Origin of the sequence: Cellvibrio sp. UBA7661 (genome assembly GCA_002483365.1) — a bacterium.
In the GTDB taxonomy this organism is placed as follows: Bacteria; Pseudomonadota; Gammaproteobacteria; order Pseudomonadales; family Cellvibrionaceae; genus Cellvibrio.
In genome coordinates this window covers 78,411-136,081 of the sequence record DLHT01000018.1, presented here as the reverse complement: position 1 = coordinate 136,081, position 57,671 = coordinate 78,411, and the positions used below count along the sequence as shown (strand labels likewise).

The window sequence follows — 57,671 nt, the reverse complement described above, 5'->3', positions numbered from 1 at the left end:
TCTGTGATCACGACAACCGGTTTTGCATCGGGCGACTACCAACTTTGGGGGCCCTTGGCGTTGGTGATTTTCTTCTTTGTCACCTTTATTGGAGGCTGTTCCGGTTCTACCACAGGCGGAATAAAAGTGTTCCGTTTGCAGATTTTTGCCGGTTTGGTAAAAGAACAAATAATGACTGCAATCCATCCTCGCGCCATTATCAGTCGCCGCTATAACAACCGTTTAATCAGCTCCGAAATTATTGCATCTTCTATTTCATATATGTTTTTGATGGCGGCCTGCTTGGTAGTCATCGCCGCCATACTCGCGCTAACCGGATTGGATCTGGTAACAAGCTTTACGGGTTCTGCAACAGCGCTAATGAACGTAGGCCCCGGGTTAGGCCCTATTATTGGCCCTTCTGGTAATTTTTCCAGTTTAAGTGATACCGCAAAATGGGCGCTCTCTGCAGGAATGCTATTGGGGCGGTTGGAATTTTTGACAATTCTTGTATTGTTTACTCCTGCATTTTGGCGAGCATAATGAACACAGAACAATTACTGCGTAAATTCGCCTACCCCATTGGAATATTATTTCCCTGGTTATTAACACCCTTTGCTTTTTTGGTGACCGACTCCCTTCCCAAGGCGAATGTTCCATTGCTGTATATCGTGATGGTTGTTTTTATTGCCATCAATGTAACAGTAGAGTTGGCAATCATTAATGCGCTGTCCAGTTTTTTTGCATTCAGTTTCTTTTTTGCCGAACCTTATGGATCAATAATGATCCATCAGGATGAAGACCTCCTGACAATCTCTTTGTTTTTGTTGACATCCGTTTTGGTGGGATACATGGCTACCAAACATAAAAAAAATGTCCAGAAAATTCGCATGCGTGAGTTCATGACGGATATTGAATTGGAATTGCTAGAGCGCCTCCCGAAAGCGATCGACACCAAAGATGTAATAGAAGCCTTACGCGATGCGCTCAAGCCTTGGCGTGAACATTGTGTGCTCATTACTCACGATGATAACTGGGCCACCCATCCGATGATCCGTCGGCTCACCAATTTACGCAAAACGTATTTGGAAGAATTACTGGAGTTGCGTTTAACAGATGAAGTCATTAAAAAAATTCCTGAACTTGAACAAGAACATGACGTGTACTTTTTGTATAGTTCCCGCCAAGTGATAGGTCTTTTGAGAATTGCTGCTGAAAATATTCCACACTTACCGCGTGACATTTTTTTATTGTTACTACATCAGGTAAATATCTCGTTGGAACGTACACGATTAGCGGCCGACTTGGAAAAAGAAAAAATTGCCAAAGAAAATGAATTGCTGCGCTCATCGCTGCTCTCTTCGGTTTCACATGACTTTCGCACCCCATTGACAACCATGATTGGCGCAACATCAACTGTGCTTGAGTTTGGTGAGCACTTGGATAAACAGCAAACAAAAGAGTTGTTAAGTACAGTGCTGGAAGAGGCTGAGCGGCTTAATCGCTATACCCAAAACTTGCTGGATATGACCCGCCTTGGCTTTGGGCAAATGAAACTGGAATGTGATTGGGTCAGCATCGAAGAGATCCTTGGGGTAGTTAAAAAGCGTTTGCGCCCCCTTTTAATAAGAAATTATTTAACCGAATCGATCAGTCCGGACATGCCTTCGCTGTATGTGCATGCGGCATTTTTAGAGCAGGCAATTTTTAATATTATCGATAACGCTATTAAATTCTCTCCTCCTGATGCCAGTATTGATATTGAATGTACAACAGAGAACAATAAAATTATTATCCTGATTTGCGATCAGGGAACCGGAATTCCGGAAGACGAACGCGAAAAAGTATTTGAGCGTTTTCATACAGCAGAAAAAGGTGACCGCCGTAAATCCGGCAGCGGCCTTGGCTTGACCATCTGCCGCGGAATGGTAGTTGCCCATGGAGGGACAGTCAGGATTCAGGCTAACCCCAAACGAATTGGTAACAAGTACAATCCCGGGTGTTGTTTGCGCATCGAGCTCCCTATTCATGAGCAAAACTCGCAGCAATTGCCTAAAACAGAAGAATAAATATTTAACAGCGATATAACACTGGCACTTGCGTTGGATAGTTATACTCGTCCTCCTAAACGGAGTCGCTATGAGCAAAATTTTGATTATTGATGACGAACCCCAAATTCGTCGTTTCCTGCAAATCGGTCTGACTGCACAAGGTTATGTTATCCGTGAGGCTGATAATGGCCGTCAGGGGCTGACTATAGCAGCGGAAGAATCACCGGATCTGATCATTTTGGATATGGGGTTGCCCGATCTTGATGGGCAGGTTGTTCTGAAGAAATTGCGCGATTTTTTTCATCAACCCATCATCGTATTATCTGTACGCAACCGTGAATCAGAAATTGTGCAAGCGCTTGACCAAGGCGCCAATGATTATGTTGTAAAACCATTCGGCATTCAGGAGTTACTGGCGCGTATCCGGGGGCTGATAAAAGCCTTTGGGCCCAGCGTAGAAAGCGTGCATAAATTTCAGGATGAGCGTGTCCTGATTGATTTACAAGAGCGGAAACTGGTTGTGGATGGTGAAGTTGCAAAACTATCGCGCAAAGAATTTGAATTGTTAAAGCGGCTCATCAATAACGCAGGCCGCCTGGTCACGCAGCAACAATTATTGCGTGAAATTTGGGGTGGAACCCATGTAGAAGACACCCATTACTTGCGTATTTTTATTGCACGTTTACGCACCAAATTAGGTGATGACCCCTCCAATCCTCGCTACATTGAAACAGAGCCAGGCGTTGGTTATCGCTTTTTACCTAATGTTGAAAACTAACTCTCAAAAATAAAAATGCTCGCGACCAAACGTGGTCGCGAGCGGTTGTAACTACATCCTGTACACACACATCTAAAGCTGAACACATCGACCAATCAATAACACATCACCAATCGAAAAGCCGTACGAACCTAGCGGCAAATAGCACCTATATTTTCTACCAAACCGGATGTGGCTTCGCTAATGCATCCGCGCTTATTGTTAATAAACTGCGCGCCAACCAACATATTGTTAATGCAGGATGCATCATTTGCCAAAACACCCATGCCGCCTGAACGCGAGATAACTACTCCGGTAAATGTATTTCCCGTTGCAGCGGTAGTTGGGTCAGTATTAACCTGTGCAAGGAAAATTCCGTGCTGTGCGTTATCGCGGATATGTAAATTGGTGAATGAATTATCCAGCGAGTCGCGCATGAAAATGCCTACTGTGCGATTGTCTGCAATCGTCACATCATAAAATTTATTGTTGTTAAATTTTATGTCGGTTGAAATTCCGGCTGCTTTGTTTCCGTATAAATGAATGCCTGAGAAAGTACTGTCTTCAGTTTCGTACCCGGCAAGGCCGTCGAACTCATTATCATAGGATGTGTAATCGCGTACGGTTAGACGACGACAGCCAAGTTCGGTCACCAAGCCTCCAGACATAGCACCAAATACCGTCACTGATTGCACGGTGCAATCAACGCAGCGGCGAATGCTAATACCATTGTTGCGCAATGGAAATTCATTACTGCATGGGCCTCCCATGCATTCAGAAGTTTGGTTTGCGCGGTTACCATCGATCATTAATTCTTTCACACGAATATGGCGCACGGCACGGCTGGGAATATTTTCAGTAGTGCCCATCACAATGACAGGGGCATTTATATTGTCGGCAAGGCGCAACAAACTCGCCGCTCCCATACCGCGTAAGCTGATATTGTTGCGATCAATGACGATAGGATGCGTGCATACATAGGTTCCTGCAGGCAGTACTACTTCACCACCTTCGGGAGGTAATTTATTGATAGCATTTTGAATTGCGGTGCAGGTTTTTTCCTTGACGATTTCTGTTGCAGAAGCAAAAACAGATACGCACATCATCAACACGATCAGTAATGTCCATACAGCGTGTGAGCCAGATTTTGTTTTCATAGCAGCCTCACTTGAACACAAGAATTAATCTTGCTTTATTGAAGCCTAGCTCTAAAAAAACGATCAACAATGAAAAAAACGTCTTTAGCCAAAAAAAATCTAACTTATACAAGCGACCTAATCGGCGGCCATATAAAGTGTGTATTCCAGAAACACAAAAGGAGCCAAAGGCTCCTTTTGTCACACTGCTGTTTTATAAAGCGGGTTACTGCTCTGCTTTGGGCATAAGCGGATTACAGTTTTTAATGGTTACTCGCCCTTCCAACAAATTGCCTTTGGAGTACTCACTGAAAATACAGGTATTGTTTTCAGGGTTGTAATTTTCGATCCACAGATTCTCGTCTTTCCAGGTTGCCTGAATGTGCATTTGGCCCTTGGGAACTTCGATGGACATAACGCCGCCGTAATTTTTAACAAAGTGTTGCTCGTAATGGAAAAAGTACATTAACCATCCGATCAACAACACTGCCAAGCCGCCAATCAAGCCCGCCTTCCAGCGCAGATAACGGCCAACGCCCCAAAACACAAATAGAGCAACACTGATAACAGCAATCCAGTACAGATAGGTAATCACAAGCCTTCCCTCACGGTCGTTGAATTTAGCCCTTATTCAACAGGCTTTTGCGCCCCAGTGCAACCAAGGCGAGTGCCAGTAAGCTGAATAAGCCCAGACTGCCGCTGCCGCCATCTTTTTTATCTTCTTTTTGATTAATCAGGGTGTTTTTGGCTGGATTCAAACTTGAAGCGGTATCAGGATCGGCATTGAGTACAACAATATTTTCGATCAAAACCAGATTGTTGCCAGTAACTGGCTTGTTAGCTACCTGATCTGCTGCCGAGTAGTCACGCAGCGGGAAGCCTTCAAATATACCCACATTGAAACGATTCAGCGCAGCAATCGCATCGACTACTACCATTCCCTCACCCATTACTTGGCCGAATACGCTAAATCCGCCGTTGTTGGTGTCGAGCACAAAGCCATGGCTCTTGTCGGTGGCATTTTTATCATTGAGATTGATGAACCACTGGTTGGTGGCAGAGTTTGGATTGCCCGCTAATTTTGCCATGGCAATCGTGCCACGTAGATTTGAATAGACGGGTTCATTTTCAACGGCAGCATTTTGTGCAACTGCTGTCAGTGGCAACTCGCCGTTGAATTTATAACCGCCACCTTGAATAACAAAATCCTTCACCGAGCGATGCACGATAGTGTTTTTGTAGGCTTCGGCATTGACGTAAGCCAGGAAGTTGGCAACGGTTTTGGGAGTGGTTTTATCAAACAAATTAACTTCAAAATCGCCCAATACAGTTTGGAACTGGACAGTAGTGGCGCTTGCCGCTTGGGTCATGAACAGGCCTGCACTTAGGCACGCGACCGATAAAGTACTTTTGAGCCAGCTGGCTGGATTGGCAACATTGAATGAAGAACGCATGGTCGATAAACCTCTAATTATCAATTAACTGGCACAAGCGAATGCGATTGTTGCCATGAAAAAACCTTCAAGCCCAAGGGCTGGGGAATCTTATCCCGACTCCCCATCTCTACACACCTGAAATTTGTTGGATTTTGTAATAATCGATGGATTTATGACGTTAATCTTCGTCATCTAATTTCTTCCAATGGCCATTCGCTTGGGGTTTGACTTCATAGCGCGCCCATTGGCGAAATTCTGTACGAAGACAAATACCCGTGGCGTAGCCCCCCTCTCCGGCGACGACCTTATAAATGACCTGATCTTTACTGGCATCGGTGCTGTTGGCGGCGTCTACAACCTGGCGGACACTCCACAGGTTCCCCAACTTGCCGTTACTGTAGTAATGCCCGGCGGTAATCTGCTCCGGGTGGGTAATATTTTTCTCGGCGTGTTGTTTGGCCAGCTCCAATAATTGGGTCAGGTTTTCAGCGGTAATATCGACATAGGAGTTGAGTTGCTCCATCGCCGCAGAAAAGTCCTCTTGTGTTAATTCAAATTGACGCTCCGCCGCAACAGCAGGCTTGGCAATTTTGCGTCTGACGAGGTGTGCCGGATAGCGGCGCCAAGGAAAGAATGCGTTGAAAACAATAGCAACCAACATGATGCAGGCAACATTCACCAGTATGGGGTACAGCATGTACCAGTAATCGAGCCGGTAAATTTCGGCTCCACCTATAACGGCGGCCAGCGCCGTTGCACCGCCGGGTGGGTGCATGCAGCGAGCGAAATGCATCAGGCCGACGGCGAGGCCAACGGCAAGTGCAGGTGTCCAGGTTTGGTCAGGGAACAATTGCTGGCAGCTGACACCGATAAATGCCGATATCAAATGACCGCCAATGACCGCCCAAGGCTGTGACAGCGCACCTTGGGGGACAGCAAAGAGCAAAACGGCTGTGGCCCCCATTGAGGTGACCATTAACAACGTACCTGCGGTATGCATAAATCCATCGGGATAACACCAGCGCGCTCCCCAATAAACAGCCAATATTCCTAAAAAAGCGCCCACCCCTGAGATAATTTTCTCGGTATAACTAGTGGTGTTGCGCTCTATTCCAAAGAGTAACCGGGTTTCATGCAGCCAGTGTTTCAATGACATAACTCTCTTTCAGCACCAGAAAAGTGCGGAATCCTAGTGACTTACGTCGCACCGTGCAAATCAAAACACCGTATTTTTTTGCTTGACCTTACCACCATGGTAACGCTTAACCTGAATCTATCTTGATCAATCCAAGTGTTTACCAAGCCCGTACAGGAGAGTTCATCATGTATAAATTTGTGGTGATGACTATGACTTGTGGTGGTTGCGCAGCGGCAATTACCCGCGCCATCCAAAGCGTTGATGCATCGGCAAGGGTTAACGCAACACCGGCAAATCATTCAGTGGAAATAGAAAGCCGTTTGAGTCAAGGTGAAATTCTGGCGTTATTGGACGATGCTGGTTATCCCGCCCAACCGGTGTAAGAGGTGATGATGAAACACCACAGTGAAATAGATCTGGCGATTGAGGGGATGACCTGCGCATCCTGTGTTGCTCATGTTGAACGCGCGCTGGCCAAGGTTGATGGGGTTGAATCGGTTAGCGTCAATTTGACGACTGAGCGTGCGCATTTGAATCTGGCGAAAGCTGTGGCCAGTGAAGTGCTTATCCAAAAGGTTCAACAGGCAGGTTACAGCGCGCAGCTGATCGACCGCCAGCAGGCGACCGATCGCACAGATTCAGCAGCCAAACACGAACAGGAGCGGCTTGCCCTCAAACAACAATTCCAGTTGAGCCTTGCGCTGACCTTGCCCGTGTTTTTATTGGAGATGGGCAGCCATGCAATACCTGCATTCCACCATTGGTTAATGGCCCATCTCGGCTGGTGGAATTGGTTGATACAGGGGGTTTTGACAACGCTGGTGATGTTCGGCCCCGGGCGGATCTTTTACCGAAAAGGCCTGCCTGCCCTCGCCCGCCTTGCGCCTGATATGAATTCTCTTGTTGCCTTGGGCAGCCTTGCGGCCTGGATGTATTCGTTAGTAGCGACCTTCGCGCCTGCTGCTTTACCGGCGGGTACAGTCAATGTGTATTACGAAGCGGCGGCAGTCATAGTCACACTTATTTTGCTCGGCCGCTTGATGGAAGCCAACGCCCGCGGCCGCACCAGCGACGCAATCGCCCAGTTGGTAAAACTCCAACCACAAACGGCTACTCGCGTACAAGATGGCAAAACTGACGTTGTTGAACTTGCCATTATCCAACCGGGCGAATACTTGCTGGTTCGCCCCGGAGAACGGGTTCCACTGGACGGTGAAGTGGTAGAAGGCAGCTCGTTTATCGACGAATCCATGATGACCGGCGAGCCTATTCCGGTGAAAAAATCCGTAGGCGATGAGGTAATCGGCGGCACGCTCAATACCACCGGCTCGTTTACCTACAAAGTCACCCGCACCGGCAAAGACACCTTACTCGCGCGCATTATTGATTTGGTTGAAAATGCCCAAAGCGGCAAATTACCTATACAAGCCTTGGTCGATAAGATTACCGGCTGGTTTGTGCCAGTAGTGATTGCGATTGCAGCAATCACCTTTACTTTCTGGTTTATGTTTGGGCCCGAACCTTCGCTGGGTTTTGCCTTGGTCAATGCAGTGGCGGTGTTGATTATTGCCTGCCCCTGCGCAATGGGATTGGCAACACCCACCTCCATCATGGTGGGCACTGGCCGTGCAGCGACGATGGGATTGTTATTCCGTCGCGGCAGTGCACTGCAAGGTCTTGCCGACATCAAAACCATTGCGTTTGATAAAACCGGCACCTTGACGGTGGGCAAACCACAATTGACAGATTTTGAAGTCGCGCCGGGTTTTGACAAAAACCACTTATTGTCGTTCGCGCTCGCAGCCGAACAACGCTCTGAACACCCGATTGCCCACGCGTTAATTGAAGCAGCACAGCAGTTGAATATTACGGCGGGAGAGGTGGAAATATTTGAAGCGATTTCCGGTTCCGGTTTACGTGCGCGCATTTCCGGCCATTCAATTTTAATTGGCGCGGATCGGTTGTTCACACAACAAAAAATCGATCTCACACTATTTTCTGCTGTAGCAGAAAAACTTGCCGATGAAGGCAAAACACCCATTTACATGGCAGTGGATAACCAGATTGCCGCAGTGATGGCATTGGCCGACACTATCAAACCCGACGCTGTTGAATCATTAACAGCACTGCATCAATTAGGTTTTAATATTGCGATGGTTACCGGTGACAACCAGCGCACCGCGAATGCAATTGCAAAAAAATTGGGTATCGATACCGTTATTGCTGAAGTGTTGCCCGAACAAAAAGTGGATGCAGTAAAACAATTGCGCACTGAACATGGCAGCATTGCGTTTGTGGGTGATGGTATTAACGATGCACCGGCCCTTGCAGAAGCCGATTTGGGTTTGGCGATTGGAACTGGAACCGATATCGCTATTGAAAGTGCGGATTTGGTATTGGTCAGTGGCGATTTGCAGGGAGTGCCCAAAAGTATTGGGCTGGCGCGCGCGACTATGCGTAACATCAAGCAAAATTTATTTTGGGCGTTTGCGTATAACGCAGCACTGATCCCGTTAGCGGCGGGCGTAGCTTATCCGCTATGGGGTGTGTTGTTATCCCCCATGTTGGCAGCCGGTGCTATGGCACTATCAAGTGTATTTGTTGTCACCAATGCATTGCGTTTGCGTCGCTGGCAAGCTCCGCATATTGTTATGAAAAAAACAGGTCTGTCATGAATAAACGTGCACAAAAACCAACTTTGGAATTGGCCGATGCCCATGCACTGGGCTTGCACAGTATTGGCGAGGCAGCCAAATTAACTGGCATCAGCACCAAAATGATTCGTCATTACGAATCACTGGGGTTGGTTAGCCCGACCGATCGCACTTATGCAAATTATCGGGTTTATCAAACACGCGATATTCATTTGCTGCGCTTTATTAAAAGTGCGCGCGAGCTGGGTTTTTCAATGAAACAAATTGCGGTACTTGCAAGCCTTTGGCAAAACTCTGGCCGCAGCAGTGCTGAAGTTAAAAAATTGGCACTGGAACATATTCAAGAGATGGACGAGCGCATCCAGTCATTACAACAAATGCGCAATGCATTAAATGATTTGGCAGGGCGTTGTCACGGCGATGACAAACCCGATTGCCCGATCCTTGATGCAATTGCTTGTAATACATGCCACGGGGATCAATAATTTCACCATGAACAAGCACAAATATGTCCAACTGGTTATCGCGCTGTGCCTGTGGCTCCCGCTGCAGGCAATCGCGGGGCAATTGGTACATTGTGCACAACTGGAAAGCCAGTTGAATATTGCCGTTTCAACAGCATCCGCTGAAAAAAATGTAATTGCTGATAATCAAACATCAAGCCCTTGCCATCAGAAGGTTGATGTACCGGATGATACGGTTACAGCCTGCAAACATTGTCAGTTTGCCTGTCATTTACACTTTGCCATTCTTATTGATGCACCGTTGCCAAACCGCGATACCACCAGCCCCCGTCTGATTCCATTTAGTCCGTCTTCTCCCGAACAACCTTTGTTGCCACAGCTACAAAAACCCCCTGCGATTGTTAGTTAACCTTAAACAATTGGTTGCTTATCTCTACATGTGTTTTTCATTTTTTATTCAATTATTTATTGGTTAATTGCAATTACTTGTAATAGCGATAATTGCATAAAGAACCCGCATTTTTGTCAGGAAGAATTTATGAAATCTTTTTCCCATGGCGGGCGATTGGTCTGCGTCATTGCATCCAGTGTATTGCTGGCTGCTTGCGCATCAACGCCACCAGTTACGACTATTACTCAGGTTGAGCAACAGCTCGCGGTGCAGTACCCGCAAGCACAAGTGGCTGACAATACACTCGGACAAATGAATGTCGATGTGAAGAGCGATGAACTCTTGTCACTGGATAAAATCGTGCAAATCATGCTGTCCCATTCACCGCAAGTGCGTATTCAACTTGCCCGTTTGGGCGTTGCCGATGCCAAACGATTACAGGCAGAGTTAATTGATAACCCGCACCTGAGCATTGGTTTGTTAAAGCCTGAAGATGGTGGGCGCTGGCAATTGGATGCGGGATTAAGCCAGCCCCTGCTGGATTTTTTTACCCGCCCGTTAAAACGCAGATTTGCGGAGCAAAATCGGTTGGAGGCGCAGCTGATATTGCAAGCGGAATTACAACAACTTATCAGTGAAACAGCGCAGCTCTATTTTGATGCAGTAGCAGAATTACAACACTGCTATATCGACAATAAACTGGTAGACGCCGCTACCGCTAAACAGCAATTGGCGCAAAGTCTTTATGCAGCGGGTAACCTGTCCGAAAATGATTTTCTGGCCTACGATAATGATCTGCGCCGCGCCCAACGACAATTGGAAAAACGCCAAAGCCGCGCCAATGAAAAACAATTGCAATTATTGAATTTCATCGGACTGGAATCTCATAAATCCATCAACCTACCTACTCAATTATCGCCATTACCGAACGATAGGTTTGTGCATTCTGCGTTGCTTGAAATCGCATTACACGAGCGAACAGATTTAAAAATTGCCAACCAACAACTGTCTGTTATTGAACAGCGCCGCACATTAGTTAGGCAAGAGCGAGGATGGCGCGACATTAATCTGGGTATTGGTGTTGAGCGCGAATTTGATGGCGCAAAACACTATGGCCCTGAAATTGAATTGGCATTACCGCTGTTTAACCGTGGTCAGGATAAACAAGCAATGCTGGATGCACAGCAGGATGCACTTTATGCCCGCATCCGAAAAATATCTCTGGATGCCGATAGTGCAATCGCCCAAGCGTTAAACCGTATGGACTCGGCGCGCGCGCAATTGAAATTGGTTAGTGCGGCGTTAGCATCTGCGGAAAAACGAGTGGAACTATCCCAGCGCGAAGTCAATTTCATGCTCGGTAGTCCATTTGAATTGTTATCCATCAAGCGGCAACACATCCAACTTGCGCATCAATTTACCGAGCTGCTCAATAGTTACTGGCAAGCGCACTCGCAACTGGAGTTGGCAGTGGGAAAAGCCTTGCCTGTGCATTCTGCATCGATACCGCAGCATCACGAAATGCACGCCTCAGAAACAAACTCCTCCGATACACACCAACATCATCAGGAGCATCACCATGATTAATCGCCGCAATTTATTAGTGGACTTTTTATTACGGGGTAGCGCGGCAGGATTGGTGGCGGCAAGTTTTCCGCTGCGCGCGCAACAAGATCACAGCGGCCACGGTGGGCATGCAGATCACTCACAGCATCATTCACCGGCACAACATCAACCTGCTGCAAAAAAATTGGTTAAAACAACAAAAGAAATTCCCACTGTCAGCACTCAAAAACCGGATGTGACTGATCAAGGCTATCGTCCGGTCATTACACCAAACGGACGCACACTGCCCTACCGTTTGAATGATGGCGTAAAAGAATTTCATTTAATCGCAGAGGAAATTGAACACGAATTTGCGCCGGGCAGCAAAATTAAAGCCTGGGGTTATAACGGCAGTACACCGGGGCCGACGATTGAAGCGGTTGAAGGTGACCGCGTGCGAATTTATGTCACTAACCATTTGCCCGAACATACCAGTATTCACTGGCACGGTATTTTGTTGCCATGGGGAATGGATGGCATTAGCGGATTAACCCAACCGCCCATCAAACCCGGCGAAACCTTTGTGTACGAATTTACGCTGACGCAACACGGCACGCATATGTATCACCCACACGCCGATGAAATGGTGCAAATGGCATTGGGGATGATGGGCATGTTTATTATTCATCCCAAAGAACCTGTGACACCGGCGGTGGATCGCGATTACGTTGTACTTCTGCACAACTGGGCAGTGCACCCGGGCACTTACCGGCCCGACCCAAGCGTGATGAGCGAATTTGATTTATGGACCATGAACAGCAAAGTGTTTCCGGCTATTGAATCCATGGTGGCGCAAACCGGCGAACGCGTGCGCATCCGCGTGGGCAATTTATCCATGTGGAATCACCCCATCCACTTGCATGGCGTGCAATTTGACATCACCGGGTCCGACGGTGGCCGCTGGCCGCAAAACCAATGGCGCAAAGAGGTGACAGAGATTGTAGGTGTCGGCCAAACGCGCGATCTGGAATTTATCGCTGTTCCCGGCGATTGGGCATTCCATTGCCATATGAGCCACCACACCATGAATGCAATGGGGCACGGCATCCCAAACATGATTGGCGCAAAACAGCCCGAGGCGCAATTGAACAAGGTGTTGCCAGGTTATATGGCGATGGGCGAAACCGGCATGGCCGAGCACCAGATCCATACCGATATGGGGCATATGCCAGGGCCGGAAAACACCTTGCCGATGATGATGGGCGAAGGCCGTTACGGAAAACTGGAAATGGGCGGCATGTTTTCCATGATCCGTGTACGCGATCATCTGGGCTCCAAAGTCGGCCTCTATGAGGCACCGGCAGGTACCCAAGCTGCAAAAGTGGCGCGGGTTCCAGACGGCATCCCGCGCTAGCGTTCTGTATCCACGGGGGTTATGTTAATTAATGTCTATTAACGTCAATCTGACCTAGCCCCCGTTTTTGTTTATCCTTCCTCCCCTTATAATCATATTTATATGAACGTCGGTATGTCCGGCATTGCTGAATAACCATAATGATTAGCGGGGCCTTATGAATCAAAAACCACTTGCTCTCTTTCTGTCCCTGGCATTTCTGGGGGCCTGCTCAAAAGATACCTCCACTGATGCCTCCACCAACGCCAATGTGCCGGTATCTGCCGCTGCCAGCAGCGCGCCCTTGAGTATTGTGAAAATAACCGATGCCGAAGCAGAACAAAGTGCAAAGGCGATTGAACAACAAGTCAGCATCACCGCCGCGCAAGGCATGAAAGCCACGCTCTGGGCATCGGAAGCGTTATTGGGCGATACCGTGGCTATCAATGTGGATGATAAAGGCCGTATCTGGGCGGGCATCAGCCATCGCAGCAACAACTCGGAGTTTGATATTCGCGGCTATCCCGATTGGGAACATCCCTCCATGACCTTCTCCACCATTGAGGATCGCCGTGCGTTTTTGCACAAGATTTTTGCGCCGGAAAACAGCGCTAAAAATGAAAAGCTGCCAGACCGCAATAAAGACGGCACTCGCGATTGGAAAGATCTTGCGGTGATGCAAGAACAGGTAGTGCGTTTGGAAGACACTACCGGCAACGGCACTGCCGACATCGCGCAAACCGTGATCAGCGATTTCAATACCGAAGTGACTGATGTGATCGGTGGAATGTTTTACGACAACCAAAACGATGATCTCTTTATCACCGTCGCGCCAGATTTATGGAAAGTCAAAGACACCAATGGCGACGGAGCAATGGATGAGAAAAAATCCCTCGCATTTGGTTACGGTGTGCACATTGGTTTTAGTGGCCACGGATTATCCGGTGCAACCATCGGGCCGGATGGCCGCATCTATTACAGCATGGGCGATGTAGGCACCAGTGTTATCGACAGCAGCGGAAAAAAATGGCACTACCCTAATCAGGGCGTAATTGTGCGCAGTGAATTGGATGGCAGTCATTTTGAAGTTTATGCCGCTGGTTTGCGCAACGTATACGAATTTTCGTTTGATAAATTTGGCAATTTAATCAGTGTGGATAACGATGGCGATCACGTAGGCGAATACGAACGTGTGGTCTATCCCATCGATGGTTCTGATTCCGGTTGGCGTACCAACTGGCAATTAGGCAAATACACCGATCCCAAAAATAACACCTACAAAGTCTGGATGGATGAAGACTATTTCAAGCCCGCCTTTGCAGGCCAGGCTGCACACGTATTGCCACCCATTGCACCCTACCACGCTGGCCCCAGCGGAATGACTTATCACCCCGGTACCGGCTTGAGCGATGAATGGAAAGATCACTTTTTTGTGGTGGAATTTGTCGGCTCGGCCGCACGCGCTGGCATCAATGCCTTCACTTTAAAACCAAAAGGCGCGTCGTTTGAATTGGCAAGCGACCAGAATATTTTCCGCGGTGTATTGGCCACTGGTTTGGATTTTGGCCCCGACGGTGCGCTCTACATGAGCGACTGGATTGAAGGTTGGGGTTTAAAACAAAAAGGCCGCATTTGGAAATTGGATACACCGGCTACTGCCGCGAACGATGAACGCAAAGATACACAGGCGCGGCTGGCCGAAAGTTTTGCCAATCACACGCCGGAACAATTAAGCAACTTACTCCAGCACGCGGATATGCGTGTACGCCAGAAAGCGCAATTTGAATTGGTTAAGCGCAATGCCGTGGAGCAATTGCAAGCCGTTGCCAACAATAACGGCCACCAACTCGCACGCATTCACGCACTCTGGGGCTTGGGTCAACTCGCGCGTAAAGATTCACAGATAAACGCAATATTGCTGCCGTTTTTAAATGACAGCGATGCAGAAATCCGCGCACAAGCAGCAAAATTATTGGGCGATTCCAAAGCAATATCGGCAACCGAGGCGTTGATCGTACGTTTGGATGATAGCGAAATTCGTGTGCAATTTTTTGCTGCACAAGCGCTGGGGCGCATAGGTGCCCAAAATGCGACTGCGCCCTTAATCGCATTACTGGAGCGCAACAACGACAGCGATATTTATTTGCGCCATGCCGGTGCTATTGCCTTGGCTCGCATCGGGAACGAACGTGAACTGAGTAATTTGGCAACGCATCACTCGGAAGCGGTGCGTATCGCAGCAGTGGTTGCGTTAAAACATATGCGCAGCCCTGCCCTGTCACTGTTCCTGAGTGACAGCAGTGAATTTATTGTCACTAATGCGGCGCGTGCGATTGGCGATGATGATTTTGTTGTGGATGCCATGCCGATCCTCGCCAAATTATTGGATGCACCGCGCTTTAAAAATGAACCGCTTTTGCGCCGTGCCATTAATGCAAATCTGTACGCAACTGGCGCAAACAGCAGCCAGGAAAACGCGATGCGCCTGGCGAGTTTTGCCCAGCGCGATAACGTAGAAGGCACGTTGCGCGCTGAAGCATTAAAAACGCTGGCAGTGTGGGAAAAGTCATCCGACTTTGACCGCGTAACCGGCCAATACCGTGGTGCAGTTTCCCATAAACTTGCCGATGCCCAACAAGCATTGGGTAGTGCTTACAAAGTATTGTTAAGCGATAAATCAGCAGAAGTGCGTGAAGCAACCATTGTGGCTCTTGCCGGATTAAACGTGGCCGAGTCCAACGAACAATTGCTTCAGGCGTTGAATAAAGATCCATCACCTGCTGTGCGCATTGCGGCATTGAATTCACTCAAACATTTCAATATCAGCGATATGAGCAAAATTGCATTCGCGGCGATGAACGACAAAGACGAAGCCGTGCGTATGGTTGCATTGGGTTTACTGCCGGATCTGAATTTACCGGTTGGGCAAGTAGTAGAAATGCATGAAATTCTGCTGCAAAACGGTACCAAAGGTGAACAACAAGCAGCGCTGCTTTCGCTCGCGAATGTAAAAGCGCCGGAAGCAGAAGCCGTGTTCCGCACGCAAATGCAATTGTTGATCGACGGAAAAATTGCACCGCAAGTGCAACTGGAAGTGATCACCGCCGCAGAGCAATTGGGCACGCCCGAGCTGAAACAATTGCTGGCGGATTACGAAAGTAAAAAAGACCCGAACAATCCGCTCGATATGTATCGCGAAGCCATTTACGGTGGCGATGCTAAAAAAGGCGTTGCCCTGTTCCGTTACAGCAACACTACCCAGTGTATCCGTTGCCATATGGTCGGCAGCCGCGGCAATAAAGTGGGGCCGGATCTCACTACCATCGCCACTCGCATTTCACCCGAGCAAATGTTGGAGGCACTGGTTGCACCGGCCGCGCGTATTGCGCCCGGTTTTGGGCGGGTAACGGTGGTCAAGAAAAATGGTGAGCGCATTGAAGGCTCATTCGATGCAGAAACAAAAACGGATGTCACCATTACCGCTAATAACGCAACGCAAACCATTGCGCGCGCCGAGATTGAAAAGTTGGAGTTTGGTGGAATTTCGCCTATGCCGCCGATGGGCTTGGGGCTGACCAAAACCGAGCTGCGCGATTTGGTTGCCTACTTATCAACACTGAAAAAAGAGGAGCATGAGGGGCATTAATGGTAGGATGCCTCTCCCCTCACGGTTGATAACGCATCATGCAGGAATTTTATAACAAAGCATTTCTGGTTTTTCTTTCGTTGTTGTTAACCAGCGGCTTGGTTGCCTATTTCTGTATCGATAAAACATTTTTGCAGGTGTCATTGTTGCCCAACACCAATGAACACCTGCAGTGGCAGACAGAAGTCCAAACCGATAGCGATCAGGGTGGCGATTCCAGTGTAAAAATTACCGATGATAAATTCAGCCTGAATTTTCAACTCGCGCTCACGCCCACAGCACGTTACCCCTACGGCGCAGTCAATTTGGTATTCAAGGACCGCGACGGAAATGCGCAATACGTGGATTTATCCGCGTTCGATAAAATGACCTTCAGCAGTAAATGCTCCATTCCCAGCACGCTCAGCTTCGCCCTGCTTACCTTTGATGAACAAGTATCCACACACGGTGATTATTTAAGTTATCGCAGCCCGTCAACTTTTTTTGCCTGCAACCAGCAATGGCAAAAAATTGAATTGGATTTGACCCGGCTGGAAACTGCGCAGTGGTGGTTTGAAATGTTCAAGGTAGATTTATCGAACAAAGCCTACAAGCTCAATCAGGTCGCCAAACTTAATTTTGGTAGCAGTATCCAAGTGCCGATGAATACCGACACCAATGTACAGATCAGTGAAATTACGCTGGTTGGGCACAATTGGTTTTATCTGTATCTGTTGGCGGCGGTGTTGGTATTGGTGTGGAGCGGTTATGGCTTGTGGTTTTTCCGGCAGCACTCGCGCGCGTTAATTATCGAACTACAAAATAAAATCCAACGCGACCGCCCGCTGGTTGCTTATCAGCAAATTTCAGTAGCGCCGCTAAGAGATAAAGACCGCAGCGCCATCCTACATTTTATGGCCACCCAATACGCTAATCCCGATTTAAATCTGGAGGCGATGGCGATAGAGATCGGCGTGAGCCGCACCAAAATCAATGACATCCTCAAATCCGAGTTAGGCTTTACCTTTACCGGCTATTTGAACAAGTTACGCCTGACGGAAGCGGCGCGTCTTTTGGCGCAAGAGGAAGATGCCAATATTGCCGAGATCGCCTACTCCGTCGGCTATAAAAATGTGTCTTACTTTAATAAATTATTTAAAGAAGAATATCGCTGTACACCCAAGGTATACAAAAGCCTGCATGACAAAACCCTCACCGAAGGGCATGAACAATCCCCCGAATGACTTCAACTTAAGGTAAAAAAACTAACACTTTTTACCAATTGCTACAGTTTTTAGTTCAAGCGTTAACCCCTCTTGTATTCCATTGGCACACTTGCCCCCTGAACACGCGCAGTTTTTATTTACTATCGCATCAGGGATCATCATGAAAATAATAAATACACTTTTGTTGTCTGGATTGTTGTCCGGTTTATTCATAGCCACAGGCTGTGGTGGCGGAGGTGGCGGCAGTTCAACGCCACCAACAAAAGGCTCTGCTACACCTTCATCACTAGCACCTTCGTCAGTAGCGCTGTCATCCACTGCGCCATCGTCAACAGCCTCATCCATATCCTCCGCTGCAGCATCCAGCAATGCATCAGTTGCTGGCGGTTATCCTGATTACAACGTGAACCCTTTGCCTGCCGATGCAACGGGTATGGAAAGTACCGCGGTACAGATTGCCAGCCAGATCAACATAGGGTTCAACATCGGCAACACTCTGGAAGCGATGGGCGGCAAATCTGAAACCTATTGGGGCAATCCTAAAATCACCAAGGAATTTGTCACCTTTGTAAAACAATCGGGTTTCAACGCGATACGCCTGCCCGTCTCTTGGGATCAATATGCCAATCAGGCGACTGCTGAAATTGATATTCATTGGTTAAACCGCGTGAAAGAAGTTGTCCAATACGCAATGGATAATGATTTGTACGTGATACTGAATATCCACTGGGACGGCGGTTGGTTAGAAAATAATGTCACTCCCGCCAAGCAAGCTGACAACAACGCCAAACAAAAAGCCTACTGGGAGCAGATCGCAACACACCTGCGTGATTTTGATGAACACCTGATTTTCGCCAGTGCGAATGAACCCAATGTAGACACTGCGGAACAGATGCAAGTGCTGCACAGCTATCACCAAACATTTATCGATACCGTGCGCGCAACCGGTGGCAAAAATGCCCACCGGGTGTTGGTCGTGCAAGGCCCGTCCACGGATATTGATAAAACCAATGAATTGTGGACAACCATGCCCAATGATGCGGTTGCCAATAAATTGATGGTGGAAATTCACTTCTACAGTCCGTGGAATTACACCGGCATGACCAAAGACGAAACCTGGGGCAATCAATTTTTTTATTGGGGTAAAGGTTTTCATTCCACTACCGACACCACCCACAACCCAACATGGGGCGAAGAAGATTACGTAGATACGCAATTTGCGCGCATAAAAACCCAATTTGTTGATAAAGGTATTCCCGTCATCATGGGTGAGTACGGCTTGGGCGTTCGCAAACAGTTAACCGGCGATGATTTGAAATTGCATTTGGATGGTCGTGCTTACTATCTCAAATACGTTACACAGCAAGCGATTGCCAACGGCATGGTGCCTTTTTTATGGGACACAGGTGAGCTGTTGGATCGCACAAATAATACTGTACTGGATCAAAAAGCGTTTGATGCGCTTATGCAAGGTGCAGGAAAGTAGATAAGCCCTATTGGTAACCATTATGAATAGATTACTGAGAGATACAGCGTTTTTTACAGAAAATATGGTTTATCAACCCGGCACTAATCTTTTTGCTGCGTTGCATGAACTTAAAAAAATAAAACCTTTTGTGTCGCTCAAGTTATGCAGTGCACAACCCTCATCCAAGGATGAACAGCCGACACTAACACCGGCATCTGGTTTGGCCATCATCACCTATGTGATTGCGGGTGAAGCGACTTACAGTGACTCTACCGGAAAACAGGGCGTATTAAAAAAAGATGGCTGGGCCTGGGTTATTTCAGGCTCAGGTATTTTGCATTCCATTGAACCTGCCACACCGGATTATTTTGCTGTGCAAGTGTGTATTGCATTGTCGCCTGCGTTAGAAAATTCGCCGCCGCAAAGTGCGTATCAATTACCTGCACAAACATCTACATCAATACCTGCACCAGCAACCACATCGCAAATACCAAGCATCCAGAAAGCGCATGATCCGGTGCAAGTATTAATGGGGTGGCATGGTCACAAGCGCAGTGAATTTGCGGCGCCGTCGCTGGTAAATTATTTTGTTGTTCGCCTGAATGCCAATCAGCAATGGCGCTATGAATTGCCCCTCAATCACGCGTATGCGTGGTTTGCGCTACTTAACGGTGAAGTGAGCGTGAATGACAATGCAGATACGAATTTTTTCACAACACCATCGCACCCTGTGGGCATTTATGAAAGGCCAATTGACAGCATAAATTTCACTGCAATGACCGATACCATTCTCGTGTTAGGTTCATCCGTTGAATTTGATTACGATCTGGTATTCCAGAAAAACTCCGTGCATACCTCCATTGAATCTTTACAGGTCGGCTTGTCAGGCATCTATAACTTATATAACGGACATTCGCCCAAAAAACCTGTACGCACCAGCACACCAATAGCTCAAGCACAAAATGCTAAAACGCAACTGCCGGTAGCCCTTAAGGATTAACTATGTTTGATAAAACACGCAGAACTTTGTTCAAAGCTTGTTTAACCGCAGCAGCAGTATCGCCTTTGGCGCTGGTGAATCGCACACACGCAGTGGAATCAAAAAAAACAGAGCCAGCTTGCGCGCCGGTGGTTAATACACCATTCAAACCAAAATGGGCGCGCGGGATTGAAGGCCAGCGCAAAGCCGATCTTGGCAACGGCACTTTTTTAAACCCTATCATTTCTGGCGATCACCCGGACCCGACCGTGTTGAAAGATGGCGATGATTACTACATGACGTTTTCATCATTTAATTCTTACCCCGGAATTGTTATTTGGCATTCGCGTGATTTAGTGAATTGGGTTCCCATCGGCCCTGCATTGGAAAAAAATATTGGTACTGTGTGGGCGTTGGATTTATGCAAACACAACAACCGTTATTACATTTATATTCCCGCCGCGCCGGAAGGAAAACCCTGGGGCACTTATGTTATTTGGGCCGATGATATTAACGGCCCATGGAGCGACCCCATCGATTTAAAAATTGATGGCTGCATCGACCCAGGTCATGCGGTAGGTGAAGATGGAAAGCGGTATTTATTTGTGAATGGCATCCGCAAAATCCGTTTGCGAGATGATGGTTTGGCCACCGACGGAACATTGGAGCACGCCTATAGTCCGTGGCGCTATCCCGATGATTGGATCGTAGAAAATTTTGCACCGGAAGGCCCAAAACTATTGCGTCGCGGTGAATGGTTTTATTTGGTCACGGCCGTTGGTGGCACTGCAGGTCCAGTCACCGGCCATATGGTAATTGCCGCACGCTCACGTTCAATCCACGGCCCTTGGGAGCACTGCCCACACAACCCGTTAGTGCGCACGCAATCAGAGGCTGAACCCTGGTGGTCGCGCGGACACGCGACTCTAATCGAAGGTCCATCAACTGGCGGCGATAAAGAAAGCGAATGGTGGATGATTTATCACGCCTACGAAAATGGATTCAGAACACTTGGCCGCCAAACTATTTTGGAACCTATCGAATGGACAAGTGATGGCTGGTTCCGCGCAAAAGGTGGCGATTTATCCCATCCACTACCCAAGCCCCTGCCCGATTCACGCGGTGATTCCGGCATGGCATTGTCAGATGATTTCTCGCGCAATAAATTCGGCATCCAATGGACTTTTCACAACCCAAGTGCAAACGAAAGTTCGCGCATTAAATACAACCATAAAGCATTGGAACTGACAGCAGCAGGAAATTCACCTGCAAATTCATCGCCGCTAACATGCGTCGTGGGTGATCGCGCCTATCAAGTAGATGTGGATTTTGATTTGCACGGCGATGCAGAAGCCGGTTTACTTTTGTTTTACAACAATAAGGCATTTGTCGGATTAGGTTTTAATGCTGAAGCCATTAAAATTTATCAATACGCAGAAGAACATAGCTGGGCGCGCATCCCGCATAAATCACGCAAGTTGCGTCTACGGTTAATTAACGACCATCAAGTCATCACCTACGCCTACTCATACGACAACGGCCAAACCTGGACAACCCTCGGCACCCGCATGGAAGTCTCCGGCATCAACCACAACGTCTTCGGCAGATTCCTGAGTTTGAAAGTAGCCCTGTATTGTGCAGGTGAAAGCAAAGGAAAAGTGCAGATACGTGATTTTAAATATCGGGCGCGGTAGATGTAGGTACGATTAACGCAGCGTAATCGTACGCATGTATTCACCCATTTCTATTTTAAATGCCTTTGCCAAATACCGCGCCTCCCGCTTCATCAATTTACACAGCCTGTGAAAACACAGGCGCGGTAGGTTGCCGGTGAGGAATGAACCGCAACAATGACATTGTGCCCGGTTGCGATTCACATTGTTTGTGCGGGTAATTTGTAAAAAATAGTTGAATTAAATGTAATTAGTAGAGAATCTACTAGACGTCGCAGAACGGCCATCTCAAAAAATTACTGCACAAATAGTTTTGGTCTGTGAGCACGTTTTGACACAGTCTCGGCACACCTGAGACCTTCGGCGGCTTGCTTCACAAAGCACGCCCTACAATCACTAACCTAGCCTCGGCATGAGCATTAAGCAACCAATCCTACTCCATACCTATTTCTACACCAACAAAAATGTTTCACCAAGAAAACCTTAACGCTTTGTAATACCGTGTAATTGACTTTAAAAATAATGCTGAACCAATAAAAAAGCGCGCAATGTGAATTGCGCGCTTTTCAAAATCACTCACCTTCCCTGTGTATGCCATCACTTTACATCACGGTAATAAAGTCACGATCACCCGCTCATAGCGCGAGTCAGCCGCTTTAATGAAGCGTTTAAATCATTCAGCGGCTGCTCACTGCGAGCGTATCGAACACGCAACACTTATGAGCCGATATAATCTTCTACTCGTATTGACACGCTTTCGGATTATCTTTCACCAAATAACGTTTGTAGTTTTTTGCTTTTTTATCCATGCAACCTTCAAGGTTTAATAAACGGACTTTGCGGAATTCCGCCGGTGCGGTTTCTGCTTGCAGTGCGATGTAGCCGCGGTCGTTTGGGGTGCGGTCATCCCACTGCAGGCCGGTGTATTCCAGTACTTTTTTGCCGTTGATAAAGTGCTCGGCTTTTTCACTGCCGTGCACAACCAATTCAGCAGTCACCCATTGGTCGCCGTGATAAGTTTCGCTGCTGGAATTAATAATGTGATCTTCGGTAAATTTTCCGTTATAGACAACGTGTGTGCCCGGTGTGCAGAGGTTGCCGGTTGAACGGGCATCTTTACCGTTGCCGCCTAATAATTGGTATTCCATGCTGCCAGGAAAATCCTGATCCAATGCCATCGTTTTAGGATCTTGCGCGTGATACATAATGCCGTTGTTGCGCCACGCCCATGCGGGGCCGCCTTTGACTTGCTCGCCGACAAAACGATATTCGATCTGGATTTTGTAATGCGAAAATGAGCCAGCATTGGAAAAAATATGGCCAAACCTTCCGCCGAATTCGTCGTAGTTATCGTAACGCACTTGCATCACGCCATCTTTCACACGAAAGGTATCCAACGCATTTTCGCCCAGTGGATATCCGCGGATTTTGATCGTCCAATTACTCAGGTCTTTACCATTGAATAATTCAATCCACTCTTCCTGCTCTGGCGAAGGTGTAGTTTGGGTGATGGATTCAGCTGCATAGGCCATGTGGCCGAGCAATGCGGCCAGAGCCACTAAGGAACGGGTAACGCGGTGAGTCATCTTTAGCCCCTCTTTATCTTTTTATCGCTGTGGTCTTATGGTTTATCGATGCGAGCCTTTACCGGCTGCGATCAATTTACCTTAATTATCAGATAAATAGGAGGAAATTTACAAAACCAAACCGAGGATCAGGAGGTGGGCAAAAATGCGTCTGTGTATAACGCATCGTAGCTGGATTCTTTAACCACATCGCAGCCCACACTTTTCAGGAAAATCAGCTGCCCTTGGGATATATCCTTACCGGCGTAGACGTACCAAGCTTTTCTGGCGCGCTCAGGAAATGTTTTGAAATATTTGGCGCGTTCGATCAACAACCAGCGCAAAAATATTTCGGAGGTATCCAGCCCCAGGCCGAGAAAAAGTAAATCGCAATTAAAAATACTATGCAGCCAGGTGTTTTCACCGTTCCAGATTTTGCTGTCATTATCGCCATATAAACGACCGGGGTTACCTTTATGGATCAACGCCCTCGCCCGCTCTACCGAGCCCATATAGTGGCTCAAACCCAAACGGATACTGCGCGAATATCGCTGCATACCGTTGATATGCCAAATAGCAAATTCGCGTGCGACATTAGTAACCGGTGCAGGCGCAAAACAACTGCTCCAGGGATAAAAGTCGGTAAAGCGTTGGCCGTCGGCGTGATGTAAATTCAATGCCAAACAATCGGATAACGTCTCATCAAAATTGGTGGTCAGTATCGGTGTATTGAGGTTTTTCGCCCAATTAACAATCGCATGGTGGTGCGGCTTTGCTTTCCATCCGGTAAGAAAATCGCAAAATTCTTTTTGCAGATTTTTTTCTTTTAATTGGCTACTTAAATCCAGCGCATCGTAAAATTCGGTTAACGAAATACCTAATGGAATTGCTTGCGCATCCTCCAGAGTGTGTTTTTCCCATAACTCCAACAACATGGCATCCCATGAGTTAATGCCTGCATCGCTGTTATAACGGTTAATGCCGTTGCCGATAATCAGAGCAAGCTCTTTATGATTATTATGAAGAATCGTTTTCAGAGTCATTTTATTCACATAGTTAATGGCAGTTTTGCCACACAAAATTCCCTGCAGAATTTTGTACCAGTATCCGGTTAGATAATAGCTTGCCTTGCACTTCGCAGGTGGGTGTGAGTATCACACTGCCTTTTGCCAACCCCAAGCGCCATTCAATTCCCTGAATTCCCAACGCGGCAAATTGGTGTTCATTAGCAACGCTGACCAACAGAGGTACTGACACTGGCTGCTGCTGTAAATATTCCACTTGTCGCTCTGCCCAAAAGGCGCGATCAATCACTGCCGGATATTCTGCCGAGCGCGTGCCCTGCACTGCAATGAATGATGAAATACCTACCAATAACAATCCCATTTTAAGTTTGCTTGCAACCAATAATGCGCGCGCGACTAACAACAAAGGCAATATCATCGCGACTGCTGCGTAATATTCATAAGCTTGGTCGGCCAATACAAAATAAGGGCCATAGGCGATCACTAAAAAGGCCAATGCTGCCAGCCATTGGATAAGCGTGAACGCGGGTTTTAAGGTGCGCAGGCTGATCCAATAGACTATCGCCATCGGAATGAAACAGGCGGCTGCCCACAGGCTGCCTATCCAAAACTTGCTTTCCCAAAAACCGGCTGTGACAATCATGCGCAAGGCTTCACGCGGAACGTTAAAAATCCATGCGGAAAAACTCAGTGAGTTGATGGTGATATTTTTCCCCAGTGTTAATCCATATGCAGAGTGGCGGTTGGGCGTGAACTCTTTATAAAAATAAAGCCACAGCACGCAAATACCCACACAGATAAACCACATGGCGATATCCATTTTTTTATAGGATTGTTGCTTATGTAGAAAAATCGCGAGCACAACGACCAAAGCAGGAATCAGGATGGCGGGTTCTTTGCTGAATAACGATAGCAATTGCAGTAGCGGCAAACTGAGCAGCGTCAGCCAACGTTTAGCACCCTGCATACGTGGTAACGCAACCCAAACAGCAAGTGTAATGCTTAAAAAGAAAACTAATGTAGGGCTGTTCATTGCCGCCACCCAATGCAGCGGCAAATAGGTCACTATATGTACGGCATGTAGCGCGGCGGTGAGTAACGCAATCAGCAGCGGTTGTTGCCACCGCATTGCCCGCGCAAATTGGAATGCAAATAACGCAATACCGGCGAGCGATAATAATGTTAAGCACCAGGAATACAAATGCGAATACAGCAAATCCCCCTGTAGAAATTGCTCTACAAACCGCCAGCCAGTATCCATACTCAATGGCCGCCAAAATCCGGTTTGCGATGGAGTCACAAACGGCAACCACCATGAATTACCAGTTAGACGCGCATCCCGAGCTTGGGTCAGAAAAAAATAATCATCACCCCAAAAGGGAATAAACAAAGCAGGTGCCCAAAGCGCTAATGCGAATAGGCAGAATACTCCAAGGTAAACATAAGCAGATTTTTGTACAGCGACGGTTTTGGTAAACAAAGAGCAGCCTTCTAAACGGTAATTTTGTAAGTTTTTAAACGCGCGATTTCATCATTGGCTGCTTTTTGTTGCTCAGCAGCAATACTCATGAGATCAACACTCGGATACACAGCCGAGAATCCTGCCGCTTGGTCGCTAAGACTAAGACCACCTACCCGATTAAAGTGATCTTGAATCAGCGTTTGTATCGCTGGTTCTTTTGCATAGGTGCTTTTGAGCGCATCGATGTTACTGACAAAATCAATCGCACCTATTTTGCCTGCAACAAACCGGTTGATATGGGTTAAATCACTATTGCGTGCATTAATGGCCTCTGCCACACCAATATCATCCACATAAAACCGGCGATAGCGATAGTACAGAATCAACAGCACAACCAATAACACAGCAGGAACACCATACTGCACAGTATCAGGAAAGGACTTTAATAAATTAGGCAAAAATACCGGCAAAAAAATTCCAATAATGTGCGCAGCACTCCACGTAAAACGCAAGGGCGCTTTGCAATCCACACAAGTAAATTGTTCACCTTGTAGCTTTTTTAAATTGCGAGAACCACAGCATGGGCATGCACCTAATGTCATTTTGGTAATTCCTTTCGTTTTGTTATCGATAGTGTTGTTATCAGTGTGACGTTATTAATGCCGTCGTTAACCAGCGCGTGTTGCCAATATCGCGTTGATATCCAAAGGTTCGCGATAAAGCGCAAACTCGGTTTCGTGGGTTTGAATGGCAAGTATCGACATGCGGTCAGCCAATTCATTGCCCTGCACACCCACATGGCCATTCACGTGCAATACTTGCACGCTATTCTTCAGGGTTTGGTGCAGTGAATAAATATCCTTAATCAGCTCCAGATTTTTAATCTCCCCGCCCTTCTTTTTCCATCCGGCTTTTTCCCAACCAATTGCCCATACCGTTACGCACTGTATGGCGTATTGTGAGTCGGAAAATACCGCAGCGGTTTTGCCTTGGGCGATGTCGTGTTGGGCAATTAATAGTCCTTGGTGGAGTGCATTTAATTCGGCAGTATTGTTAGTACCCATCGGGTTATACAACCCATACCACAACTCCACCAACTTACCATCGCGATAAACCGCCACACCAGACCCAGCCTCACCCGGATTAGGTTCGCAGCCACCATCGGTAAATATTTTTACTTGCTGCGGCAGCGCATTCACTTCCGCCGCATTGTAGGTTTTAACTTTATTCCCACTCGGCGCAGCACGGCCAGTTCCAGTCGTAGGCTTTGCATTACCAAACGCTGCCTCAGCCTCTTCACGGCTCAAAAACGATTTATAACGCGCCCCCACAAATCCATCGACATGCTTTTTACACGTAGCCCAATCCGTAAAAATCCCCGTCTCGCGCCCCGCCCATACTACGTAAAATTTTGAAGCCATTTATATCTCTTTATTTTCTATAAAATATCAGGAGTTATGATAAGCCAATCTCATTTAACTCAAATAATTTTCCGTCAATTTGTTCTTTAAAATCCCCTTTTTTAATCAGCTCCCTTATTGCCCTTTGAACCACTCCATTAGATAAGCCAAGTTCTTTAGCGACAGATTTATGTATGTATTTTGGCCATGGCTGATCAGGAAGCAAGCTTTTAATTTCTTGTAGTAACTCATCCGTAAGCAAATCCGAGTCGCCTAGGATTGGAGTCATGCTTACTTGGACGTTTCCGCTACTTAATCTTTTTAAATGTATGCTTGAGCTACAGCTATCGCACACAATTTTTGATTTGGTATGAGGCTGAGTATCAATCATAACTTTAATATTCGAGCTACAGATCTCGTTGGGACAAGTAATAGTTTCAAGTTTCGGGCCTGCTTGCTCTACTATGAAATTATCGTTTTCCGGATTGAATCTGGAGATTAATGTTACAGAGCAATGACTGCATACAATATGTTTAACACTGTTTCTTCTAGCTCTTTGAACATATTCATTAATGTGTTTACAGTTGGTGCACTTTGCCTCGACATTTCTTTTAACAATTTTCTTTGGTCTAGTTGTTGAAAGAGGCGTTCCTGATATATTGCTCACAGCAATTTTTATTTCCTTTCTAAGACTATTTATTTTTTGATTTAATTCCTCTGTGCTAACACCTGTATCTTTTTTATTGTCAAGCCAAAGACGTTCCAATCGACCAACTAAAGATCTCAGTTCCTCCTCTCTTTCCTCCTGCTCCTCACGCTGCTCTTCAATTTCGTCACCGATAACCCCCTGCCAATCACTTAAGGATGTATCGTTCACTGATTTCAGCATAGCTATCATATGTATTGCACTTTCAAGTCGCTCCTCCTTAGCACTTAAAGCTTCGCTATCTTTCTCATAATCAACGTTTTGTAGCTCCATCTCTAAATAAGTTGATAGTCTATTTAACTGTAAAGAAAGATTGTTAACTTTTTCCGCGGCTTTTAGGGCGTAGGTACGAAGGTTTTCACTATGCATTTCTTTAACTTCAAGAATTGCTTTTGCATGCTGGGAATCACTGTAACGTTTGGATACAAGCCAAGAAACAATTACTGATAAAATTGTTAATAATAGACTTAAGAGAGCACTTTCTTTATTACTTAATGTACCGAACGAAATTATCGAAATGCATACTATTACGCCTACAACCAACAATAACGGTAAGTTTTTTTCTAGTTTTTCCATGTTGCCACCTACATTATTTAATAAATAAGCTTCATCAATGAAAATAATTACTAAGAAGTTCTCATCTGCCCCATCAACCGCACAGCAACCCAAATCAACACACCTACTGCGCCGATCATAATTGCCCAGAACAAAATCGTTTTCCAACTGATTTGCATGCCGTGGCGGGCGAAGGAGTTTAGGTTGGGTTTTAGTTCGGTGGTGTTGGTTTGTGACCATTCGATGTCTTTGCCGTTAACCAACTGCACGAAAATTTGTGTAGTGGTTTGTTGGTTGTCGGGGGCGGCTTGGGTGTCTATGGCGATGTTATAGGGGGCAGCGTTGTTGGCGATAAATTGCAGAAGCTGCGGCTGGCGGGTGAATACCAGTTGCGGCTTGGCGGTGGTGCGGATGAGTTCGTTTAGTTCTACGCGCCATTGGGTATCGCTATTGTTGTACACGTTAATCGCATCGCTCTGCTGCCAGGTATCGCCCACTTGGGTGTTAAACCAAATACCTTGATGCACCAAATTCCACGGCTGCTTTTCAGTATTGCGTGAAAATATTTTCACGTTATCGCCATACATCACTGTGCCGAGGCTAAGGCTCAAGCGGTTAACTGGTGCTATATCGTCACGCACAAATTCCCATGCGGCGGTTTGCACTTTTGCGCCGCCATTAATTGCATGAAGTGCCGATTTTTGTTCGTCTGCCAATTCACCGGACACTTCCCATACATCCGGCTTGGGGGCGTTGGCAATGGTGTCGGTATTTTCCACTTGAATCAGTGTTAACTGAAGCTGCTCATTGCCACGGGTAAATTTCAACTTGATGTAAGCGTATTGTTTCTCGCTCAGGTTAAGCGTGATTTTATTGCGCGTTAAACGCTCGCCCTCTTTAGTTAATTGCACCAATGTGGTTTTGGTAATGGGCGACCAATTGCTCATGTCATTGGTGCCGCTGACATCTACCTCCAAATATTGGTGCTGCTCGCTGATGGGCCAGAGCAGTGCAAGCTTGTCGGCACGGGTGCGCAAATCGCTGAGATCGGCAATATAAAAATCGGTCGGCGCGCTTTGGTTTTGCAATTCCTCTTTATCAGCCTTAACTGCACTTACCGAAATTTGGTTGTCATCCAAACGGATGGATGCACTGCTCAACACCAATAAGGTTTCCGGTGCAGTACCCACTGCCACCGGAAAAAACCGCACTGGCGTAAAGTTTGTCTGCTCACTGCTCTGCACACTGGGTGCCGCAATGCGATAAGGCAACCGGTTGCCTTGCTGGTCGGTAACGACAAGATCATTTAATTTGGTATCGGCACTGTAGCGATAAATATCGTGCGTGAGCGTGGTTTGCAAAAACGTACCACTTGCTTCACTGATTTGATAAACCGGAATAACCTCTGCAGTTGCCAAAGAACTTACACCGAATAACATCGCACACAGCGCGACACACTTTTTAAAATTCATCATTACCTATAAACCTTTTGGAAGCTTTTTAAAAATGCTGGATCAATTTGAATTCTTTACCAGTGACATAACCGCATTGTAATCAGATCCATTCTGAACTCTGGTATAACCCACCCAGGTGGCCGGATAACCGTTAATACCCATGGTTTGGAGCAACTGGTTTTTATCGCCTTGTTTTTCTACATCTACATCCTGAAAGCTAACTTGATTTGCCCTGAATTCTTTACGCAGCGCGGCGCAGTAACCGCACCAATCGGTTCCATACAACACAATGCGGGGCGAACCATCCGTATTGAAATGCGATTTGAAGTAGCGTTTTTCCGCTGGCGTGAGATAAGCCTCGCCAAATGTTTTTCCTAACAAACTCGCTATAGCGGGAACATAAGAACCTGTTGCAGTTTGATTGCCTGCAGCGACCAAGGGAAATGCATTGCCTGCCCGGAACCCCTGCCATAATTTATAATCTGGCTCATCGCGCTGATCGGGGCTGATCACTTTTTCAGTGAAAGGCACATTGCGGTTACGCAATTCTTTTACCACGCTATTACACGCATCGCCGCAACCGCTAAAGGTAAAAACCCATACCGCCGGGTTTCCGTTGCCATCTACCGCTACACCACTGTTGCCATTTAAAAATGGTAACTGTCCGTCATTCCAATACCAGTAGGCTGCAAACAAAACACCGATCACGATTAACTTTTTCATACGAATCCTTTTATTCCCCTGTTGTAGTGTTAAAGCACGATTCCTGAATTTCAGCTCTCAATTTCCGATTCCAGCTTTAGATCCTAAAACCTATGGATCCCCGCTTGCGGGGATGACGTTCTGGTGAACATATACTATTTAACTGACTGACATCACCCTGTTAGGGTGCGGCTTCTTCTTTATCGTTTTGCGGTTTTGCTTTTGCCGGTATTGGCGATAGATAACCAATCAAAATCATCAAACCACTGACCACAATAAACGACACAATACGCGCAAGTGTTCCTGTGCCTGATGCATCTTTGGTAAACAGTTTTAAGACAACGATTGCTAATAAACCTGCACCCACCATCCACAGTTTGCGCTCTTGCAAACGGCGGGAAAGATTCATCACTACCAACGCACATACCGCCCACAGAATTGATAGCGACATTTGCACCACAACGGAGTTCCACATCACCACCGCTGAATACTCAATACCCGCGTATTGGTGCACGGCGCGCAGTAATACAATGTTGATCCACGCAAAACCCAACACACCCAATGCGCCGTAGCGAACCTCTGGCGTGAGATTATTTAACCCGATAAAGCCGCGCTTCATGGCATAGACGAACAATACCAATACGGCTGCTTGTGCTAAATCCAGCGGGTTCAAAATGGGCAAATAGAATTGTGTAGTTGCGCCTGAGTAATGGCTGGCGATCACAAACCAGCAGAGCAAACCAAACAGTAATGGTGCAGGAATCAGATTTTTATAATCCGCTGCGTGCTGGGTAAATGGCCAAATCGTTTTGCCTGATTCGCTGGCTTTGTGCGTAAAGAACATCAGCCCAAGTAACGGCGCTACCAAACACACAAACCATAATACGGCAGCGCTGGTGCCATACCAGTTCATTTTGCTTTGCCAGTAACTGGCCTCCCAGCCGATTAAGCTGAAAATAAACCACGCGGTTAATACGTGGTACACACTCAAAATACCGCAGGCAGCACGGCCGGTTTGTTGCCATAAATAGCGATATTGCACGGCAAAGAAAATTGCGAGTGCCAACAAGCCCCAGCGTTGCGATGGATATACGTCGTAACCGATAAATAATCCTTCGCCAAAATTATTCATCGATAACACCATGCCCAGCGGCAACAACCAAAAGCCGATGCGCGCCAATTCAGGCCACTGAACTTTTTTACTCAACGCTAACAATGCTGCAACCGATGCGGCAAACATTAATATCAACGCGGGAAATTGATGCTCACCTGCAATGTGCGTATTAATTTCACGGCTTGCGGCCAATAACCACCAGAGCCAACCGATAATCATCGCCACATTGGCCACGATTTTTTCAACCGGTTTTGCGTTTTCTGCAAAACGGCTGAGCAGATACGCAATGCACAGTGACGATGCAGCCAGAATTAACAGGCTAATAAAATCACCATCAATCAACGCGCGAGTGCCGGTATCCAACCCGTGAATCATTAACGAACAAGCCGCTGCTATGTGCAGCAAATAACCCGCGCAGCGCGGCAGCAATCGCTGCTGGCGCAAGCCAACCCAGATCAAGCCGGTTGCTTCCAATGCCCATGTGGCCGATGTCCATTGCGCATCCATCGCTAATGGAATGGTCAAGGTAGCAAAGGCAACGCCTAATGCGATAAACGATTCAATCAATACGCGATGCGTGTGTTGGTATTTGGCCCAGAGCACACGCGCCAATGCGATATAAATAATCGCCAGCACCAACGCACTGATCGCTAAACCGTATTCGGTGTGCTTCAACAATTCCGTTTGCAAACCGAAGCCGACAATCGGCAAACCAAAAAGCAGACTGCCATCGACCAGCCCTTTTAGATTCGGCGGCTGTTTAAGCGAGAATAAAATCGACACCGTTAAATAGAGCGCGAAGAAAGCGAGCAAGAATGGTTGAGTGCTCCCGTACAAATGCGGCTCATATTTGAGCACACCCCAAATGGAGGTAATCACAAAGGTAAATACAAACCCGACCCAATTCAGCAGCCGCCAGGTTTTGAACCAGGCGATGGCGAGAATGCCAATATTGAGCAGCAGATAAAAACTGAATAACCCGACGTGATTGCCTGAACCATCGGATGTGAGAATCGGTGCAAGGAATCCACCGGCCGTCGCCATAAGTGCAAGCACCTGCGCGTTTTGTAAAATCGCAAGCAGCGCACCCAAGATCACAATAATAAACATAAGCGCAAACGCGCCGCCGGTGGGCATTAGCGAATACATTTTTGCCGCTGCAAATACGGTGAGATAAAGCGCCGCTATACCACCACCTTGCAATACCAAACCATAACCCCCTGCCCGCTCGCGGGTTTTCCAGCCCAGTACGATCAGCGTAAGTGCAATCGCGGCAACGGCTGCCATGCGCAATTCAATCGGTAACAAACCCTGGTTGGACGCGTACTTCACTAAAAAGCTCAAACCGAAAAACATCACGACCATACCGATGCGGACAATGGGATTGCCCTCGGTAAAAAAACGTTTGATAAACGCAATGCCTTTTTCAAATACATCGGGCTCTGCAGGTTTAGCGGGAATTGCAGGAGCTGGTTTGGGCGCGACGGGTTTTGCAATCTGCTCGGGATGTGATTCTGCGCCGGGTTGCGCAGTCGCCAGCGCAAGGTTTTCCAATTCGGCATCACTGATTGGTAACTCAACCGATGCAGTTTCTGGTGGCAATTCAATCCCGTGTGCTTTTAATCGCTCTGCCAATGGCACGCGTTGTTCAGCAACGGATGTTGCAGGCACAGATGCGGTTTGAACCTGTGTGGTGGTTGGTGGCGGTGCGCTTGCCGCTTGTGTAGTTGATGGTTGTGTAGTTGATGGTCGCACCGGTGATGGCTGCCCAGCTGCGGCGCGCGCGGCAGATAACGGATCGGCTTTGAGCGTATTCACATCGCGCTCAAGGCGTTTGATGTGGTAGCCCATCAAGATGACTTTGGTGATTAAGAACCCCAAGCCCGCACCAATTAACCAACCATTATCGTAAAAAATGGCCTCACCCAGCGCCATGCCGACCAGCGTAAAAATAACGAGCAGTGCCATAAGCGTTCCTTGTTTTTATTTTGCGTTTTCGTCGGTGATGACGTGTATAGTTTTTAGCGGCTCCAAAACTTTCTCATGCTCCAATTGCCAACCTACCGAGGCGCAGAGTTGTTGCATCATTAATTGCAGCTGCTTGTGTGCGATCTGCGGCAGATCACTTTCCATCGCTTTTTCTTGCATAAGTTTTTTTGCTTCGGCCAGAATTTCAGTGAAGTCTTCGTTATCAAATTTATTCAGCACACCCTGGTTGATGTCATAAAACTTGTAATCGGTATCGATGGAAAGGATTTCCGGCGCGGCGAACTGCTCAATCACCAAAGTGCGCGAATTGTGGTCGCGGCGGAATTTCATTTTGGCGAAATCATAACCGACGGCAACTTTGGCTTTGGCAACCACGAGCGCTTTGCTATTGGTTTTGAAAATGCCAAAAAAGTCGCGCTTGGTGTTGTGGTCATAAATTTCAGTGAAGTAACCTTCCGCCAACACGACTTTAAATACTTTTTCGATCCGCTCCAGCAGCACGTGCGATTCTGCGCTGACATCTTGCACGGGGCGTTTGAACTTTTTGTTGTAGTACCAACTGAAGGCTTGCCAGGCAACAACACCACCAATCAGCATTGCGAAGATAAATAAAAGAACATCCATTGGGCGATTCCTTAAGCTGTTAAAACAACATTAGAGCAATGCAGCTTAAACGGGCTTGGCACCAAAGTCTATTTGCCGAAGGCTGGCAATCATGGGGTAGAATGCAAGCCCCGTAACGGCGCTGACCACAGATTCCATGCCCAGATTCCTTGCTGAAAAGCTCCGCATTATTCCGCTTGTTTATCAACCTGAACCGGCTTTCTGGTTTGCTGCTGTGCGCCATTTGCCCTACGCAGTGTGGTTAGATTCGGGCCGCCCTGTGAGCCACTACGGCCGCTTCGATATTATCTGCGCTGCGCCACAACAGATGCTGCTCACCCAAGGCGGGCAAACCCGTATTAGCGACCATACCGGCAACAGCCGCGATTCACAGGATGACCCGTTTTATCTAGTGCGCGATTTACTCGGTGATCACGAAAACCAAACTCATCCGACCCTGCCATTTATAGGCGGCGCTGTGGGTTATTTCGGTTACGACCTTGGTCGCCGTATTGAAGTGTTGCCTTCGCTGGCTGCCGATGACATCGCCCTGCCCGACATGCATATCGGCCTTTACCCTTGGGCGATTATTCAGGATCACCAATACCAAACAGCCGTTTTGGTTATCAATGAAGCGCTCAGCGGTAGCCTGCAAAGTGCTTATAACTTTTTGGAAATCGAGCAGCTGTGCTTGAATGCATCGCAAAAACCGATGTTTCACGACTTAAAGCAATTCATTAAAAACGATAATATTTCTTTTGAAATCAATGGCTTTGAAAGCAATCTTAAAGTAGAGAAATACCGTGAGGCACTGACCCGCATTCAGGAATACATCCGCGCGGGCGATTGCTACCAAGTGAATTTTGCCCAGCGGTTTAGCGCTGACTATAGCGGGGACCCGTTCGTTGCCTACCTCGCCTTGCGCGAGGTGCTGCCCTCACCTTTTTCGGGATTTATGCAGTTGGAGACCGGCGCGGTGCTGAGTTTATCGCCCGAGCGGTTTATTCAGGTACGCGGCACACAGGTGGAAACAAAACCGATCAAAGGCACTATCAAACGCGGCACCACCGACGCAGAAGACATCGCCAATGCCCAATGGCTGCAAAACAGCCAGAAGAACCGCGCCGAAAATGTGATGATCGTTGACCTGCTGCGCAATGATTTAAGCAAACACTGCACGGACGTGCGTGTGCCCGCGCTGTGTGAACTGCAAACCTTTGCCAATGTCCATCACTTGGTCAGCACAGTGACCGGCCAGTTAAACGAAGGCGCAACGGCAATTGATGTACTGCGCGATGCCTTCCCCGGTGGCAGCATTACCGGCGCACCGAAAATCCGCGCCATGGAAATCATTGAAGAATTGGAGCCCTCACGCCGCTCACTCTATTGCGGCAGCCTGGGCTATATCAGTGCCGATGGCCAAATGGACACCAGCATTGCAATACGCACACTGGTCTGCGATGGCAACAAGATCCATTGCTGGGGCGGCGGCGGTATAGTCGCCGACTCTGAAACCGATCAGGAATACCGCGAATCCATCGCCAAAGTACAGGTATTAATGCAAACACTGGAACAGCAATTTAAACACTAATCATCAAAAACAAATCACAACATCTCCGAGGAGCACCTGATGTTAATTCAGAACCATCAAGCCGATTTGAATACTCCCACCGGCGTAATGCGCTGTTATGTATATCACCCGAAAGACACCGCCGAAACCGCCGGTAAAAAATTCCCCGCCATTATTCTTTACTCCGAAATTTTCCAGCAGACCTCACCCATTCGCCGCAGCGCACAAATTATGGCGGGGCATGGTTTTATTGTGATTGTTCCGGAAGTGTTCCATGAATTAAATCCTATCGGTACGGTATTGGGTTACGACGATGCGGGCCGCGATAAAGGCAACGCGGATAAAGTCGCAAAATATTTGGAAGCACACGATACCGATACCCAAGCGATGATCGATTACGTCCAAACGCTGCCCTATTACTCGGGGAAAATCGGCGCGATGGGGTTTTGTCTGGGCGGTGGTTTGGCTTACCGTGCAGCAATCCACCCGGCTATTTCGGCAACCAGTTGTTTTTATGCAACTGACATCCATTCAGGTTTGACGCCATCACAACCGGGTAATGAAAGTTTGACTCGCACCGGTGAAATCAAAGGCGAGCTGCAAATGATCTGGGGCAAACAAGACCCGCACATTTCGCCCGAGGGCCGCGCAAAAGTGTATGCAAATCTGGTTGCCCATAACGTGAATTTCACCTGGCATGAAGTGAACGGTGTACACGCGTTTATGCGCGATGAAGGCGACCGCTACGATGCCGAGTTGCAATTGTGGGGATACCAAACTGCACTGGGCATGTTCAAGCGCGCGCTCTACTGATTTAACGTTCATCACAACCATTCAAGGAAATCGCAATGAAAAAAATGACCGCAATCGCGCTGGGTATTTCATTAGCGCTCGGCGTTAGTTCGTGTAGCAACAATTCCCCTTCAAGTGAAACATCGCAAAACGGTAGCGCATTAGGTTCAGGAATTGACTTGAGCAGTATGGATACCAGTGTTGCACCGCAGCAGGATTTTTTCCGCTATGTAAACGGAAAATGGTTGGACAACACCCAAATTCCCGCTGATAAAGCGCGCTGGGGCAGCTTTGATGCGCTCGCTGAAAATGCAGAAAATGATGTGCGCGCGATGATCCAATCACTCGCAGCGACTGAACAGCCTGCGGGTTCAGACGAACAAAAAATTGCCGATCTGTATAAATCGTTTATGGATGAGGCATTAATCGAACAATTGGGCTTATCACCACTGAAACCTTATTTGGCGCGAATCGACCAACTCAAAAATCACGCGGATCTGGCGTTACTGTGGGGAGAGTGGCAGCCTTACGGTACCGGTACGCCGATTGAGCTGTATATCGATCAGGATGATAAAAACTCCGAGCAATATATTACCGGTGCGTATCAATCCGGCCTGGGCCTACCTGACCGTGAATACTATTTAAAAACCGATGCCCAATCCGTTGAGTTGCTGGGCAAATACCAGAAGTACATTGCACAATTATTCACACTCGCGGGTGAAAAAAACCCAACACAAGCAGCGGCGAATGTTGTTGCACTTGAGAAAAAAATTGCCACCATTCACTGGACGCGCGTGCAAAACCGTGACCGCACCGCCACCTACAACAAAATGACGCTGGCAGAGCTGAACAAAGCGGCACCGGGTTTGAATTGGAACCGTTTTTTTGATGCAGCGAACCTGGGCAGTATTGATGCAGTGGTCATTAACCAACCCACTTATGTGGAAGCATTTGCCCAGCTGCAGGGGAAAATCCCGTTAGCGCACTGGCAGCAATATTTAACCTTTCATGTGTTGAATAATGATGCCGGAAATCTAAACAAAGCATTCGTCGATGCCAACTTTGATTTTTATGGCAAAACATTGAGTGGTATTCAAGAGCAGCGCCCACGTGAAAAACGCGCCGCTAAATTAGCCGATACGCAGTTGGGCTTTTTAGTTGGCAAGAAATACGTTGAGCAACAATTCAAACCAGAAGCCAAAGCGCGCATGGATTTGATGATTGAAAACTTGCGTAAAGCTTACTCACAATCAATTGAAGAACTCACCTGGATGAGCCCGGAAACCAAACGCCAGGCCCAAACAAAACTCGCCAAATTCAACACCAAAATTGGTTATCCGGAAAAATGGCGCGACTACGATTGCGTCAACATTAACGCCAAAGAATTGGTCGCCAATTTACGCCGCAATGCAATCTGTGAGCAAGAGCGCGCCATCGCCCGCTTGGGCAAACCGGTAGACCGCACCGAGTGGGTAATGACACCGCAAACGGTCAATGCCTATTACAACCCGAGCATGAATGAGATCGTCTTTCCTGCAGCGATTTTGCAACCGCCGTTTTTTAATGTTGCCGCGGATGATGCCGTTAACTATGGCGCAATCGGTGCGGTGATCGGCCATGAATTCACCCACGGGTTTGACGACCAAGGGCGACACTCAGATGGCGACGGCAATTTGCGCGATTGGTGGACAGAAGAAGACGCGGCGCAATTTAAATCGCGCGCGCAATTAATGGTTGATCAATACAGTGCGTACAACCCGATTGATGATTTGCATTTGCAGGGCGCGCTCGGTTTAGGTGAAAACATTGCAGACCTTGGTGGCGTTACTCTCGCCCATCGCGCTTACAAAAATTCACTGGACGGAAACCCCGGTAAAACGATTGATGGATTTACCGCTGAGCAACGCTTCTTTATGGGCTGGGCACAAGTATGGCGAATCAAATACCGCGATGAAGCCTTACGCCGCCAAGTGATTAACGGACCACACTCACCGGGCGAGTATCGCGTACTGGGGCCACTGTCGAACATGACAGAGTTTTATGAGGTCTATGGTGTTAAACCGGGCGATGGAATGTACCGCGATGAAAATGTGCGTGTGAAAATTTGGTAAGTCACTAAATACAATCCGCTCGCGTTTGAATACAACGCGAGCGGATTTTTTTCACCGCAGGATTATTTTTTCCAGCGTTTTATTTTGTGGCCTTTTGCGGCATAGAACAAAATAAATAAATAGGCAGGCAACGCAATAATATACGCCGACTGACGCCCTACCTCTTCATGCGAAGCCAGTGTATTTAATAGCACCGGCAAAATTCCGCCACCGGCAATTGCCATCACCAACAGTGCTGAACCGGTACCGGTTAAACGGCCCAACCCACTTAATGCCATTGGCCATACTGCAGGCCAGACAATCGCATTCGCCAAACCCATCATGGCAATAAATACCAATGTATTGGGCAGTGCAGGCAAACCAAACGGAACCAATAACACATCAGCCAGCGCAGTGGATTGATTGTCGCCAAACACAATTGCAAGGCTGAGCAAGCAACCTAAAACAGCAGATACCAATAACGCGTTGGCCTGGCTGATAAAACGCGGAATCAGTGAAATCCCCAAGCCATAACCTATCAGCATAAATGTCATAGTGAATGATGTAAGCGATGTGTAATTTTCGTAACCGATACTGCGACCATAGGAACCAATGGTATCGGCCGCAATGACTTCAACACCTACGTAAAAAATCAGTGCGAACACGCCCAACACTAAATTGGGGTGCGCCAGTGATTCCTTAAAATGAAACCCTGAATCACGCACTTCACCAGTATCTTCAGACTCAAGATTCAATTCAGGCAATGACGATAACTTCACAATGAGCGCTACAGCCAAAATACACAGTGCCATACCCAGATAAGGCAGGATCAAGCTGCCAGCCATCGCTTTTCTTTCTTCTTCTGTTGGTGTTGAACCAACGTGGCTCATACCCGACAAAATCAATGCGGTGAACATCATGGGCGCAACAATGCCTGCACTTTTGTTCAACATTCCCATCACGCTGATGCGCACCGCGGCTGATTCTTCCGGGCCAATTTTTACCACATAAGGATTCACCGCTGTTTGCAGTAACGTAAGGCTGGCACCCATTAAAAATTGCGCCAATAAAAATAGCTCGAAGCTGTGCGCCATTGCTGCAGGAATAAATGTCAGCGCAGCAAGTGCCATTCCCACCAACCCGAGCGCCATACTATTTTTATAGCCAACACGCGCAATAAGCGAAACAGAGGGAATGGCCACCAACGTGGAGGAAACATAAAACGCAAATAAAATCAGCGATGCGTGAACCGGGGTCAGGGTCAGCACTTCTTCCAGATACGGCATTAATGAGCCATTAAGCCAAGTGACAAAACCCAAAATAAAGAACAGCCCTGCAACGAGAGCCAAAGGAATAAATTTTCCACCGGGTGATGTGGTCACTACAACAGGTGTAGTTTGAGTTGATGCATCCATTATTGATTACCTCTTATTCACTCCATAAAAGTAGGAGTTATCGTTATTGAAAAAACGGTTAGAGGTTCTCTGAGATATTTATTATTGCCTTGAAGGCTTTTTTATTGACTACTGTAGTGGTGTTAAACGCGGTACATTTTCAAAATACGCGCTCGACTTATATCGAGTATCGAGCGCGTTTCACATTACACAGAATTACAGACTTAATTCACGGTTACTTGCTTTGATGAATTCTTTCTTCAAGTCTTCGTAAGTGTGTACGGCAGGGAATTGCGGGAATTGATCGATCACGTTTTGTGGTGCATGGAACAAAATACCTTGATCCGCCTCGCCCAACATAGTGGTGTCGTTATACGAATCACCAGCAGCGATCACACGATAGTAAAGGGTTTTCAGAGCCAATACTGATTGGCGCTTTGGATCTTTCTGGCGCAAGGTGTAACCAGCCACCATGCCGCGCTCATCGATATTCAAACGATGGCACATGAGTGTAGGGAAACCCAATTGACGCATCAGTGGTTGTGAGAATTCGTAGAAAGTGTCTGACAAAATGATTACCTGAAAACGCTCACGCAGCCAATCCACAAATTCAACGGCACCATCCAGCGGCTTGAGGGTAGCGATTACATCCTGAATTTCTTTCAGTCCCAACTTGTGTTCTTCCAGAATGCGGATGCGTTGCTTCATCAATACATCGTAATCCGGAATGTCACGGGTGGTGGCTTTCAGTTCTTCGATACCGGTCACTTTGGCGAATTCGATCCAAATTTCAGGGACTAATACACCTTCAAGGTCCAGACATGCAATTTCCACAACAACCTCCAAAACGGTTAATAAACAGGCGATTTCGCCCTAAAAAGAGTCGCGGCAATCTACCTGTTTTGATTCGGTAAAGCAAACCTCGGAAGGCCTGTTGCTTGGGCTGGATTGCTGGCTCTGGTATCCTGACGGCCATACCAAACACCGTAATACCGTGAGTAGCCTTTATGACTGATAACCAGATAAACCTTATCGACCTGGATGCCAAATTCCAGCAAGAAAGTCCGCAGAAAATCATTAAGTACGCCCTGAGCCAATTCGACAATATCGCCATCTCATTCAGCGGCGCTGAAGATGTTGCACTGATTGAAATGGCGCGCAACTATCGCCCTGATGTGCCGGTGTTTTGTCTGGACACCGGCCGCTTGCACGCTGAGACTTACCGTTTTATCGAAAAAGTCCGCAAGCATTACGGCATTAAAATTGATGTCATTTCACCGGATGGCGAAGCAGTACGTCAGTTAGTTCAGGAAAAAGGCCTTTTCAGCTTTTATGAAGACGACCACAAAGAATGTTGTGGCATCCGCAAGATCGAACCCTTGCGCAAAAAATTACTGACGCTGGATGCGTGGATCACCGGCCAACGCAAAGACCAAAGCCCTACCCGCGCTGAAATCCCGGTAATTCAGGACGATAAATTATTTGCTCGCCCGGGCGAAAAACTCACCAAGTTTAATCCGCTGTCGAACTGGTCATCCAAAGAAGTGTGGGATTACATCCGCATGTGCGAAGTGCCATACAACGAATTGCACGAGCGCGGCTTCATTTCAATCGGCTGTGAGCCTTGTACTCGCCCGGTTGCGCCGGGGCAGCATGAGCGCGAAGGCCGCTGGTGGTGGGAAGAAGCCACTAAAAAAGAGTGCGGCCTGCATGCGGGGAATGTAGAGCAGTAATGCTCATCAAAGGGGATGCACTCAGTGTGCATCCCATTCTACTAAATGCAGGGGTTTTAAATAGGTTTCTGTGGTTGGAATATTACGAATCCGTTTGAATCCGGCATACAGTTTTTGGTGGAATCCGCACAGATACGCGACCGTCGCATTCAATACCACAATAAAGTTTTCCAACTCTGTGAGTTGGCATGGTACAAGTTCAAGATTCTCTGTTTCCTTGCGCTGCAAGCGCATAACACTTCCCTCTTTCGCCTCCAGCTCCGGCACCCAATAAGAGCGGATCCATTCGTTGCGCTGGTGTTCACAGCTATGACAACGCTCTACCAAGGCAATCAATGTTTGGTTCAGCGCGCCCAACTCCTGCACGCAGTGCCGTGAACGGATAAGCTCATCCATTACCGATATTTTCTGGGTGAAAGGAATACTCTCCAGCAGCAATACATTCAGCGAGGAAGATTCATCCTGACTACAGGTGATTAATCCATCTACACCTTTCTCCAGAGCTCTGAAAGAGACGACGATTTGCCCCAATGCTTCATATAGCCGGGTTTTATTCGCGTTATGGATATTGCTGTTGCCAGTAAAAGTACCGCGTATCATGTACATCTATGCCTCAGGTCGATATTGGCCAACCCTTATCACGCTTTCACGCTAGGTCAGTCTTATTTACCTTGGCATTAAACACACACGACAAATTAGATGGAATGACAGCATATTACACGGGCAAGATCCCTGTGCCCGACAATGGCAAAAACCTACTTTTCCACAAACGCCCGTTCGATAACGTAATCCCCGGCAATCCCAATACGCGGAGAGACAATCAGCCCTGCCTTATCCAATAATGCACAGGTGTCATCAAGCATTGCCGGGCTACCACATAACATAGCGCGGTCATGGGCCGGGTTAAACGGTGGCAAGCCAATATCAGCAAACAATTTTCCATTTTCAAGAAGATCGGTCAGTCGCCCTTGATTGATAAATGGCTCGCGGGTAACGGTGGGGTAATAAATCAATTTCTGCTTTGCCTCCTCACCCAAAAATTCGTTTTCTAATAATTCACGGGTAATAAAATCGCGGTAGGCCAAATCATTTACGTGCCGCACACCATGAACCAGAATAATTTTTTCAAATTTTTCGTAAGTCTCAGGGTCCTGAATCAAGCTGATAAAGGGCGCAAGGCCGGTGCCTGTTGATAAAAAATAGAGGTGTTTGCCGGGTTTTAAATCGGATAACAATAACGTTCCGGTCGGTTTCTTGCCCACCAAAATATCATCCCCCACTTGAATATTTTGCAGGCGCGAGGTGAGCGGCCCGTTCGGCACTTTAATACTGAAAAATTCCAGATGCTCCGCGTAATTCGGACTTGCAATACTGTAGGCGCGCAATAAAGGTTTGCCATCAACCTCTAAACCGATCATGACAAATTGGCCATTTTCAAAGCGAAATGAATCATCGCGCGTGGTGGTAAAACTAAACAAGCTTTCGTTCCAGTGCGTTACCGATAACACTTTTTGTGTGTTTACTGCACTCATAAAAATCCCCTAGTGTTGCGCTAATGCTTCATGAAGCTCTGGCAAAGTAGTAAACAAATCCGCAACCAAACCGTAATCGGCATATTTAAAAATGGGCGCATCAGGATCATGATTAATCGCCACAATTGTTTTGCTGTCTTTAATACCTGCCAAGTGCTGTACCGCACCGGAAATACCGACTGCAATATATAAATCCGGTGCGATAATGGTGCCCGTCTGCCCCACTTGTAAGTCGTTCGCCGCAAAACCTGCATCAACACATGCGCGTGTTGCCCCTATAGCTGCATCCAATTTTTCAGCCAGTGGATTTAACAATTCATCAAACTTTTCACCCAAGCTGCGCCCACCAGCGATCACCACTCGTGCCGAATGTAATTCGGGGTGATCTGAATGAGTAATCTGTTCACTCAGCCAATAGCTTTTGTGTTGTGCTGTAGGCACCTGTATATCGACGCGCTGCGCAACCGTATTTTCTTGCGTTTGTGCTGCGCGAAACGCGGTAGCACGAACACTGACAAGCTGGATGGGTTCGTGATTTTGAATTCGCGTAATGATATTTCCCGCATAAACGGGGCGCACATAAATAGCATCCGCTTCTATTTCAATAACATCAGTGATGGCGGCTACATCCAAGCACGCGGCGATTGCAGGCAACACACTTCGCCCAAAACTGGTGTGCGCTGTGATTATGTGTGTGTAATGACGGCCAATACTGAGCGCCAATTCCACAACATCTTCCACGAGCGGGTGTGAGAAATGCGCAGCTTGGGCGACCAACACGCGTGCAACATTATTTATGCGCGACACTTTGCTGATAACGTCATCCACTTGATTTCCGTACACCAATACATCAATCGGTAAATTCCACGCTGCCGCAGCAGTGATTGCCTGAAGGCTGGATACTTTTATTTGATCGCCATCGATTTCAGCCAATACTAAAACGCTCATACCAACACCTCCGCGCGACGTAATTTTTCTACCAGTTCTTGCACATTGCCAACCTGTACTGCACCCGGTTTGTTTGCAGGCTCACTCGCATTAAGCACAGTGAAGCGCGGAGCAAGATCAACACCTAATTCGTGTGCAGAAATAATTTCAATGACTTTCTTTTTCGCCATCATCAAATTAGGCAACTTGATAAAACGCGGCTCGTTCAAACGCAAATCTGTGGTGATGACGGCGGGCAACGTAAGACGAATAGTTTGGGTCCCTTTTTCAATTTCCCGAATGACATCGATATGTTCTGTTTCCAGTTGCAATCCAGAAGCAAACGTCCCTATGCCCACGCCCAACAGCGCGGCGAGAATCTGACCGGTCTGTCCATAGTCTTCCCCAACTGCTTGCTTACCCAGAAAAATCAGTTGTGGTTGCTCGCGCTCCACAATGGCTTTCAATAATTTTGCTACCGCAAGTGGTTGTAGCTCGGCGTTGGTTGCTATCAACAAAGCACGATCAGCCCCCATTGCATAGGCATGGCGCAAGCTGTCTTTGGCGTCATCCCCACCGATGGAAACGGCAATAATCTCGCTTACCTTGCCCTGCTCTTTTAAGCGTACAGTCTCTTCAAGAGAAATTTCGTCAAACGGATTTACCGCCTTTTTGACCTGGGCGATATCAACCTGCCCGGTTACAGGATCAATATTGGGTTTTACGTTGTAATCAACAGCGTGCTTGATTGCGACCAGTGCTTTCACTTTCAGTCTCCAGTGAGCGGTTACTCAATAAAGGATTGGTTGATGTCCAGTCTATTTCGCGCTAGCATATTTGTTAAATTGATAATTCATATTTTATATATCCGAGAAATCGATATGAGATATACATTGCGCCAGCTGGAAATTTTTGTCGCCATCGCCCGCACCGGTAACGTTTCCCGTGCCGCCGAAGAGGTTTCCCTCTCCCAATCCGCTGCCAGTACCGCACTGGCGGAACTTGAGCGGCAATTCGATTGCCAATTGTTTGATCGCAACGGCAAGCTTCTGAAACTCAATGCACTGGGTAAATCACTGCTGCCCGTCGCCAGTAGTCTGCTAACCCAAGCGACTGAAATTGAGCACTTGCTGGAGGGAAAATCATCGCTCGGGGATTTAAGCGTAGGGGCGACACTGACAATCGGGAATTATCTGGCGATTATGATCATCAGCGAATTTATGCAGAACCATCTTGATTGCCATATCGCGCTGCAAGTAAAAAATACCCAATCGATTTTGCAGCAAATTGCAGGATACGAATTGGATTTAGGGCTTATTGAAGGCAGTTGCCATCACCCCGAATTGCAAGCCGAGACCTGGATTGAGGATGAGCTTGTTGTGTTTTGCTCACCCACACATCCGCTAGCGAATCAGGAAGCGGTGAGTATCGACGCACTCTTATCCGCTACGTGGATTTTGCGCGAACAGGGCTCAGGCACACGTGAAACTTTCGATCAGGCATTGCGGCATCATCTACCGGAATTAAAAGTTCGGCTGGAACTCGAACATACCGAGGCAATCAAGCGCGCGGTTGAATCTGGCCTTGGGGTTGGCTGCGTATCACGCCTTGCTGTACGCGATGCATTCCGGCGCGGCAGTTTGGTCGAAGTGAAAACGCCGATGCTCGATTTGCGCAGGCAATTCATGTTTGTCTGGCATAAAAACCGTTACCAAACTCCAGCCATGATTGCGTTTTTAGAATATTGCCGTTCGCTAACGGCCAACATTCAACGCAGTGATGAAATTCATTTAACCACTACGACATAAATGAGCTTGTTATGACCCAACGCGATCAAATGCATTACGATGTTGTGATTGTCGGCGCAGGCCCAGCTGGATTAGCCGCTGCTATACGTTTGAAACAACTTGCAGCGAAAAAATCGCAAGAGCTGAGTGTATGCGTTTTGGAAAAAGGCGCAGATCTTGGTGCACATATATTATCGGGCGCAGTGATTGATCCTGTCGCATTGGATGAATTAATTCCAGATTGGAAAAATAAAAATGCCCCGATTACAACACAAGTCAAAGAAGATCAGTTTTTGTGGCTAACTGAAAAAACACATTTCAATATTCCCGCTGCACTTTTACCTCCATTAATGAATAACCATGGCAATTACATTGTAAGCCTTGGCCAAGTATGCCGTTGGTTGGGTAGCCAGGCAGAAGAACTGGGCGTGGATTTATTTCCTGGATTTAATGGCAGTGACATGATCTACGGTGAAGACGGCAGCGTGAAAGGTGTCATTACCGGCGATATGGGCATCGCACGTGATGGAAGTCAGAAAAATACCTTCTCTGCCGGCATTGAATTACATGCGCGCTATACATTAATTGCTGAAGGCACTCGCGGTTCACTCGCAAAATCACTGGAGCAAAAATTTAATCTACGTGCAAACACCGAACCGCAAAAATACGGATTGGGCTTTAAAGAAATATGGAGTATTGATCCCGCACACCACAACGAAGGTGCTGTATTACATACCCAAGGTTGGCCACTGGATAACCGCACCGGAGGCGGTGGATTTTTATATCACCTGGCAGACAACAAAATCGCGCTTGGTTTTGTAGTACATTTGAATTTTCAAAATCCTTACTTAAATCCGTTTGAAGAATTTCAGCGATTCAAAACCCACCCAGCCATAAAACCCTTATTGGAAAACGCAAAACGGCTTTCTTACGGTGCCCGCACAATCAATGAAGGCGGCATACAATCCTTGCCTGAATTGATATTTCCGGGAGGAGCATTCATTGGATGCTCAGCAGGCTTTGTAAATGTGCCTAAAATAAAAGGCTCTCACAATGCTATGAAATCGGGAATGCTTGCGGCAGACGCTATTATCGATGCGTTTGCGCAAGAACAATACGAACCACTCTTGAAAAGTTACCCTGAAAAAATTCGCGCATCATGGCTTTGGAAAGATTTATATGCGGTGCGCAATATCAAGCCCGCCTTATCGGCCTGGGGCAATTTTGCCGGGACGTTATATGCAGGAATAGATTTGTGGTTGCATTCTTTGGGTTTCACACTGCCCTGGACACTCAAGCACGGTAAGGCAGACCACGAATGTTTAATAGCCGCAAACAAAGTGAAAACAATTCATTATCCTGCAGCGGATGGAAAAATTACCTTTGATCGTTTGTCGTCAATTTATCTTGCCAATATTACCCATGACGAGGATCAACCTGTCCATCTACAACTGACAAACCAACAAATACCGATAGATTACAACCTGTCAATCTATGATGCGCCAGAACAGCGATATTGCCCGGCAGGGGTGTATGAAATTGTTAAAAAAGGCGCCACTAACTCTTTACACATTAATGCTGCTAATTGCATTCATTGTAAGGCCTGCGATATTAAAGACCCGACACAAAATATCCGGTGGGTTCCTCCACAGGGTGGCAGTGGCCCTTATTACGATGCTATGTGAGAACTTTCAAATATGCTGACGATTAGTTACCGTCAGCATAACAGACACCAGTACCGCCCAACCCACAATAACCACCTGGGTTTTTGTGCAAGTATTGTTGGTGATAGGTTTCTGCATAATAGAATGCGCTGGCGGGTAAAATTTCAGTGGTTATCTCTCCAATATTTTTTTCATTCAATGCTGACTGATAAGCCGTTTTTGTCTGTTCAGCCAATTCGCCTTGTGCATCGTTAAAATAATAAATACCCGAGCGATACTGGGTGCCACGGTCATTACCCTGGCGCATTCCCTGAGTCGGATTATGCGATTCCCAAAATACCTTTAATAATTTTTCCAGCGACGTTGCGTTAGGATCAAACACCACTAGCACAACTTCATTGTGCCCGGTTAAACCACTGCACACCTCTTCATACGTTGGATTAGGTGTATAGCCTGCCGAATAACCGACAGCTGTCGTATATACGCCTGGCTGCTGCCAAAATTTTCTCTCAGCGCCCCAAAAACACCCTAAACCGAGTAAAATTTTTTCACTGCCTTCTGGAAAAGGAGCTTTGATTGGAACATTTTTTACCGCATGGCGGTTTTCAACGATTAATTCACCCTCCCGCCCTTTGAGCGCATCAGCCGGGTCGGGCATTTGCAGTTTTGTGAACGAAAAAGCCATAGTGATTGCCTCCGCACATATCAATAAAATGTCATCGCACAAATAAAAACGGTGCCATCGGCACCGCTTTGTTACGCATTCTAAAACCAGCGGCTTATATTGAGCCGTTCCCACCACGTCATTAACAACCTATCTACCGCCGCTTGTGCTGCAAAACCTAATTTTTCGGGTAAGGTCTTTTTGTAGGTAAATTCAACTTCGTAAATATCGGCAGACTCTGCCTGGGCAAATAAATATTCATCACTTGTTTGAAGATCATCAATCAAGTTAACGTCTTTGGCTCTGGAGCCAAACCATACTTCACCAGTCGCAACTTTTTCTACATCAACTTGCGGGCGATGGCTGCTGACAAATTCCTTGAACAATACATGGGTATCTTCAAGCTCTTCTACAAACTTGGCGCGACCCTTTTCGGTATTTTCACCAAACATAGTGACAGTGCGCTTGTATTCGCCTGCAGTAAACATCTCATAATCAATATCGTTTTTCTTTAACAGCTTATGGAAGTTTGGCAGCTGGGCTAACACGCCAATAGACCCCAGAACAGCAAAAGGAGCTGCGACAATTTTATCCGCAACACAGGCCATCATATAACCGCCACTGGCAGCCACTTTGTCTACGCAAACAGTCAACGGAATTTTTTTATTGGTGATTCGCGCAAGCTGACTGGACGCCAATCCATAACTGTGAACCATGCCGCCACCACTTTCTACTTTTACTACAATTTCGTCAGTGGTTTTAGCCAGTGTAAGCACAGTGGTAATTTCTTCACGCAGGGACTCTACTTCTGATGCTTTTATATCACCATAAAAATCCAGTACGAAGATACGTTTTTTGGCTGCCGACTCAGGTTCAGCAGTAGCATCTTCCGGGTTCATTTTGGCAGCTTCTTTTGCTGCTTTTTTCTTTTGCGCTTTTTCTTCTTTCAGACGCTTTTTTTCTGCTTTTTCAAAATCTTTATACTCATCGTCATCAAGCATGGCATCGCGTAATGAATCGCGCAGATGATCAAACTTTTCATTGAGTTTCGTCACCTCAATATGGCCTTTATCCGACTTTTTTGTGCGACCACCCATAGAGACTGCAAGACTAACAATGACAAAAACCGCAATAACAAATGTCAGGGTTTTCGCAAGAAACAAACCGTATTCTGATAAAAATTCCAATGGACAGCTCCGTACAACGTTTAATTAATAATCGATGAAAACAATAAGGGTTAAATCTAATAAAATTCTGCAACTGCTTCGCGTGCTGCATCATTCATTGGGCGCGCGACCAATCCGGTGCTGGAAAGGCTGACCTGAAATAAAGCGCCATCTCGCATAGGTAAGTAAGTGGCCGTACCATAAACTGCATCAATTACGGGCACCCATTCCGGGTGAGAATTAAATAGTTTCCACAAATCAACGCCATATAAACTTTCATTGACTGCATATGCTGTGCGTTTGGCTGTAGTTTCCTGCTCAATATCGTAATACCGCCCACTTAGGCGTTCGAGGCGAAATGCAGGCTTAATTCCAAAAGTGGACAAATATCCTTTCCATTTAACAATACGTGCATCCAATTGCCACTGATCACCCCGCAGCTCAACACGCTGCTCTTTGCCATCTTTGTCAGATAGTACAGCCATGAAATGCTGGTTTTCGATCTTGTCAAAATTGATGGTCGCAACAACTTGCTCTTGCAATACTTGTTTGTAGCTGTAGACATCATAAGCCGCCAATGCGACCAACACAGCAACTGCAAGTAGCGCCAATCCAAAAACGCCCCGGCAAAATCCGACAAACCACGACTTTTGCCAAAGCACACTTACCGCTTTGTAAGCGATGTAAAGTGCAATTAATCCAATCAAAAAAGTAAGCAAGGTAAAAATCATAATGTCCTACCTGTTTCCAAGGTTGTTATTATTTGTATCTATTTTTAAGTAAATGATGTTGCGGATGCGCTTTGAATACGTGCGACATAATCGGCAATTAACTGCCCCGCTACACTAGCGTTTGCGGGCACTTGAGGCAACTGATCGTAACGGAACCATTTTGCGTCCACAATTTCAGTTGGGTCTATCTGAATCTCGCCCGCTTCATACTCAGCAAAAAAGCCCAGCATTAATTGGCTTGGAAATGGCCAGGGCTGACTGCCGAAATAGCGAACCTTCCCCACTCGTAACCCTACCTCTTCAAGCACTTCACGCCGGACACATTCCTCAACGCTTTCGCCTGCTTCGACAAAACCAGCCAATGTTGAATAGACAACCCGTGTTGCGCGCTTATGATGAGCGAGTAATATCTGCTCTCCACGCGTGACCAACACGATCATACAGGGCGATATACGGGGGTAAAAGCGCAGATTGCAAGCATGACAGACCTTTGCACGATCAATCGTATCTTCCTGCGTTGGCTGGCCACAGCAGCCACAAAAACGATGATCATAAAACCATTGTGCAATTTGTAATGCACGCCCAGCCAATTGAAAAAAGTCAGCCGAAAGTGATTCCAATTGGGTGCGCAATCCAAGCCATTGATAGCCATTGGGTAAGTCTGTGTTGTGGGCTATTACTCTTACCCATAAGTCATCACCATTCAACACACCCAAATAGTGTTCACTGATTATCGATTCAGAAAGTGTTACAAAAGAGTATTGGTCGATAATGCACAGCTTACTCTGGTTATCACATAATAATTGGGTACAACGATACTGCTCTGTTATAGCCACCAGAATGAAGAGCCGATTACGGGAAGTAACCGGCACTACTGACGAAGCATGAAACTCAAAGGACGAAAGTGAAAAACGGGAAGGCATATTTAAAGGTTATATCCAAGTGCCTGCAAACTTTCTTCTGCAATCTGCAGTACAGCTGTATCTGCATTTTTATCCAACTTAATGGCATCGAGATAATATTCAAGGCTGATAACGGCATCTGCAAATGTTTCCAACAAATGCTGTACTGCCGGATGTTGTTCTGATGCCAATAAATCTTCATCAACAAAACGCATGCACCCTGCTAATACATTCGCCGCGCGCGATAAACCCAACAAAAACATACCGCCGCGCACTGAATCTAATATACCGGGAATATTACGGATATGACCTTTATCGTAATTGGATTCAGCAAATGCAGTCAGGGCGCGTTTTACCATTGCCAATCCAGCCTCAGCTTCATCGATGACAATTTTTTCCGCTTCAGCAATTTGGTTATTTGCCATAGCTGCATCGCGCGATAACGCATTGATCTGCGCGACTTTGTCGTCAGATAAATTGGCGTTATTTAATCCTGCGATAGTGCTCTCTACATAAAGCAATGTGTCAGCAACAACTAACAATTCATCCGGAGTTACCGGACTATGATTCGCTTGCCATTGTGCAATTTTTTCAATTTCCAGTTTTAAACTGTTACTTGGCGCAACCAAACCGACAATCGATAGAATATCAGCCACTTTTTTCAAGGTTTCCAACAGTTCAGGAGATTCACTGAGCAACTCTGCTCCGCCTTGTGCTGCACGCTCCAGAATATTTTTTGTGCTGTGCAATTCATCTGTCAATACCGCAACCATAGAGCTGATGGTATTAGCACTGGGGCCATTCAGAAATTCCATTTCCCGCGCGAGTTCTGCTTCGGTGTAGGGTAATGGTTGAACACCGTAGGCGTTCAAAACTTGAATAGACTGTTGTTGTTCTGAGTGGGAAAGCGCCAGTAAATACAATAATTCTTTTTGTAATGCAGGTTCCACTTCACGAGCCAACACTGCACTTCCTTCGAATTGGAAGCGCTTAATTTCGCGCTCGATTGCACTGAATAACATTTTCCGGCTTTTACTAATGCGCATATTTTTTTCAGCGATTGCGCTAATAGCAGTGCCAGTTAGCCACCAAAAATTACTTAGCGGATATCCAGCAGAGGCGGACTCCAAGCGCTGCAAGGCACGGGTCATAATGCCTAAAGATGCTTTTGCTTGGACATTTTTTAAAACATTTAACAATCCAGTTTGATACATGTGACGCAAACGACGCACTAACACGACCAGGTCTTCCGGTTGTTGTGCACCAGCAGCCAATTCACGATTGGCCTTAATGTTTGGCAAATTATAAAAATAACTTTCAGGTAAAGGCGCTGCCTTACGAGCCATACGCAATTCATTGATATGAGGAATCAGAAGCATTGCCATGCTACGTGCAGTTTGTGTGCAATATTCCAGATAGCGCGGCAGGATAAAAAAGCTTGCCGTTAACAGCTCCAGCTTTGCATTGGTTTTATCATCATCGCCCAATGTAATATCGGTAATGTGATTGACCAACTCTTCCGCTAACAAGTCAACGCCGCGCAATTGAATAAGGCTGAGTATGCCCCGAATTTGCTTGATCCCATCGATGCAGTTTTGTAATAACTCACCGTTATTGCGGTCTTGGGAAAACTGTTCGAGCCTGATAGCAGATTGCTCAATAGTTGCAACCAGCTCGTCCTGAACCATTTTGAGGGAAGCAAGATTTAATGTTTCGGTTGTGCTCACGGTGTTTGTCTCATAAGGGTTAACGCAAGCTATCAGCATGGCTTGCACAATCTGGATAAGTCACATTGACTCTATACCATGTTTTGCTTTATTTCATCGCAGCCAGACACAATTATCGCCACTACTTTTGGCGATTGCGGCGAGTTTTTGTTCATGCGCAGCCAGTTCTTCGTCATTTGCAAGTACAACTGGCAAAGGTTTACGGTCAGGGGCAATACGCCGGATTTCATTTTGCCCTTCGGTGCCATCTTCTTTTGATTGATTGCCGCCCAATGAAAGCGCCGTTTGTCCACCGGTCATCAATAAGTAAACATCGGCCAGAATTTCAGCATCGAGCAATGCGCCGTGCAGCTCCCGCTGGGAGTTATCAACACCGTAACGTTTACATAATGCATCAAGGTTATTTTTTTGACCCGGGTGCTTTGCTCTTGCCATCAGGAGCGTATCGACCACGTGGCAGCGGTCGCTGATGCTGCCAAATCCCGGCCGAAGCAAATTGAGTTCGTAGTTAATAAAGCCGATATCAAACGCTGCGTTGTGAATGATTAATTCTGCATCGCCCACAAATTGCAAGAACTCGTCTGCTATACGGGCGAATACGGGTTTATCTTCCAGCATGGCATTACTGATTCCATGCACCGCCTGTGCGCCTGCGTCTATTTCCCGCTCTGGATTTATATACTGATGATAGTGCCTACCCGTAAGACGGCGATTCATTAATTCAACACAGCCAATTTCGATAATTCTATGTCCTTGGGATGTCTCAAGACCGGTAGTTTCAGTATCCAGAACGATTTGACGCATAGGGTTTACACCTTGTTATCTGTTAACGCAAAAGCCATGAACGCATGCCAATATTCGCACTGGGAGCCGGCCCAAGAATTCGGGTCACTGCAAGTCCACGTAAAGGGCGATAGCGCTGCCACTTGGGTCTGATTGGCATGAGTGGGATGTGGTCTTTACGGGCAACCACCATATAAAACCCACCCCAAGGCAAGTGCAGCCTTTTACCCCAGGGTTCAAGCCAATGCAAATGTTTGATGGCGCTTTCCTGAGCCAAAGGCGGGCGAAAAAAACCTTTGTACACCGCAATTGGTTCCATATCCACCAACTTAAGCCAATCCAGTAATCGCCCAAGGCGCAGATACTGGAACCGCCATCGTGGCTTTGATGTGACGATCCGAGCCAAACTTGCGCAAATCCCCCATAAGCTGAGGGGGTTAAAACCGATGATGATGATGTGGCCGCGCGGAATGATGGTTCTGCCAACTTCACGCAATAGATGATGGGGGCTTTGGCTATAGTCGAGACTATGATGTAAAACCACGGCATCAATCGATTCGGATGCCAGAGGTAGATGGTTAAAATCGGCAAGTGCCCCTAACTTTGGATTCTCCTCCAAGCGTGGGTGCAATATAAAATGATGTGAAATACGGCTCGATGCCGTGAGATTCAGTTTTCCGCTGATCCCCAGCTGCAGTAAGTGATAACCAAAAACACATTGTAGGCCATCATCCAATGCCTCCTGCTCTTCCTGCAGCAGTGCTTGCCCTAAAGGCGTCTCAAACCAATACCGGAGATCTTCAACTGACTCCCGCATTGACAGGACACCAAAGCGCTTGCGCACGAGTGCCGCCATGCGGATCCACAGGCGATGTGGAGTTTTAACCAGTTTGCGATGCATAAATGTTCTATCCCCAATGTAGAGCGTTGTTACAGGAACACTACAATTTAGCACATGCAACTGACACTTAACCGCTATCACACACATGCCGTTGAGTCACCAAACACACTTCGACAGCGTAAAATAGCGCAACGATACATGAGGTTTGACTGTGATCACTATTACCCCCATCCCTGCACTGGATAGCAATTACTTTTGGATAATTCGTCCTCGCACGGATGACACCAATGTGTATGTAGTCGATCCCGGCGATGCAGCAGTGGTTATCCACTATCTACATAAACATCACTTACAACTGGCTGGAATTTTAGTTACTCACCGTCATCGCGATCACACCCAAGGCATCCCGGGGCTGCTGCAATATCGCGACGTCCCCGTCTATGGACCGGAAGCTGAATCCATTCCCTGGATTACTCACTTTGTATCTGGAGGCGAGCAACTTCGGCTCGATGGAATACAGTTCTCCATCATCGCTGTTCCGGGGCACACCTGGGAGCATATTGCCTATCTTGCATATGACGCTGAGACACCGCTTTTATTTTGTGGTGATGCACTTTTTGCCGGTGGCTGCGGCCGACGGTTTGATGGCACTGCGGAGGTTATGTGGAGATCACTCATGAAGCTGGCATCGCTTCCGGATAACACCCTCATCTATTGTGCGCATGAATATACCGAAGCCAACCTCGAATTTGCTCTTGCCGTTGAGCCCGATAATAAGGAACTGGAACAACGCCTGGTGCAAGTCAAAAAAATACGCTCGCAACAAGCAATAACACTTCCTTCGACTATTTTGATGGAAAAACGAACAAATCCATTTTTACGCTGTCAACAAGCTGGCATCAAAAGCTTCGTCGAAAACAGGCTTGGACAAACATGTGAGACAGCGGCAGATGTCTTCGGCGGCCTTCGGTTAATTAAGGATCATTGGCCTGATCAGATCAAATAACAAACTAAACGAAAGCCCAATTAACGCTCAAGAGACATGTGACAGGTTTCCCTTATTCCACATTAAACATTGACCCGATAGGTAGCAGCACCTAAAATTCGAAATCCGCAGCCCCAGGGAGGGCAAAGGTTCTCACTAAATAGCCGCTATTTTAGAGAAAAATAGGATAAAAATCCTATTTTTATGGCGTAATCGCAAAATAAGAATGGCAAAAAACTCAACTACCTTTTTCATCTGGCAACCCAACCGAGCATGAAAAAGCAACACTGAAAGTGACCCTATGAAACCTCAAAACCGCTCCCTGCTGTTGTCTTTTTATCTCTGTTTGTCCGTATTACTCATGCTTTCAGGTTGTAGCACATTAAACAAACCTGAGGAGTCTACTGCAGATGCCCTGCCCACAAATATTCAACCGACAGAACCTGAAGAGAGCGCGTTAGGAGCAAAACTACGCGAACATACCGGTGATTACGGCAATCTTTGGGATGAGATTACAGAGGGTTATGATTTTCCAGAAATCAGTGATGCAAAAATAGATAAAAATCTTCGTTGGCTATCCAACAACCAACGCTATCTGGATCGAGTCGCCGAACAAAGTAAACCTTATCTTTATTATGTTGCTAATGAACTGCGTGAAAACGGCCTTCCGATGGAGCTTGCACTACTTCCGATTGTTGAAAGCGCCTATGACCCTTTTGCGTCCTCGCCTAGTAAAGCTCTGGGGGTATGGCAATTTATGCCTCACACAGGACGTAATTTTGGGCTCAAGCAAAACCACTGGTACGACGGTCGTCGCGATATAGTGGCCTCTACTGATGCGGCCGTTCGCTATCTCAAGCGTTTGAACACAATGTTTGATGGTGATTGGTTATTAACCATTGCCGCTTACAATGCCGGCGAGGGAACCATCCGCCGTGCAATTCAACGCAACCGCAAGCAAGGCAAAGGCACTGATTTTTGGTCACTGCCTTTGTCGCAACAAACCCAGTCATATGTCCCACAACTATTAGCGTTATCAAAAGTGATTGCTGATCCGGAAAAATACGATCTGGAGCTGGCTGAAATTCCCAATAACCCCTACTTCACTACCGTTAACGTGAGTTCACCAATTGATCTTGCCCAAGCAGCGCGTATGGCCGACATCAATCCCAAAGAGCTTCGTAATCTTAATGCTGGTTACAATAAATGGATAACCGACCCGACAGGCCCGCATCAATTGTTGGTGCCTGTGGCCGACGCAGCACAATTTACGCTCAGTTTGGATAAGTTACCGAAAATCACACCCGTTCAGGTAGCTGGCGATTACAAAGTAAAATCCGGTGATACTCTCGGAGCAATTGCCAAACGTTTCGGTACTAGTGTTGCAGCAATCCAATCCGCCAATAATTTGAAAAATACTCAACTGAAAATTGGCCAAAGCTTGAGCATCCCGGGCCAAGCCCCCATGGATTCACCCTATGCAATCCAGGCTGAACAAGAAATTGCACAGCGTAAGCAAAAAAATACCGGCACTTATTACACTGTTGCATCGGGTGATAGCTTTTGGACAATTGCACGCAAGAATAAAACAACCGTCAATAATTTATTGAAATGGAATGAATTGCCGGCAAATGCCAAATTAAAACCTGGGCAAAAACTACTAGTGCTCAACAAGGCAACCGAACAAAAAGACGGCAACAAAATTACCTATCAGATCAAAAGCGGTGACACCTTACATAAAATTGCAAACAAATTTGATGTATCAAAACAAGACATTTTGAGTTGGAATAAAGTGAAAAATGAAAGCTACATCCACCCTGGACAAGAATTAACAATTTACTTAAGCGCTAAAAACTAATTACTCAAGTAAAAAATAGACTCATAAAACAAAAA

At 46.9% G+C, this 57,671-nt stretch carries 49 protein-coding genes (1 of these 49 only partly in view); 22 read left to right on the top strand and 27 right to left on the bottom strand.

All coding sequences use genetic code 11. The features are described 5' to 3' along the window. The 3 genes from B2739_RS15790 to B2739_RS15780 form a co-directional block, all read left to right on the top strand. Window positions 1–522 carry the 3' end of a TrkH family potassium uptake protein gene (locus B2739_RS15790; RefSeq protein ID WP_331346813.1) on the top strand. The gene continues 930 nt to the left of window position 1, outside the view, so only the last 522 of its 1,452 coding nucleotides appear in the window; its start codon lies off the left edge, out of view; its stop codon occupies window positions 520–522. After that, complete coding sequence (locus B2739_RS15785; protein ID WP_331346812.1) at window positions 522–2,048, top strand: ATP-binding protein; 1,527 nt, start codon at window positions 522–524, stop codon at window positions 2,046–2,048. The genes B2739_RS15790 and B2739_RS15785 overlap by 1 nt, the downstream gene beginning before the upstream one ends. A gap of 70 nt (window positions 2,049–2,118) precedes the next feature. Continuing rightward, window positions 2,119–2,808 carry a response regulator gene (locus tag B2739_RS15780; RefSeq protein WP_331346811.1) on the top strand — a complete coding sequence of 230 codons (690 nt, stop codon included), beginning with the start codon at window positions 2,119–2,121 and terminating at the stop codon, window positions 2,806–2,808. Between the two features lie 131 nt (window positions 2,809–2,939). Here B2739_RS15780 and B2739_RS15775 read toward each other — a convergent pair whose 3' ends face one another. From B2739_RS15775 to B2739_RS15760, 4 genes are all read right to left on the bottom strand, one after another. Then, entirely contained in the window at window positions 2,940–3,944 is a 1,005-nt protein-coding gene (locus B2739_RS15775; RefSeq protein WP_331346810.1) for a right-handed parallel beta-helix repeat-containing protein, read from the bottom strand. Between the two features lie 205 nt (window positions 3,945–4,149). Continuing rightward, window positions 4,150–4,518 (bottom strand): hypothetical protein, encoded by a 369-nt coding sequence (locus tag B2739_RS15770; protein WP_331346809.1) that lies wholly within the window; start codon window positions 4,516–4,518, stop codon window positions 4,150–4,152. A gap of 25 nt (window positions 4,519–4,543) precedes the next feature. Then, window positions 4,544–5,377, bottom strand: a complete 834-nt coding sequence (locus B2739_RS15765) for a peptidylprolyl isomerase (protein WP_331346808.1) — start codon at window positions 5,375–5,377, stop codon at window positions 4,544–4,546. Between the two features lie 160 nt (window positions 5,378–5,537). Next, the gene (locus tag B2739_RS15760) at window positions 5,538–6,515 is read right to left on the bottom strand and encodes an HPP family protein (protein ID WP_331346807.1); all 978 of its coding nucleotides are present in this window, start codon (window positions 6,513–6,515) and stop codon (window positions 5,538–5,540) included. Window positions 6,516–6,682: 167 nt separating this feature from the next. Between B2739_RS15760 and B2739_RS15755 the strand changes: the two genes are divergently transcribed. From B2739_RS15755 to B2739_RS15705, 11 genes are all read left to right on the top strand, one after another. Further along, on the top strand, window positions 6,683–6,880 hold the full coding sequence (locus B2739_RS15755) for a heavy-metal-associated domain-containing protein (RefSeq protein WP_331346806.1): 198 nt from the start codon (window positions 6,683–6,685) through the stop codon (window positions 6,878–6,880). A gap of 6 nt (window positions 6,881–6,886) precedes the next feature. Further along, the gene (locus tag B2739_RS15750) at window positions 6,887–9,172 is read left to right on the top strand and encodes a heavy metal translocating P-type ATPase (RefSeq protein WP_331347109.1); all 2,286 of its coding nucleotides are present in this window, start codon (window positions 6,887–6,889) and stop codon (window positions 9,170–9,172) included. Beyond that, window positions 9,169–9,636 (top strand): Cu(I)-responsive transcriptional regulator, encoded by a 468-nt coding sequence (gene cueR, locus B2739_RS15745; RefSeq protein WP_331346805.1) that lies wholly within the window; start codon window positions 9,169–9,171, stop codon window positions 9,634–9,636. The genes B2739_RS15750 and cueR overlap by 4 nt, the downstream gene beginning before the upstream one ends. A gap of 112 nt (window positions 9,637–9,748) precedes the next feature. After that, window positions 9,749–10,024: a hypothetical protein gene (locus B2739_RS15740; protein WP_331346804.1), complete on the top strand. Its 276-nt coding sequence runs from the start codon at window positions 9,749–9,751 to the stop codon at window positions 10,022–10,024. Between the two features lie 129 nt (window positions 10,025–10,153). After that, window positions 10,154–11,593, top strand: coding sequence for a TolC family protein (locus B2739_RS15735; protein ID WP_331346803.1), 1,440 nt, complete (start codon window positions 10,154–10,156; stop codon window positions 11,591–11,593). Further along, window positions 11,586–12,965, top strand: a complete 1,380-nt coding sequence (locus B2739_RS15730; protein WP_331346802.1) for a copper oxidase — start codon at window positions 11,586–11,588, stop codon at window positions 12,963–12,965. Before B2739_RS15735 ends, B2739_RS15730 begins: the two co-directional genes overlap by 8 nt. 157 nt (window positions 12,966–13,122) lie before the next feature. Then, window positions 13,123–16,590 (top strand): HEAT repeat domain-containing protein, encoded by a 3,468-nt coding sequence (locus tag B2739_RS15725; protein WP_331346801.1) that lies wholly within the window; start codon window positions 13,123–13,125, stop codon window positions 16,588–16,590. Window positions 16,591–16,628: 38 nt separating this feature from the next. Continuing rightward, a complete protein-coding gene (locus tag B2739_RS15720) occupies window positions 16,629–17,813 on the top strand; it encodes an AraC family transcriptional regulator (protein ID WP_331346800.1) in 1,185 nt (394 codons plus the stop codon). A 142-nt stretch (window positions 17,814–17,955) separates the two neighbouring features. Then, a complete protein-coding gene (locus tag B2739_RS15715) occupies window positions 17,956–19,281 on the top strand; it encodes a glycoside hydrolase family 5 protein (RefSeq protein ID WP_331346799.1) in 1,326 nt (441 codons plus the stop codon). 22 nt (window positions 19,282–19,303) lie between these two features. Then, the gene (locus tag B2739_RS15710) at window positions 19,304–20,263 is read left to right on the top strand and encodes a pirin family protein (RefSeq protein WP_331346798.1); all 960 of its coding nucleotides are present in this window, start codon (window positions 19,304–19,306) and stop codon (window positions 20,261–20,263) included. Between the two features lie 2 nt (window positions 20,264–20,265). Then, window positions 20,266–21,936: a family 43 glycosylhydrolase gene (locus tag B2739_RS15705; RefSeq protein WP_331346797.1), complete on the top strand. Its 1,671-nt coding sequence runs from the start codon at window positions 20,266–20,268 to the stop codon at window positions 21,934–21,936. 716 nt (window positions 21,937–22,652) lie between these two features. Here B2739_RS15705 and B2739_RS15700 read toward each other — a convergent pair. The 10 genes from B2739_RS15700 to B2739_RS15655 form a co-directional block, all read right to left on the bottom strand. Beyond that, a complete protein-coding gene (locus B2739_RS15700; protein WP_331346796.1) occupies window positions 22,653–23,501 on the bottom strand; it encodes a DUF1080 domain-containing protein in 849 nt (282 codons plus the stop codon). 128 nt (window positions 23,502–23,629) lie between these two features. Next, window positions 23,630–24,523 (bottom strand): hypothetical protein, encoded by an 894-nt coding sequence (locus B2739_RS15695; RefSeq protein WP_331346795.1) that lies wholly within the window; start codon window positions 24,521–24,523, stop codon window positions 23,630–23,632. A 13-nt stretch (window positions 24,524–24,536) separates the two neighbouring features. Further along, complete coding sequence (locus tag B2739_RS15690) at window positions 24,537–25,985, bottom strand: hypothetical protein (protein ID WP_331346794.1); 1,449 nt, start codon at window positions 25,983–25,985, stop codon at window positions 24,537–24,539. Window positions 25,986–25,996: 11 nt separating this feature from the next. Further along, on the bottom strand, window positions 25,997–26,569 hold the full coding sequence (locus B2739_RS15685; protein WP_331346793.1) for a hypothetical protein: 573 nt from the start codon (window positions 26,567–26,569) through the stop codon (window positions 25,997–25,999). A 66-nt stretch (window positions 26,570–26,635) separates the two neighbouring features. Continuing rightward, window positions 26,636–27,388, bottom strand: a complete 753-nt coding sequence (locus tag B2739_RS15680) for a ribonuclease H family protein (protein ID WP_331346792.1) — start codon at window positions 27,386–27,388, stop codon at window positions 26,636–26,638. Between the two features lie 34 nt (window positions 27,389–27,422). Then, entirely contained in the window at window positions 27,423–28,649 is a 1,227-nt protein-coding gene (locus tag B2739_RS15675; RefSeq protein WP_331346791.1) for a hypothetical protein, read from the bottom strand. Window positions 28,650–28,699: 50 nt separating this feature from the next. Next, window positions 28,700–30,103, bottom strand: a complete 1,404-nt coding sequence (locus B2739_RS15670; RefSeq protein ID WP_331346790.1) for a DUF3999 family protein — start codon at window positions 30,101–30,103, stop codon at window positions 28,700–28,702. 39 nt (window positions 30,104–30,142) lie between these two features. Further along, the gene (locus B2739_RS15665) at window positions 30,143–30,805 is read right to left on the bottom strand and encodes a glutaredoxin domain-containing protein (RefSeq protein ID WP_331346789.1); all 663 of its coding nucleotides are present in this window, start codon (window positions 30,803–30,805) and stop codon (window positions 30,143–30,145) included. A 160-nt stretch (window positions 30,806–30,965) separates the two neighbouring features. Continuing rightward, window positions 30,966–33,866: a DUF2339 domain-containing protein gene (locus B2739_RS15660; RefSeq protein ID WP_331346788.1), complete on the bottom strand. Its 2,901-nt coding sequence runs from the start codon at window positions 33,864–33,866 to the stop codon at window positions 30,966–30,968. 15 nt (window positions 33,867–33,881) lie between these two features. Next, on the bottom strand, window positions 33,882–34,511 hold the full coding sequence (locus B2739_RS15655) for a DUF4230 domain-containing protein (protein WP_331346787.1): 630 nt from the start codon (window positions 34,509–34,511) through the stop codon (window positions 33,882–33,884). Between the two features lie 136 nt (window positions 34,512–34,647). Between B2739_RS15655 and pabB the strand changes: the two genes are divergently transcribed. The 3 genes from pabB to B2739_RS15640 are packed head-to-tail and all read left to right on the top strand — an operon-like array spanning window position 34,648 to window position 38,963. Beyond that, the gene (pabB, locus tag B2739_RS15650) at window positions 34,648–36,081 is read left to right on the top strand and encodes an aminodeoxychorismate synthase component I (RefSeq protein ID WP_331346786.1); all 1,434 of its coding nucleotides are present in this window, start codon (window positions 34,648–34,650) and stop codon (window positions 36,079–36,081) included. 39 nt (window positions 36,082–36,120) lie between these two features. Continuing rightward, window positions 36,121–36,873 (top strand): dienelactone hydrolase family protein, encoded by a 753-nt coding sequence (locus B2739_RS15645; protein WP_331346785.1) that lies wholly within the window; start codon window positions 36,121–36,123, stop codon window positions 36,871–36,873. Between the two features lie 35 nt (window positions 36,874–36,908). After that, window positions 36,909–38,963, top strand: coding sequence for a M13 family metallopeptidase (locus B2739_RS15640; RefSeq protein ID WP_331346784.1), 2,055 nt, complete (start codon window positions 36,909–36,911; stop codon window positions 38,961–38,963). Between the two features lie 62 nt (window positions 38,964–39,025). Here the strand turns inward: B2739_RS15640 and nagP are convergent, their stop codons facing one another. Together nagP and thrH are read right to left on the bottom strand one after the other, a co-directional pair. Then, the gene (gene nagP, locus B2739_RS15635; protein WP_331346783.1) at window positions 39,026–40,357 is read right to left on the bottom strand and encodes an N-acetylglucosamine MFS transporter NagP; all 1,332 of its coding nucleotides are present in this window, start codon (window positions 40,355–40,357) and stop codon (window positions 39,026–39,028) included. 195 nt (window positions 40,358–40,552) lie between these two features. Beyond that, window positions 40,553–41,170, bottom strand: a complete 618-nt coding sequence (gene thrH, locus B2739_RS15630; protein WP_331346782.1) for a bifunctional phosphoserine phosphatase/homoserine phosphotransferase ThrH — start codon at window positions 41,168–41,170, stop codon at window positions 40,553–40,555. A 173-nt stretch (window positions 41,171–41,343) separates the two neighbouring features. Here thrH and B2739_RS15625 point away from each other — a divergent pair, with 173 nt between their 5' ends. Further along, the gene (locus B2739_RS15625) at window positions 41,344–42,069 is read left to right on the top strand and encodes a phosphoadenylyl-sulfate reductase (RefSeq protein ID WP_331346781.1); all 726 of its coding nucleotides are present in this window, start codon (window positions 41,344–41,346) and stop codon (window positions 42,067–42,069) included. Between the two features lie 21 nt (window positions 42,070–42,090). On the opposite strand, the gene B2739_RS15620 is transcribed toward B2739_RS15625, so the two are convergent. The 4 genes from B2739_RS15620 to B2739_RS15605 all read right to left on the bottom strand — a co-directional run bounded on the left by B2739_RS15620 (window position 42,091) and on the right by B2739_RS15605 (window position 45,295). Next, on the bottom strand, window positions 42,091–42,675 hold the full coding sequence (locus B2739_RS15620) for a hypothetical protein (RefSeq protein WP_331346780.1): 585 nt from the start codon (window positions 42,673–42,675) through the stop codon (window positions 42,091–42,093). Between the two features lie 149 nt (window positions 42,676–42,824). Next, complete coding sequence (locus B2739_RS15615; protein WP_331346779.1) at window positions 42,825–43,601, bottom strand: ferredoxin--NADP reductase; 777 nt, start codon at window positions 43,599–43,601, stop codon at window positions 42,825–42,827. 9 nt (window positions 43,602–43,610) lie between these two features. Further along, window positions 43,611–44,549, bottom strand: coding sequence for an FAD-binding protein (locus tag B2739_RS15610; RefSeq protein ID WP_331346778.1), 939 nt, complete (start codon window positions 44,547–44,549; stop codon window positions 43,611–43,613). Next, window positions 44,546–45,295, bottom strand: a complete 750-nt coding sequence (locus B2739_RS15605) for an electron transfer flavoprotein subunit beta/FixA family protein (RefSeq protein ID WP_331346777.1) — start codon at window positions 45,293–45,295, stop codon at window positions 44,546–44,548. Before B2739_RS15605 ends, B2739_RS15610 begins: the two co-directional genes overlap by 4 nt. A 114-nt stretch (window positions 45,296–45,409) precedes the next feature. On the opposite strand from B2739_RS15605, the gene B2739_RS15600 reads away from it, so the two are divergent. Together B2739_RS15600 and B2739_RS15595 are read left to right on the top strand one after the other, a co-directional pair. Next, window positions 45,410–46,336 carry a LysR family transcriptional regulator gene (locus B2739_RS15600; RefSeq protein ID WP_331346776.1) on the top strand — a complete coding sequence of 309 codons (927 nt, stop codon included), beginning with the start codon at window positions 45,410–45,412 and terminating at the stop codon, window positions 46,334–46,336. 11 nt (window positions 46,337–46,347) lie between these two features. Continuing rightward, window positions 46,348–48,000, top strand: coding sequence for an electron transfer flavoprotein-ubiquinone oxidoreductase (locus tag B2739_RS15595; RefSeq protein ID WP_331346775.1), 1,653 nt, complete (start codon window positions 46,348–46,350; stop codon window positions 47,998–48,000). A gap of 22 nt (window positions 48,001–48,022) precedes the next feature. Here B2739_RS15595 and msrA read toward each other — a convergent pair whose 3' ends face one another. From msrA to B2739_RS15560, 7 genes are all read right to left on the bottom strand, one after another. After that, window positions 48,023–48,664 carry a peptide-methionine (S)-S-oxide reductase MsrA gene (gene msrA / locus B2739_RS15590; RefSeq protein ID WP_331346774.1) on the bottom strand — a complete coding sequence of 214 codons (642 nt, stop codon included), beginning with the start codon at window positions 48,662–48,664 and terminating at the stop codon, window positions 48,023–48,025. Window positions 48,665–48,744: 80 nt separating this feature from the next. Next, on the bottom strand, window positions 48,745–49,830 hold the full coding sequence (gene sohB / locus B2739_RS15585) for a protease SohB (protein WP_331346773.1): 1,086 nt from the start codon (window positions 49,828–49,830) through the stop codon (window positions 48,745–48,747). 56 nt (window positions 49,831–49,886) lie between these two features. Further along, window positions 49,887–50,540, bottom strand: coding sequence for a cation/multidrug efflux pump (locus B2739_RS15580; protein ID WP_331346772.1), 654 nt, complete (start codon window positions 50,538–50,540; stop codon window positions 49,887–49,889). 44 nt (window positions 50,541–50,584) lie between these two features. Further along, a complete protein-coding gene (nudC, locus tag B2739_RS15575; RefSeq protein WP_331346771.1) occupies window positions 50,585–51,463 on the bottom strand; it encodes an NAD(+) diphosphatase in 879 nt (292 codons plus the stop codon). A gap of 2 nt (window positions 51,464–51,465) precedes the next feature. Then, window positions 51,466–53,169, bottom strand: coding sequence for a pilus assembly protein (locus tag B2739_RS15570; protein ID WP_331346770.1), 1,704 nt, complete (start codon window positions 53,167–53,169; stop codon window positions 51,466–51,468). 93 nt (window positions 53,170–53,262) lie between these two features. After that, window positions 53,263–53,973, bottom strand: coding sequence for a DNA polymerase III subunit epsilon (gene dnaQ / locus B2739_RS15565; RefSeq protein ID WP_331346769.1), 711 nt, complete (start codon window positions 53,971–53,973; stop codon window positions 53,263–53,265). A gap of 22 nt (window positions 53,974–53,995) precedes the next feature. Next, window positions 53,996–54,853, bottom strand: a complete 858-nt coding sequence (locus tag B2739_RS15560) for a methyltransferase domain-containing protein (RefSeq protein WP_331346768.1) — start codon at window positions 54,851–54,853, stop codon at window positions 53,996–53,998. A gap of 151 nt (window positions 54,854–55,004) precedes the next feature. On the opposite strand from B2739_RS15560, the gene gloB reads away from it, so the two are divergent. Together gloB and B2739_RS15550 are read left to right on the top strand one after the other, a co-directional pair. Beyond that, window positions 55,005–55,799, top strand: a complete 795-nt coding sequence (gene gloB, locus B2739_RS15555; RefSeq protein WP_331346767.1) for a hydroxyacylglutathione hydrolase — start codon at window positions 55,005–55,007, stop codon at window positions 55,797–55,799. Window positions 55,800–56,079: 280 nt separating this feature from the next. Continuing rightward, entirely contained in the window at window positions 56,080–57,636 is a 1,557-nt protein-coding gene (locus tag B2739_RS15550) for a lytic transglycosylase (RefSeq protein WP_331346766.1), read from the top strand. Window positions 57,637–57,671 lie beyond the last annotated feature (35 nt).

Coding starts and splice junctions, on each gene's coding strand:
- pabB (WP_331346786.1), top strand. CDS start 34,648: ATGCCCAGATTCCTTGCTGAAAAGCTCCGCATTATTCCGCTTGTTTAT.
- B2739_RS15620 (WP_331346780.1), bottom strand. CDS start 42,675: ATGTACATGATACGCGGTACTTTTACTGGCAACAGCAATATCCATAAC.
- B2739_RS15645 (WP_331346785.1), top strand. CDS start 36,121: ATGTTAATTCAGAACCATCAAGCCGATTTGAATACTCCCACCGGCGTA.
- B2739_RS15670 (WP_331346790.1), bottom strand. CDS start 30,103: ATGATGAATTTTAAAAAGTGTGTCGCGCTGTGTGCGATGTTATTCGGT.
- B2739_RS15685 (WP_331346793.1), bottom strand. CDS start 26,569: ATGACATTAGGTGCATGCCCATGCTGTGGTTCTCGCAATTTAAAAAAG.
- B2739_RS15775 (WP_331346810.1), bottom strand. CDS start 3,944: ATGAAAACAAAATCTGGCTCACACGCTGTATGGACATTACTGATCGTG.
- cueR (WP_331346805.1), top strand. CDS start 9,169: ATGAATAAACGTGCACAAAAACCAACTTTGGAATTGGCCGATGCCCAT.
- B2739_RS15615 (WP_331346779.1), bottom strand. CDS start 43,601: ATGAGTGCAGTAAACACACAAAAAGTGTTATCGGTAACGCACTGGAAC.
- B2739_RS15730 (WP_331346802.1), top strand. CDS start 11,586: ATGATTAATCGCCGCAATTTATTAGTGGACTTTTTATTACGGGGTAGC.
- B2739_RS15720 (WP_331346800.1), top strand. CDS start 16,629: ATGCAGGAATTTTATAACAAAGCATTTCTGGTTTTTCTTTCGTTGTTG.
- B2739_RS15715 (WP_331346799.1), top strand. CDS start 17,956: ATGAAAATAATAAATACACTTTTGTTGTCTGGATTGTTGTCCGGTTTA.
- B2739_RS15705 (WP_331346797.1), top strand. CDS start 20,266: ATGTTTGATAAAACACGCAGAACTTTGTTCAAAGCTTGTTTAACCGCA.
- B2739_RS15710 (WP_331346798.1), top strand. CDS start 19,304: ATGAATAGATTACTGAGAGATACAGCGTTTTTTACAGAAAATATGGTT.
- msrA (WP_331346774.1), bottom strand. CDS start 48,664: ATGGCTTTTTCGTTCACAAAACTGCAAATGCCCGACCCGGCTGATGCG.
- B2739_RS15750 (WP_331347109.1), top strand. CDS start 6,887: ATGATGAAACACCACAGTGAAATAGATCTGGCGATTGAGGGGATGACC.
- B2739_RS15550 (WP_331346766.1), top strand. CDS start 56,080: ATGAAACCTCAAAACCGCTCCCTGCTGTTGTCTTTTTATCTCTGTTTG.
- B2739_RS15765 (WP_331346808.1), bottom strand. CDS start 5,377: ATGCGTTCTTCATTCAATGTTGCCAATCCAGCCAGCTGGCTCAAAAGT.
- B2739_RS15560 (WP_331346768.1), bottom strand. CDS start 54,853: ATGCATCGCAAACTGGTTAAAACTCCACATCGCCTGTGGATCCGCATG.
- B2739_RS15610 (WP_331346778.1), bottom strand. CDS start 44,549: ATGAGCGTTTTAGTATTGGCTGAAATCGATGGCGATCAAATAAAAGTA.
- B2739_RS15695 (WP_331346795.1), bottom strand. CDS start 24,523: ATGACTCTGAAAACGATTCTTCATAATAATCATAAAGAGCTTGCTCTG.
- B2739_RS15675 (WP_331346791.1), bottom strand. CDS start 28,649: ATGGAAAAACTAGAAAAAAACTTACCGTTATTGTTGGTTGTAGGCGTA.
- dnaQ (WP_331346769.1), bottom strand. CDS start 53,973: ATGCGTCAAATCGTTCTGGATACTGAAACTACCGGTCTTGAGACATCC.
- B2739_RS15760 (WP_331346807.1), bottom strand. CDS start 6,515: ATGTCATTGAAACACTGGCTGCATGAAACCCGGTTACTCTTTGGAATA.
- nudC (WP_331346771.1), bottom strand. CDS start 51,463: ATGCCTTCCCGTTTTTCACTTTCGTCCTTTGAGTTTCATGCTTCGTCA.
- B2739_RS15600 (WP_331346776.1), top strand. CDS start 45,410: ATGAGATATACATTGCGCCAGCTGGAAATTTTTGTCGCCATCGCCCGC.
- B2739_RS15755 (WP_331346806.1), top strand. CDS start 6,683: ATGTATAAATTTGTGGTGATGACTATGACTTGTGGTGGTTGCGCAGCG.
- B2739_RS15665 (WP_331346789.1), bottom strand. CDS start 30,805: ATGAAAAAGTTAATCGTGATCGGTGTTTTGTTTGCAGCCTACTGGTAT.
- B2739_RS15735 (WP_331346803.1), top strand. CDS start 10,154: ATGAAATCTTTTTCCCATGGCGGGCGATTGGTCTGCGTCATTGCATCC.
- B2739_RS15655 (WP_331346787.1), bottom strand. CDS start 34,511: ATGGATGTTCTTTTATTTATCTTCGCAATGCTGATTGGTGGTGTTGTT.
- B2739_RS15725 (WP_331346801.1), top strand. CDS start 13,123: ATGAATCAAAAACCACTTGCTCTCTTTCTGTCCCTGGCATTTCTGGGG.
- B2739_RS15595 (WP_331346775.1), top strand. CDS start 46,348: ATGACCCAACGCGATCAAATGCATTACGATGTTGTGATTGTCGGCGCA.
- B2739_RS15785 (WP_331346812.1), top strand. CDS start 522: ATGAACACAGAACAATTACTGCGTAAATTCGCCTACCCCATTGGAATA.
- B2739_RS15660 (WP_331346788.1), bottom strand. CDS start 33,866: ATGGCACTGCTCGTTATTTTTACGCTGGTCGGCATGGCGCTGGGTGAG.
- B2739_RS15680 (WP_331346792.1), bottom strand. CDS start 27,388: ATGGCTTCAAAATTTTACGTAGTATGGGCGGGGCGCGAGACGGGGATT.
- B2739_RS15780 (WP_331346811.1), top strand. CDS start 2,119: ATGAGCAAAATTTTGATTATTGATGACGAACCCCAAATTCGTCGTTTC.
- nagP (WP_331346783.1), bottom strand. CDS start 40,357: ATGGATGCATCAACTCAAACTACACCTGTTGTAGTGACCACATCACCC.
- B2739_RS15700 (WP_331346796.1), bottom strand. CDS start 23,501: ATGACTCACCGCGTTACCCGTTCCTTAGTGGCTCTGGCCGCATTGCTC.
- B2739_RS15640 (WP_331346784.1), top strand. CDS start 36,909: ATGAAAAAAATGACCGCAATCGCGCTGGGTATTTCATTAGCGCTCGGC.
- B2739_RS15580 (WP_331346772.1), bottom strand. CDS start 50,540: ATGATTTTTACCTTGCTTACTTTTTTGATTGGATTAATTGCACTTTAC.
- B2739_RS15625 (WP_331346781.1), top strand. CDS start 41,344: ATGACTGATAACCAGATAAACCTTATCGACCTGGATGCCAAATTCCAG.